General features: G+C 72.7%; 54 protein-coding genes (1 of these 54 running past the window's edge). 33 read left to right on the top strand and 21 right to left on the bottom strand.

Annotated features, from left to right (window positions below):
• The 3 genes from ACLJT4_RS33830 to ACLJT4_RS33820 all read left to right on the top strand — a co-directional run.
• On the top strand, positions 1–880 hold the 3' portion of the coding sequence (locus ACLJT4_RS33830) for a sensor histidine kinase (RefSeq protein WP_411128285.1). The gene continues 326 nt to the left of window position 1, outside the view; only the last 880 of its 1,206 coding nucleotides appear in the window; its start codon lies beyond the left edge, outside the window; its stop codon occupies positions 878–880.
• Between the two features lie 223 nt (positions 881–1,103).
• A complete protein-coding gene (locus ACLJT4_RS33825) occupies positions 1,104–1,787 on the top strand; it encodes a response regulator (RefSeq protein WP_411128283.1) in 684 nt (227 codons plus the stop codon).
• 157 nt (positions 1,788–1,944) lie between these two features.
• Positions 1,945–2,640 carry a glycoside hydrolase family 75 protein gene (locus ACLJT4_RS33820; RefSeq protein WP_411128375.1) on the top strand — a complete coding sequence of 232 codons (696 nt, stop codon included), beginning with the start codon at positions 1,945–1,947 and terminating at the stop codon, positions 2,638–2,640.
• Positions 2,641–2,891: 251 nt separating this feature from the next.
• Here ACLJT4_RS33820 and ACLJT4_RS33815 read toward each other — a convergent pair whose 3' ends face one another.
• Entirely contained in the window at positions 2,892–4,001 is a 1,110-nt protein-coding gene (locus ACLJT4_RS33815) for a DUF5937 family protein (protein ID WP_411128281.1), read from the bottom strand.
• A gap of 100 nt (positions 4,002–4,101) precedes the next feature.
• On the opposite strand from ACLJT4_RS33815, the gene ACLJT4_RS33810 reads away from it, so the two are divergent.
• On the top strand, positions 4,102–4,464 hold the full coding sequence (locus ACLJT4_RS33810) for a hypothetical protein (protein ID WP_411128279.1): 363 nt from the start codon (positions 4,102–4,104) through the stop codon (positions 4,462–4,464).
• Positions 4,465–4,655: 191 nt separating this feature from the next.
• Here ACLJT4_RS33810 and ACLJT4_RS33805 read toward each other — a convergent pair whose 3' ends face one another.
• The gene (locus ACLJT4_RS33805) at positions 4,656–5,867 is read right to left on the bottom strand and encodes a threonine aldolase family protein (RefSeq protein ID WP_411128277.1); all 1,212 of its coding nucleotides are present in this window, start codon (positions 5,865–5,867) and stop codon (positions 4,656–4,658) included.
• 249 nt (positions 5,868–6,116) lie between these two features.
• On the opposite strand from ACLJT4_RS33805, the gene ACLJT4_RS33800 reads away from it, so the two are divergent.
• The 10 genes from ACLJT4_RS33800 to ACLJT4_RS33755 all read left to right on the top strand — a co-directional run bounded on the left by ACLJT4_RS33800 (position 6,117) and on the right by ACLJT4_RS33755 (position 14,779).
• Positions 6,117–7,163 (top strand): Rossmann-like and DUF2520 domain-containing protein, encoded by a 1,047-nt coding sequence (locus ACLJT4_RS33800; RefSeq protein ID WP_411128275.1) that lies wholly within the window; start codon positions 6,117–6,119, stop codon positions 7,161–7,163.
• A complete protein-coding gene (panC, locus tag ACLJT4_RS33795) occupies positions 7,160–8,341 on the top strand; it encodes a pantoate--beta-alanine ligase (protein WP_411128273.1) in 1,182 nt (393 codons plus the stop codon). The genes ACLJT4_RS33800 and panC overlap by 4 nt, the downstream gene beginning before the upstream one ends.
• Complete coding sequence (locus ACLJT4_RS33790; RefSeq protein ID WP_411128271.1) at positions 8,338–10,152, top strand: L-aspartate oxidase; 1,815 nt, start codon at positions 8,338–8,340, stop codon at positions 10,150–10,152. The genes panC and ACLJT4_RS33790 overlap by 4 nt, the downstream gene beginning before the upstream one ends.
• On the top strand, positions 10,149–11,213 hold the full coding sequence (gene nadC, locus ACLJT4_RS33785) for a carboxylating nicotinate-nucleotide diphosphorylase (protein WP_411128269.1): 1,065 nt from the start codon (positions 10,149–10,151) through the stop codon (positions 11,211–11,213). The genes ACLJT4_RS33790 and nadC overlap by 4 nt, the downstream gene beginning before the upstream one ends.
• Positions 11,214–11,215: 2 nt before the next feature.
• The gene (locus ACLJT4_RS33780) at positions 11,216–12,013 is read left to right on the top strand and encodes a type III pantothenate kinase (RefSeq protein WP_016576922.1); all 798 of its coding nucleotides are present in this window, start codon (positions 11,216–11,218) and stop codon (positions 12,011–12,013) included.
• 157 nt (positions 12,014–12,170) lie between these two features.
• Positions 12,171–12,881 carry a hypothetical protein gene (locus ACLJT4_RS33775; protein ID WP_411128373.1) on the top strand — a complete coding sequence of 237 codons (711 nt, stop codon included), beginning with the start codon at positions 12,171–12,173 and terminating at the stop codon, positions 12,879–12,881.
• A 60-nt stretch (positions 12,882–12,941) separates the two neighbouring features.
• The gene (locus ACLJT4_RS33770; RefSeq protein ID WP_411128267.1) at positions 12,942–13,121 is read left to right on the top strand and encodes a hypothetical protein; all 180 of its coding nucleotides are present in this window, start codon (positions 12,942–12,944) and stop codon (positions 13,119–13,121) included.
• A gap of 169 nt (positions 13,122–13,290) precedes the next feature.
• On the top strand, positions 13,291–13,761 hold the full coding sequence (locus ACLJT4_RS33765; RefSeq protein ID WP_411128371.1) for a BlaI/MecI/CopY family transcriptional regulator: 471 nt from the start codon (positions 13,291–13,293) through the stop codon (positions 13,759–13,761).
• Positions 13,762–13,770: 9 nt separating this feature from the next.
• On the top strand, positions 13,771–14,289 hold the full coding sequence (locus ACLJT4_RS33760; RefSeq protein WP_016576535.1) for an amino-acid N-acetyltransferase: 519 nt from the start codon (positions 13,771–13,773) through the stop codon (positions 14,287–14,289).
• Positions 14,290–14,446: 157 nt separating this feature from the next.
• Positions 14,447–14,779 (top strand): histone-like nucleoid-structuring protein Lsr2, encoded by a 333-nt coding sequence (locus ACLJT4_RS33755; RefSeq protein ID WP_016576536.1) that lies wholly within the window; start codon positions 14,447–14,449, stop codon positions 14,777–14,779.
• On the opposite strand, the gene ACLJT4_RS33750 is transcribed toward ACLJT4_RS33755, so the two are convergent.
• Positions 14,710–15,390: an SCO3374 family protein gene (locus ACLJT4_RS33750; RefSeq protein WP_411128264.1), complete on the bottom strand. Its 681-nt coding sequence runs from the start codon at positions 15,388–15,390 to the stop codon at positions 14,710–14,712. The genes ACLJT4_RS33755 and ACLJT4_RS33750 overlap by 70 nt on opposite strands.
• 497 nt (positions 15,391–15,887) lie before the next feature.
• Between ACLJT4_RS33750 and ACLJT4_RS33745 the strand changes: the two genes are divergently transcribed.
• Positions 15,888–18,413, top strand: a complete 2,526-nt coding sequence (locus tag ACLJT4_RS33745; RefSeq protein WP_016576565.1) for an ATP-dependent Clp protease ATP-binding subunit — start codon at positions 15,888–15,890, stop codon at positions 18,411–18,413.
• 96 nt (positions 18,414–18,509) lie between these two features.
• Here the strand turns inward: ACLJT4_RS33745 and ACLJT4_RS33740 are convergent, their stop codons facing one another.
• Both ACLJT4_RS33740 and ACLJT4_RS33735 read right to left on the bottom strand, forming a co-directional pair.
• Positions 18,510–18,869, bottom strand: a complete 360-nt coding sequence (locus ACLJT4_RS33740; protein WP_411128262.1) for a hypothetical protein — start codon at positions 18,867–18,869, stop codon at positions 18,510–18,512.
• 374 nt (positions 18,870–19,243) lie between these two features.
• Entirely contained in the window at positions 19,244–19,840 is a 597-nt protein-coding gene (locus tag ACLJT4_RS33735; RefSeq protein ID WP_411128260.1) for a hypothetical protein, read from the bottom strand.
• 492 nt (positions 19,841–20,332) lie between these two features.
• Here ACLJT4_RS33735 and ACLJT4_RS33730 point away from each other — a divergent pair, with 492 nt between their 5' ends.
• Entirely contained in the window at positions 20,333–21,022 is a 690-nt protein-coding gene (locus ACLJT4_RS33730) for a M23 family metallopeptidase (RefSeq protein WP_411128258.1), read from the top strand.
• Here the strand turns inward: ACLJT4_RS33730 and ACLJT4_RS33725 are convergent.
• Positions 21,004–21,621, bottom strand: coding sequence for a TetR/AcrR family transcriptional regulator (locus ACLJT4_RS33725; protein ID WP_411128256.1), 618 nt, complete (start codon positions 21,619–21,621; stop codon positions 21,004–21,006). The two genes, ACLJT4_RS33730 and ACLJT4_RS33725, sit on opposite strands and share 19 nt — an antisense overlap.
• 199 nt (positions 21,622–21,820) lie before the next feature.
• On the opposite strand from ACLJT4_RS33725, the gene ACLJT4_RS33720 reads away from it, so the two are divergent.
• Positions 21,821–23,428, top strand: a complete 1,608-nt coding sequence (locus tag ACLJT4_RS33720; RefSeq protein WP_411128254.1) for an MDR family MFS transporter — start codon at positions 21,821–21,823, stop codon at positions 23,426–23,428.
• Between the two features lie 77 nt (positions 23,429–23,505).
• Here the strand turns inward: ACLJT4_RS33720 and ACLJT4_RS33715 are convergent, their stop codons facing one another.
• Both ACLJT4_RS33715 and ACLJT4_RS33710 read right to left on the bottom strand, forming a co-directional pair.
• Positions 23,506–23,883 (bottom strand): DUF397 domain-containing protein, encoded by a 378-nt coding sequence (locus ACLJT4_RS33715; protein WP_411128252.1) that lies wholly within the window; start codon positions 23,881–23,883, stop codon positions 23,506–23,508.
• Positions 23,861–24,715, bottom strand: a complete 855-nt coding sequence (locus ACLJT4_RS33710; RefSeq protein WP_411128250.1) for a helix-turn-helix domain-containing protein — start codon at positions 24,713–24,715, stop codon at positions 23,861–23,863. The genes ACLJT4_RS33715 and ACLJT4_RS33710 overlap by 23 nt, the downstream gene beginning before the upstream one ends.
• Before the next feature lie 114 nt (positions 24,716–24,829).
• Here ACLJT4_RS33710 and ACLJT4_RS33705 point away from each other — a divergent pair, with 114 nt between their 5' ends.
• Both ACLJT4_RS33705 and ACLJT4_RS33700 read left to right on the top strand, forming a co-directional pair.
• Complete coding sequence (locus ACLJT4_RS33705; protein ID WP_411128248.1) at positions 24,830–25,024, top strand: hypothetical protein; 195 nt, start codon at positions 24,830–24,832, stop codon at positions 25,022–25,024.
• A complete protein-coding gene (locus ACLJT4_RS33700; protein ID WP_411128246.1) occupies positions 25,024–25,398 on the top strand; it encodes an ATP-binding protein in 375 nt (124 codons plus the stop codon). The genes ACLJT4_RS33705 and ACLJT4_RS33700 overlap by 1 nt, the downstream gene beginning before the upstream one ends.
• Positions 25,399–25,422: 24 nt before the next feature.
• Here the strand turns inward: ACLJT4_RS33700 and cseC are convergent, their stop codons facing one another.
• Genes cseC through ACLJT4_RS33685 form a run of 3 tightly spaced genes read right to left on the bottom strand, consistent with a single transcriptional unit; the run spans position 25,423 to position 28,110 of the window.
• Positions 25,423–26,727, bottom strand: a complete 1,305-nt coding sequence (cseC, locus tag ACLJT4_RS33695) for a two-component system sensor histidine kinase CseC (RefSeq protein ID WP_411128244.1) — start codon at positions 26,725–26,727, stop codon at positions 25,423–25,425.
• Positions 26,728–26,735: 8 nt separating this feature from the next.
• Complete coding sequence (cseB, locus tag ACLJT4_RS33690; RefSeq protein WP_016571738.1) at positions 26,736–27,449, bottom strand: two-component system response regulator CseB; 714 nt, start codon at positions 27,447–27,449, stop codon at positions 26,736–26,738.
• A 7-nt stretch (positions 27,450–27,456) separates the two neighbouring features.
• A complete protein-coding gene (locus ACLJT4_RS33685; RefSeq protein WP_411128242.1) occupies positions 27,457–28,110 on the bottom strand; it encodes a hypothetical protein in 654 nt (217 codons plus the stop codon).
• Between ACLJT4_RS33685 and ACLJT4_RS33680 the strand changes: the two genes are divergently transcribed.
• Complete coding sequence (locus ACLJT4_RS33680; RefSeq protein WP_411128240.1) at positions 28,103–28,252, top strand: hypothetical protein; 150 nt, start codon at positions 28,103–28,105, stop codon at positions 28,250–28,252. The two genes, ACLJT4_RS33685 and ACLJT4_RS33680, sit on opposite strands and share 8 nt — an antisense overlap.
• Before the next feature lie 120 nt (positions 28,253–28,372).
• On the opposite strand, the gene ACLJT4_RS33675 is transcribed toward ACLJT4_RS33680, so the two are convergent.
• Both ACLJT4_RS33675 and ACLJT4_RS33670 read right to left on the bottom strand, forming a co-directional pair.
• Positions 28,373–28,918 (bottom strand): SigE family RNA polymerase sigma factor, encoded by a 546-nt coding sequence (locus ACLJT4_RS33675; protein ID WP_037634527.1) that lies wholly within the window; start codon positions 28,916–28,918, stop codon positions 28,373–28,375.
• Between the two features lie 482 nt (positions 28,919–29,400).
• Complete coding sequence (locus tag ACLJT4_RS33670; protein ID WP_275463554.1) at positions 29,401–30,360, bottom strand: A/G-specific adenine glycosylase; 960 nt, start codon at positions 30,358–30,360, stop codon at positions 29,401–29,403.
• 187 nt (positions 30,361–30,547) lie between these two features.
• Between ACLJT4_RS33670 and ACLJT4_RS33665 the strand changes: the two genes are divergently transcribed.
• Positions 30,548–31,063, top strand: coding sequence for a pyridoxamine 5'-phosphate oxidase family protein (locus ACLJT4_RS33665; RefSeq protein ID WP_411128238.1), 516 nt, complete (start codon positions 30,548–30,550; stop codon positions 31,061–31,063).
• Positions 31,064–31,099: 36 nt separating this feature from the next.
• On the opposite strand, the gene ACLJT4_RS33660 is transcribed toward ACLJT4_RS33665, so the two are convergent.
• The gene (locus ACLJT4_RS33660) at positions 31,100–31,684 is read right to left on the bottom strand and encodes a phosphatase PAP2 family protein (RefSeq protein WP_411128236.1); all 585 of its coding nucleotides are present in this window, start codon (positions 31,682–31,684) and stop codon (positions 31,100–31,102) included.
• Positions 31,685–31,906: 222 nt separating this feature from the next.
• On the opposite strand from ACLJT4_RS33660, the gene ACLJT4_RS33655 reads away from it, so the two are divergent.
• The 3 genes from ACLJT4_RS33655 (at position 31,907) to ACLJT4_RS33645 (ending at position 34,478) form a co-directional block, all read left to right on the top strand.
• The gene (locus ACLJT4_RS33655) at positions 31,907–32,743 is read left to right on the top strand and encodes a hypothetical protein (protein ID WP_411128234.1); all 837 of its coding nucleotides are present in this window, start codon (positions 31,907–31,909) and stop codon (positions 32,741–32,743) included.
• A 143-nt stretch (positions 32,744–32,886) separates the two neighbouring features.
• Positions 32,887–33,879: an NAD-dependent epimerase/dehydratase family protein gene (locus tag ACLJT4_RS33650; protein ID WP_411128232.1), complete on the top strand. Its 993-nt coding sequence runs from the start codon at positions 32,887–32,889 to the stop codon at positions 33,877–33,879.
• Between the two features lie 185 nt (positions 33,880–34,064).
• Positions 34,065–34,478, top strand: a complete 414-nt coding sequence (locus ACLJT4_RS33645) for a nuclear transport factor 2 family protein (protein WP_411128230.1) — start codon at positions 34,065–34,067, stop codon at positions 34,476–34,478.
• A gap of 203 nt (positions 34,479–34,681) precedes the next feature.
• Here ACLJT4_RS33645 and disA read toward each other — a convergent pair whose 3' ends face one another.
• Together disA and radA are read right to left on the bottom strand one after the other, a co-directional pair.
• Entirely contained in the window at positions 34,682–35,806 is a 1,125-nt protein-coding gene (disA, locus tag ACLJT4_RS33640; RefSeq protein ID WP_037636685.1) for a DNA integrity scanning diadenylate cyclase DisA, read from the bottom strand.
• A 132-nt stretch (positions 35,807–35,938) separates the two neighbouring features.
• Positions 35,939–37,351, bottom strand: a complete 1,413-nt coding sequence (gene radA, locus ACLJT4_RS33635; RefSeq protein WP_411128227.1) for a DNA repair protein RadA — start codon at positions 37,349–37,351, stop codon at positions 35,939–35,941.
• A 229-nt stretch (positions 37,352–37,580) separates the two neighbouring features.
• Between radA and ACLJT4_RS33630 the strand changes: the two genes are divergently transcribed.
• Positions 37,581–39,329: a BACON domain-containing protein gene (locus tag ACLJT4_RS33630; protein ID WP_411128225.1), complete on the top strand. Its 1,749-nt coding sequence runs from the start codon at positions 37,581–37,583 to the stop codon at positions 39,327–39,329.
• Positions 39,330–39,369: 40 nt separating this feature from the next.
• Here ACLJT4_RS33630 and ACLJT4_RS33625 read toward each other — a convergent pair whose 3' ends face one another.
• A complete protein-coding gene (locus ACLJT4_RS33625) occupies positions 39,370–40,236 on the bottom strand; it encodes a hypothetical protein (RefSeq protein ID WP_411128223.1) in 867 nt (288 codons plus the stop codon).
• Between the two features lie 57 nt (positions 40,237–40,293).
• Between ACLJT4_RS33625 and ACLJT4_RS33620 the strand changes: the two genes are divergently transcribed.
• The 3 genes from ACLJT4_RS33620 to ilvD all read left to right on the top strand — a co-directional run bounded on the left by ACLJT4_RS33620 (position 40,294) and on the right by ilvD (position 44,301).
• Complete coding sequence (locus ACLJT4_RS33620) at positions 40,294–41,226, top strand: Ppx/GppA family phosphatase (protein ID WP_411128221.1); 933 nt, start codon at positions 40,294–40,296, stop codon at positions 41,224–41,226.
• Between the two features lie 235 nt (positions 41,227–41,461).
• Positions 41,462–42,286: a sugar phosphate isomerase/epimerase family protein gene (locus ACLJT4_RS33615; RefSeq protein WP_411128219.1), complete on the top strand. Its 825-nt coding sequence runs from the start codon at positions 41,462–41,464 to the stop codon at positions 42,284–42,286.
• Positions 42,287–42,450: 164 nt separating this feature from the next.
• Positions 42,451–44,301, top strand: coding sequence for a dihydroxy-acid dehydratase (gene ilvD / locus ACLJT4_RS33610; protein WP_411128217.1), 1,851 nt, complete (start codon positions 42,451–42,453; stop codon positions 44,299–44,301).
• A 144-nt stretch (positions 44,302–44,445) separates the two neighbouring features.
• Here ilvD and ACLJT4_RS33605 read toward each other — a convergent pair whose 3' ends face one another.
• Positions 44,446–46,716, bottom strand: coding sequence for a protein kinase domain-containing protein (locus ACLJT4_RS33605; RefSeq protein ID WP_411128215.1), 2,271 nt, complete (start codon positions 46,714–46,716; stop codon positions 44,446–44,448).
• Positions 46,717–46,911: 195 nt separating this feature from the next.
• Here ACLJT4_RS33605 and ACLJT4_RS33600 point away from each other — a divergent pair, with 195 nt between their 5' ends.
• Both ACLJT4_RS33600 and ACLJT4_RS33595 read left to right on the top strand, forming a co-directional pair.
• Positions 46,912–47,286 carry an SH3 domain-containing protein gene (locus tag ACLJT4_RS33600; RefSeq protein ID WP_411128213.1) on the top strand — a complete coding sequence of 125 codons (375 nt, stop codon included), beginning with the start codon at positions 46,912–46,914 and terminating at the stop codon, positions 47,284–47,286.
• Between the two features lie 93 nt (positions 47,287–47,379).
• The gene (locus tag ACLJT4_RS33595; protein ID WP_038520862.1) at positions 47,380–47,907 is read left to right on the top strand and encodes a hypothetical protein; all 528 of its coding nucleotides are present in this window, start codon (positions 47,380–47,382) and stop codon (positions 47,905–47,907) included.
• Here ACLJT4_RS33595 and ACLJT4_RS33590 read toward each other — a convergent pair.
• Positions 47,904–48,893, bottom strand: coding sequence for a hypothetical protein (locus tag ACLJT4_RS33590; RefSeq protein WP_411128211.1), 990 nt, complete (start codon positions 48,891–48,893; stop codon positions 47,904–47,906). The genes ACLJT4_RS33595 and ACLJT4_RS33590 overlap by 4 nt on opposite strands.
• A gap of 114 nt (positions 48,894–49,007) precedes the next feature.
• Here ACLJT4_RS33590 and ACLJT4_RS33585 point away from each other — a divergent pair, with 114 nt between their 5' ends.
• Together ACLJT4_RS33585 and sigJ are read left to right on the top strand one after the other, a co-directional pair.
• The gene (locus tag ACLJT4_RS33585) at positions 49,008–49,820 is read left to right on the top strand and encodes a class I SAM-dependent methyltransferase (protein WP_411128209.1); all 813 of its coding nucleotides are present in this window, start codon (positions 49,008–49,010) and stop codon (positions 49,818–49,820) included.
• Positions 49,821–49,935: 115 nt separating this feature from the next.
• Positions 49,936–50,886, top strand: a complete 951-nt coding sequence (sigJ, locus tag ACLJT4_RS33580; protein WP_411128207.1) for an RNA polymerase sigma factor SigJ — start codon at positions 49,936–49,938, stop codon at positions 50,884–50,886.
• Between the two features lie 62 nt (positions 50,887–50,948).
• Here sigJ and ACLJT4_RS33575 read toward each other — a convergent pair whose 3' ends face one another.
• Complete coding sequence (locus tag ACLJT4_RS33575) at positions 50,949–52,367, bottom strand: M1 family metallopeptidase (RefSeq protein ID WP_411128205.1); 1,419 nt, start codon at positions 52,365–52,367, stop codon at positions 50,949–50,951.
• 207 nt (positions 52,368–52,574) lie between these two features.
• Between ACLJT4_RS33575 and proC the strand changes: the two genes are divergently transcribed.
• Positions 52,575–53,387 (top strand): pyrroline-5-carboxylate reductase, encoded by an 813-nt coding sequence (gene proC, locus ACLJT4_RS33570; RefSeq protein ID WP_016575333.1) that lies wholly within the window; start codon positions 52,575–52,577, stop codon positions 53,385–53,387.
• Positions 53,388–53,529: 142 nt separating this feature from the next.
• On the opposite strand, the gene trpS is transcribed toward proC, so the two are convergent.
• Positions 53,530–54,567 (bottom strand): tryptophan--tRNA ligase, encoded by a 1,038-nt coding sequence (gene trpS, locus ACLJT4_RS33565; RefSeq protein WP_411128202.1) that lies wholly within the window; start codon positions 54,565–54,567, stop codon positions 53,530–53,532.
• Between the last annotated feature and the right edge of the window lie 575 nt (positions 54,568–55,142).

Genomic DNA, 55,142 nt, shown 5'->3' with positions numbered 1-55,142 from the left:
CGCACTGGCCGGCGCCCTGATCGCCCCCGGCCTCTCACAGCTCCGCTTCCGGGACAGCCCCATCGCCATGCCCGTGTGGGCGGTGGTCTTCTTCATGGTGCTGCTCACCGTGCCGTTCGTACTCGCCTGGGTGCTCGGCGACTCGGTACGCACCCGCCGGGCCTACTGGGCGCAACTGGAGGAGAAGGCCAGCCGCCTGGAGAAGGAGCGCGAGGCCCAGGCGCGGATCGCGGTCGCCGCCGAACGCGCCCGGATCGCCCGCGAGCTGCACGACGTCGTCGCGCACAACGTCTCGGTGATGGTCGTCCAGGCCGACGGCGCCGCCTACGTCCTCGACGCCGCACCCGAACAGGCCCGCCAGGCACTGGAGACGATCTCGGGCACCGGACGGCAGGCCCTGGCCGAGATGCGCCGCCTGCTGGGCGTGCTGCGCACCGGTGAGCAGGCCGAGGGCGGGGAGTACGTGCCACAGCCCGGCGTCGAGCAGCTCGCCGACCTCATCGACCAGGTCCGGGGCGCCGGACTGCCGGTCGACTTCCGGGTGGTCGGCGAGCCGCGTCCGCTGCCCAGCAGCGTCGAGCTGACCGCGTACCGCATCGTCCAGGAAGCCCTGACCAACGCCCGCAAGCACGGTGGCCCCGACGTCAGCGCCACCGTCCGCCTCACCTACCGGGACGACGACCTCGACCTGCTCGTCGAGGACGACGGCCGGGGCGCCCAGCACGAGCTCTACGAGGCAGGCGGCGCGGACGGGCTCGGCCACGGCCTGATCGGGATGCGCGAGCGGGTCGGCATGGTCGGCGGCATCCTCGACGCCGGGCCACGGCCGGGCGGCGGCTTCCGCGTCAACGCGGTCCTGCCGCTCAAGGCTGACCGATGAGCCGGCCGGTCGCGCCACCGAGCCGTTCCGGCGCGCGGGGGAGTGGTGGCCGAGCGGCCCGGCCCCGTCGGCGCCCGCTCCACCCGTCGCCGCCGCGCACGTGGTCGGCGGGCCGGTCGCTACCGTGCTCGCATCGGGCGTGCTCGTCCCCGGCCTCCTCGCCGTCGCCCCGGGCGCCTGCGTCCCGTCCGCTCCTGCCGACCCGTGAAGGGATCTCCCTGCCATGACCATCCGCGTGATGCTCGTCGACGACCAGGTGCTGTTGCGCACCGGCTTCCGGATGGTGCTGGCCGCCCAACCCGACATGGGGGTCGTCGCCGAGGCGGGCGACGGAGTGCAGGCCCTGGAGGTGCTGCGGACCGCCGAGGTGGACGTGATCCTGATGGACGTCCGGATGCCGCACCTCGACGGCGTCGAGGCCACCCGCCGGATCTGCGGTGGCGGGCAGCCGGAGGGCGCCCCGAAGGTCCTCATCCTGACCACCTTCGACCTGGACGAGTACGCCTTCTCCGCGCTGAAGGCCGGCGCCAGCGGCTTCATGCTCAAGGACGTGCCGCCGAACGAACTCCTCGCCGCGATCCGGGCGGTGCACAGCGGGGACGCGGTCGTCGCCCCGTCGACCACCCGCCGCCTCCTGGACCGCTTCACGCCGATGCTGCCCGCGACCTCCGGCGAGCCCGCGCGGCCCGAGCTGGGGCGGCTGACCGACCGTGAGCGGGAGGTGCTGCTGCTGGTCGCGCAGGGGCTGTCGAACGGCGAGATCGCGGCGCGGCTGGTGCTGTCCGAGGCCACGGTCAAGACCCATGTGGGCCGGATCCTCACCAAGTTGAGCCTGCGGGACCGGGTGCAGGCGGTGGTGCTGGCGTATGAGACGGGGCTGGTCCGGGCCGGGGGCGCCGGAGCGTAGTCGGGCTGACCAGGTCGATCGCCGCATGCCGGGGATCGACCTGGTCCGGGAGTCGTGGCGTGGCCGGTACGTGCATTGACGCGGACACGTAAGAAAGGCCAGATTGGCGCGCGGTAAGGAAACTTTCCTAACAGAAGGGTTCCCCGTGCGCAGAAGCATGTTCGCCCTCGCCACCGCCTCCGGCGCCGCCCTCCTCGCCGCCGCAGCCCTGCCCGCCACCGCCCAGCCGACCGCCCACCGGACCGCGCCGCACGCCGCCCTCCAGGAAGGATCGGTCTCCGCGGCCCAACTGCTCGCCAAACTCAAAGACTGCCAGCAGATCTCCAACGGCAAGTACCGGACCGACGAGGAGACCTCGGCCACCGTCCCGGTCTGCGGCGAGAACGGCGCCGTCTTCTGGAAGGCCGACATGGACATCGACTGCGACGGGCAGATCACCTCGCAGTGCAACGCCGACACCGACCCCTGGTTCCAGGACGACACCCGCTTCCACCAGTCCGACGGCAAGCCACTGAACGCCGCGAAGCTGCCCTACGTCGTCGTGCCCAGCACCAGCGGCATCTGGAACTACGAGTCCGCGGGCATCAAGGGCGGCGGCGTGGTCGCCCTCATCTACAACAACCAGGTCGAATACGCCGTCGTCGGGGACACCGGCCCCGAAAAGATCATCGGCGAGGCGTCCTACGCGGCCGCCAAGGGCCTGGGCATCGACCCCAACCCGGAGACCGGCGGCGCGGACTCGGGCGTCACCTACGTGCTGTTCAAGAACTCCAAGGCGTCCCCCATCGAGAGCCACTCCGACGCGGTGAGCCGTGGCGACGCCCTGGCGAAGAAGTTTCTGCAGGAGAACTGAAGGGAGGTGGGGGCGAGGGGTGGGGAATGGGGGGCTGGGCGGGGGAACGGGGCGAGGGTGGGGGTGGGGGCTGTTACTTGGGGTTGTGTTGTTTGGTGGGCGGCGGTGGTTCGACGTCTTCCGCTGTTCCCCGCCCCCGCCCCCGCCCCCACCCCGCCCCACCCCTCCGGCCCTCCGCCCCACCCTCCTTCCACCCCCACCCCGCGCCTCCCTCCCGTCCGCCCCATTGCCATCAGGCGTGACCGGTCGGCTCAGCGCAGTACGCCCTCAAGGAAGTCGCTGCCCAGTCGGGCCACTACCTGGAGGTTCAGCTGGTGCAGGACGTACCGCCCCCGGCGCCGGGTCTGGAGCAGGCCGGCCTTCTTCAGCACCGCGATGTGGCGCGACACCTCCGGCGACGTGATGCCGAACGTGGTCGCCAGTTCCCCGGTCGTGTGCGGTCCCCGCGAGAGGGTGCGGCATAGCTGCATCCGCATCGGGTGACCGAGCGCCTCCAGCCGTTGCTGGACGAGTTCCAGCGTGGCGGGCACAGGCAACTCAGGGCTCGCGACCGGGTATTGGAGCACCGGGCGCCAGCCGGGTGCGTGGCTGAACACCAGGTGCGGCCAACCGAACGACGTCGGGATGAACGTGAGGCCGGGGTCGGCCGGGTCGGCGAACCCGGTCGTGCGCCCACTGGCCAGCTTGTCGACCAGGATGTGGCTGGTGCCACTGCCGTCTTGGGCCTCCTCCAGGGTCAGCGCCAGTGAGGTCGCGGTCAGCGTTTCCGCGAGCCCCTTGCGGCGCAGCAGTTCGGACTTGTGTCGTGCGTCGGCGGCCAGCTGGATGCTCACCCGCCGCCAGATGTCCCCGAAGAACGCGTCCTCGCAGTCCTCGAAGAGGCGCCGCAGCCACACCCGCAGGCCGTCGGGGTCGGTCAGCATCCGGTCCGTGAACGCCGCCTGCCGCGGTCCGCGAGCCGCCGCCATCTCCCGTACGCGTGCCCGCTCGTGCTCGTCGACCAGGGGCGACGGCGTGGGGCGGGTGTACTTGGGTGAGCAGCTGATCTCGAACGCGGCGGCCACGAACCGTTCGTCGTCGATCCCGTCGAGCCCGTCCAGTTCCTCGGCGAGCGTCGCTCCGGGGCGGGTGGGCAGCAGGATGTCCGAGCGGGCGGACCGCCACAGGAAGTCCGCTTCGCACAACCGGTCCGCCAGGTCGGTCTTCAGTCCGGCGTTGGTCGCGGTGACCCAACCGTGCAGCCCGGGGTGGTGCCCCGGCTCGGACAGCGCGTGCAGCGCCGCTCCCAGCTCGGCCAGCGGTGAGGGCGCGAAGACGAGGCGCTCCAGCGGCAGCCCGGTGATGTCGATGACGTTGGCCATGTACCCATCATGCGCGAGGCCGTGACCTGCGGCGTCGTCGATTGACGGCTCTCGTCAATCGGCGCGCCAGGGGTCGTCCGGCGGTCTCAGAGTGAGGGGCATGGACACCATGCAGCAGCACCTCCTCGACAGCTACCGCGCCGCCCAGCGGGGCGAGGTCGCCCCGCCCGCACCGGGCGAGGCCACCGTCCGCACCGTCCGGGAGATCCGGCAGTGGCGCCGCTTCAAGGCCGTGGTCACCGATCCCGCGGAACGCTGGTGGGGGCGCGACGGGCGGATCGCACGAGGGCTCGCGGCACGGCTGGTTCGCCGCGCCCGACCCCTGGACGGCAGCGCCGCCGCACCGGCCCGTCCCGCTCCCGGCCGACCGGTCGCCCACCGCGAGGCCGGCGCCCGCGCGGGTGCGAACCGTGCAACCACCACCCTGGCCGGCCGGCCCAACGCCGGACCGAGCGATGCCTGAGCGGGGCGGGCGGTAACGGTCCCCGTAGCAGCCACCCGCCACCCCAGAGCATCCACCCCAGAGCGGCCACCCTGGAGCAGTCAATCCGGAACGGCCCCCGGAGCCCGACAGCTGGAAACGACCGGGCTGCGGCCCTTCCCGCACGAACCGCGCAGGCGTAGCTCCCACCGGTCCCGCTACCGCCGCCACCGTCAGCCGTCGATGCGTCGGACGAACTCGCCCACCGCCGTGCGTATCTCCTCCGCCGTCCATTCCAGTGCGGGCGAAGCGACCGTCACCTCCGTCATCGCCACGCCGGGCGGTCCGGTCGAGTCCGGTTCGAACCACTGCTGGAACAGCGTCGTGCGGGTCTCCTCCGCCTGACGGATGCTGGCTTCGTTCAACACCTGCGGTGAGTGGGGCAGCCACAGCTGGAACTGGTGGGTGTGCGGCTCTTCGGGGTGCACCCGGAACCACGGCACGCCGGCCTCTGCCAGGCCCTCCCGCAGGGCCCGCGCGACGGTCTTGGCCTGGGCGGCGTACTCCGGCAGCCGAGGCAGCTCGTGGTCCAGCCCGACCAGGGCGGCCAGCACGGTCGGCCACTGCTGGAACACCTGGCCGCCGTAGCGGTGACGCCAGGCGCGGGCTTCCGCGACGAACTCCTCGGTGCCCGCCAGGGCGGCGCCCGCGATGCCGCCCAGCGACTTGTAGAAGGAGACGTAGACGCTGTCCGCGAGGGCGGCGATCTCCGGGAGCGGCTTGCCGAAGTGCGGGGTGCACTCCCAGAGTCGGGCGCCGTCGAAGTGCACCACCGCGTCGAGGTCCCGCGCCGCGGCTACCACCGACTCCAGTTCCGGCCAGCTGGGGAGGACGTATCCGGCGTCCCGCAGCGGGAGTTCGAGGGCGAGGGTGCCGAACGGTTCCTCCAGGTCGTAGACCTCCGCGGCCGTCGGCAGGCGCGGGGCGCTCGTCGGATGCACCATGCGCAGTCCGCTGACCACGGCGTAGGCGTTGCGCTCGTGGACCTCCAGGTGGGACAGGGGGTGGCCGGCGACCGTGGCGTTGCCCGTGCGGCCCGCCCAGCAGCGGAGTGCCACCTGCTGCGCCATCGTGCCGGTCGGGAAGAACACAGCGGCCGCGGTGCCCAGGGCTTCGGCGGTGCGGCGCTCCAACGCGCCGACGATGCCGTCGTCGTTGCCGTAGAGGTCCGTCCAGTCGTCGAGGTCGTAGGTGCCGGGGGCGTCGGCCGTCAGGCGGGCCATTCGCTCGGCGAGCGTCTCCGGTGGGCGGGAGCCGGACAGTGTCCGCACCGCACCGCGGTACGCGGCGAACCGTCGCGCCCGGTCGTCGGCCGCGTCGCGCGCCCCGTCGTCCGCCGGTGGAGTGTCGAGCCCCGTCGTGTGCTGCTGCCCGTTCTCGGTCATGGCCCCCGCCTTCGCTTCGTCCCGCGCTGTCCGCGCGGGGTGTCTGGACCGATCATCGCGCAGCCGGCGACGGCGCCGCGAGGGCTGTGGATAACTCTCCGAACCGGCGCGGAGTGGGGTGTTCCGGTTGTCCTTCGAGACCCTCGTCTCACCCTCCGTACGGCTCTCCGGGCGGTGGGGGGCCCTCGCGTAGCATGGCGACGAATCGTCCGGTACCCCTCGCGGACTGGAACGGAAGGCCGTCGCCCCGTGAACCCACATCCCTCCACCGAGGCCCAGGACCGGCCCGCCCGACTCACGGTCGGAGTCGTCGGCGCAGGTCGCGTCGGGCCCGCGCTCGCCGCGGCGCTGCAGCTCGCGGGGCATCGTCCGGTGGCCGTCTCGGGGGTCTCCGACGCCTCCGTCCGGCGCGCCGCCGAGATGCTGCCCGGCGTCCCGCTGGTCACCCCGGGCGAGGTGCTCGCCCGTGCGGACCTCGTGTTGTTGACCGTCCCCGACGACGCCCTGGCCGACCTGGTGGCGGGGCTCGTCGAGACCGGTGCCGTACGGCCGGGGCAGCTGCTGGTGCACACCTCCGGCCGTTTCGGGACGGCCGTGCTGGAGCCGGCGACCAGGGCCGGTGCGCTGCCGCTGGCCCTGCACCCTGCCATGACGTTCACCGGGACGTCCGTGGACGTGCAGCGGCTGGCCGGTTGCCCGTTCGGGGTGACCGCCCCGCAGGAGCTGCGGATGGCCGCGGAGGCGCTGGTCATCGAGATGGGCGGGGAGCCCGAGTGGATCGCGGAATCCGCCCGTCCGCTCTATCACGCGGCGCTCGCCATCGGCGCGAACTACCTGGTCACCCTGGTGGCGCAGGCCATGGAGCTGCTCCAGAAGGCCGGGGTGCAGGCCCCGGACCGGATGCTCGGCCCGCTGCTCGGCGCGGCCCTGGACAACGCGCTGCGGTCCGGTGACGCCGCCCTGACGGGCCCGGTCGCCCGGGGCGACGCCGGCACGGTCGCGGCCCACCTGGCGGAGCTGCGCACGCACGCCCCACAGGCCCTCGCCGGCTACCTGGCCATGGCCCGCACGACCGCGGACCGGGCGCTCGCGCACGGTCTGCTCAAGCCGGAACTGGCCGAGGAACTGCTGGACGTGCTCGCGGGGCCCGCTCCCGACAGCGGCACCGGCCCGGGCGCGCGCTCGGGGGAGCAGGGTTCCCCCGAAGGCCCCGAAGGCCCCGAAGGCCCCGAAGGCCCCGAAGGCCCCGACGACCCCGCGTCCCCCGACCACGGCCCCCACGGAGGCGGCTCATGACCTCCTCGCCCGTCAGCCCGCCCCCGGGCGTCGCCCGACCGGCGCCGGGTCCCGAGCTCGTCCACACCGCCGCGGAGCTGCGGGCACTGCCACGCCGCAGCGGCGTCCGCGCCGTTGTCATGACCATGGGTGCGCTGCACGAGGGGCACGCCGCCCTGATCCGCGCCGCCCGGGAGCGGGTCGGACCGCAGGGCCAGGTGGTGGTCACGGTGTTCGTCAACCCCCTGCAGTTCGGGGCGGGCGAGGACCTCGACCGCTACCCGCGGACCCTGGACGACGACGTGGTGCTGGCCGCCGGGGCGGGCGCCGACGCCGTCTTCGCGCCGTCGGCCGACGAGGTCTACCCGGGCGGGGAACCGCAGATCCGCATTTCCGCCGGCCCCATGGGCACCGTCCTGGAGGGCGCCAGCCGCCCCGGGCACTTCGACGGGGTCCTCACCGTCGTCGCCAAGCTGCTTCATCTGACCGCGCCGGACCTGGCGTTCTTCGGGGAGAAGGACGCCCAGCAGCTCGCCGTCATCCGGCGGATGGCGACCGACCTGAACTTCCCGGTCGAGATCGTCGGCGTCGCCACGGTCCGGGAGGCCGACGGGCTGGCCCGCTCCAGCCGCAACCGCTACCTGTCCGGCCCGGAGCGCCACACCGCGCTCGCGCTGTCCGCGGCGCTGTTCGCCGCCCGCGACCGGCTCACCGCCGAGGAGGCGCTGCGCGACCGCGCCGCCTCCGCCGGACACCCCGGACAGGACCGTTCCGCGGCGCTCGCCGCCCTCGGTGAGGACCGGGCCGCCGCCGACGCGCACGCCGTCGCCTACGCCGCCGGCCCCCTGCACGGCCCGTCCGTGGCCCGCGCCGCCGCCGGCGTGGTGCTGGAGGACGCCGCCCACCTGGATCCGCCGCTCGACCTGGACTACCTGGCGCTGATCGACCCGCGCGACTTCACCGAGGTCCGGGACGGGTACGCGGGTGAGGCGATCCTCGCGGTGGCCGCCAAGGTGGGCACCACCCGGCTCATCGACAACATCCGGCTCGTGTTCCCCGCCGGCGGGGCCCCAACGCCGGCCGTCGCCCAGGAGCCGCACACCGCCTCCCAGGAGCCCCCGGCCGGAGCGGCCCCCGCGGCCCCCCGGAAGACCAGGAAGTCCACTCCACCCCAAGGCCCCCTCGGAGCGACCCGATGACCGCTACCGGAACCGCCACCGGCCCCACCGGCATACGCCTCACCGCCCCCGCCCCCGGCTGGTCCATCACGGCGGACGTCGTCGTGGTCGGCTCCGGCGTCGCCGGACTGACCGCCGCGCTGCGCTGCGCCGCCGCCGGTCGCCGCACCGTCGTCGTCACCAAGGCCCGGCTCGACGACGGCTCCACCCGTTGGGCACAGGGCGGGATCGCCGCGGCCCTGGGGGACGGCGACAGCCCCGAACAGCACCTGGCCGACACCCTCGTGGCGGGCGCCGGCCTGTGCGACGAGGAGGCCGTGCGGACGCTGGTGACCGAGGGCCCGGACGCCGTCCACCGGCTGATCGCGGCCGGCGCCCGCTTCGACACCGCCCCCGGGAGCGACGAGATCGCGCTCACCAGGGAGGGCGGCCACCACCGCCGCCGGATCGCGCACGCCGGCGGCGACGCGACCGGGGCGGAGATCTCCCGCGCGCTGGTCGCCGCGGTCCGCGCGGCCGGCAGCGGCGCACCCGCCGCCCCCTCGACCGACGGCGGCGGACGCTCGGCGGACCTGCGCACCATCGAAAACGCCCTGGTCCTCGACCTCCTCACGGACGCCGAGGGCCGCACGGCCGGCGTCACCCTGCACGTCATGGGGGAGGGCCAGCACGACGGCGTCGGTGCCGTCCACGCGCCGGCGGTGGTGCTCGCCACCGGGGGCATGGGCCAGGTGTTCTCCGCGACCACCAACCCGCCCGTCTCCACCGGCGACGGGGTGGGCCTGGCGCTGCGCGCCGGCGCCGAGGTCTCGGACCTCGAATTCGTCCAGTTCCACCCGACCGTGCTCTACCTGGGGCCGGACGCGGAGGGCCAACAGCCGCTGATCTCCGAGGCCGTGCGCGGCGAGGGCGCCCACCTGGTCGACGCGGACGGCACCCGCTTCATGGTCGGCCAGCACGAACTCGCCGAACTCGCCCCGCGCGACATCGTGGCCAAGGCGATCATGCGCCGCGCCCAGGAGCAGGGCGCCGAGCACATGTACCTGGACGCCCGGCACTTCGGCGCCCCGATGTGGGAGCACCGCTTCCCGACCATCCTGGCCGCCTGCCGCGCGCACGGCATCGACCCGGTCACCGAGCCGATCCCGGTCGCCCCGGCCGCCCACTACGCCTCCGGCGGCGTCCGCACCGACCTCCACGGCCGGACCACGGTGCCCGGCCTGTACGCGTGCGGCGAGGTGGCCTGCACCGGCGTCCACGGCGCCAACCGGCTGGCCTCCAACTCCCTCCTGGAGGGCCTGGTGTTCGCGGAGCGGATCGCCGCGGACATCACCGCCAACGGGACGACGGCCCCGGCCGCCGCCCCCGTGGAGGCCCGCGCCCCGCTGCCCCTCCTGGTGCCCGAGGCCCGCGCGGCCGTTCAACGGATCATGAGCGCCGGTGCCGGCGTGCTGCGCAGCGCAGCCAGCCTCGCCCGGGCCGCCGACGACCTCGACCGCCTCCAGCGGGAGGCCGCCGAGGCGGCCGTGGACGCCTCCCCGGCCGTCGTCAAGGCCCCCGAGCCCGGTGTGGAAGCCTGGGAGGCCACCAACCTGCTGTGCGTCGCCCGCGTCCTGGTCGCCGCCGCACGGCGCCGCGAGGAGACCCGCGGCTGCCATTGGCGCGAGGACCACCCGGACCGCGACGATGCCCTGTGGCGCCGCCACTTCCGCATCACCCTGGGCGCCGACCGCACCCTGAACATCCGCACCACACAGACCGCCGGCTTCCCGCCGACCGCCGGCACCGCCCCTCAGCCCGCCCCCACTCCCGATACGGAGCCCACCCCGTGAGCAGCACCCCCGACGACCTCCCCCTCCTCCAGATCGGCCGGCCCGGCGCCGCTCCCGCCGGTGGAGGCTGCGGCGACGCCTGCGGGTGCGCCGCCGGCGACGGCGAAGGCTACGAGCTGGACCCGCTGACCTGCGGGCTCGACCCCGACCTGGCCGCGCTCCTGCTGGCCGCCGGGCTCGACCCCGTCCAGGTGGAGGACATCGCGCACATGGCCATCGAGGAGGACCTCGACCAGGGCGTGGACGTGACCACCGTGGCGACCGTCCCCGAAGACGCCGTCGCCACCGGGGACTTCACGGCCCGCGAGGACGGCACGATCGCCGGCCTGCGGATCGCCGAAGCGGTGCTGTCCGTGGTGTGCACCGACGAGTTCGCCGTCGAGCGGCACGTCGAGGACGGCGAGCGCGTCGTGGCCGGCCAGAAGCTGCTGTCCGTCACCACGCGCACCCGCGACCTGCTCACCGCCGAGCGCAGCGCGCTCAACCTCCTGGGCCGGCTGTCCGGCATCGCCACCCTGACGCGCGCCTGGGCGGACGTCCTCGACGGCACCGACGCCAGGGTCCGCGACACCCGTAAGACGACGCCAGGCCTGCGCGCCCTGGAGAAGTACGCGGTGCGCTGCGGCGGCGGCGTCAACCACCGGATGTCGCTGTCCGACGCGGCGCTCATCAAGGACAACCACGTCGTGGCGGCGGGCGGCGTCGCGGAGGCGTTCACGGCCGTGCGGACCGAGTTCCCCGGCGTGCCGATCGAGGTCGAGGTCGACCGGATCGACCAGATCCCGCCGATCCTCGCCGAGGGCGCCGACCTGATCCTGCTGGACAACTTCACGCCGGAGCAGACCCGCGAGGCGGTGGAACTGGTCGCCGGCCGCGCGATGTTGGAGTCCTCCGGCCGACTCTCCCTCGACAACGCCGCCGCATACGCCCGGACCGGCGTCGACTACCTGGCGGTGGGCGCGCTCACCCACTCCGCCCGGGTCCTCGACATCGGCCTGGACCTGCGCGAGGGCGCCGACGCCGACGCCCCCGCCGGCCCGCACGACGACGAGAGCCGCTGACCATGTTGCTGACCATCGACGTAGGCAACACGCACACCGTGTTGGGCCTGTTCGACGGCGACGAGATCGTCGAGCACTGGCGGATCTCCACCGACTCCCGGCGGACCGCCGACGAACTGGCCGTCCTGCTCCAGGGCCTGATGGGCATGCACCCGCTGCTCGGGGACGACCTGGGCGACAACATCGAGGGCATCTCCATCTGCTCCACGGTCCCCTCGGTGCTCCACGAACTGCGCGAGGTGACCCGCCGCTACTACGGGGACGTCCCGGCCGTCCTGGTGGAACCAGGCGTCAAGACGGGCGTGCCGATCCTCATGGACAACCCCAAGGAGGTCGGCGCGGACCGGATCATCAACGCGCTGGCCGCCGTCGAGCTGTACGGCGGCCCCGCGGTCGTCGTCGACTTCGGCACCGCGACCACCTTCGACGCGGTGAGCGCCCGCGGGGAGTACGTGGGCGGTGTGATCGCCCCCGGCATCGAGATCTCCGTGGACGCGCTGGGCGTCAAGGGCGCCCAGCTCCGCAAGATCGAGCTGGCCCGGCCGCGCAGCGTCATCGGCAAGAACACCGTCGAGGCGATGCAGTCCGGAATCCTCTACGGCTTCGCCGGCCAGGTGGACGGTGTGGTGCAGCGGATGGCCCGGGAACTGGCCGACGACCCCGACGACGTGACGGTGATCGCCACCGGCGGGCTGGCACCGATGGTGCTCGGCGAGTCCTCGGTGATCGACGAGCACGAGCCCTGGCTCACCCTCATCGGCCTGCGGCTGGTGTACGAGCGCAACGTGGGCCGGCTGTGACCACGGCCCGCGGGCAGCAGGGGCGCGACCGGTGCCGTACTGGCGCGCCCGTGTGACGCGCGCCCCGCTGCCGCGCCACCGATCCAAATTAAGAGGCTTTTTTCCGAATTAGTCGTAAAGTCGCGGCATGCCAATGCCATACGGATCCCGCGGCGGCATGGCCTTCGGCGCCGATGAGTTGCGTGTTCTCCGTCGCGCCCTCGCCCATGCCCTCCAGACGACCTCCCGCGCCGCGCCCCTCGGCGTCCCCGCCCCCGACCGGTCGCAGGACGTCCAGGAATACCTCCGGCTGGCGGAGGCGGTGGACGAGGCGGTCCGCGAAGGCGCCCGCCTGCGCGCCTTCCTGCTCGCCGACCTCGCCCGCTACCGCGACGCCCTGCCCGGCGCCGCCACCGGCTACCTCGCGCGGCTCCAGGAGGTGCTGGCGGCCGGTCACGTCCCCGGCCCCGACGACCTCGCCGCGCTGCGCTCGCTGCTCACCCGGCCCGCCGTCGAGGCCGAGCGCAAACGCCGCAGCGCCCTCCTGCGGCACTGCGAGCGCCTGGCCGAGCAATCCGTACGGGCCCGGCTGCGCGCGCTGCCCGGCGGCCGCTCGGGCGCCTTTCCGGACGCCCCGGCGAACGGCCGCACCGGCGCCCGCCCGCGCCCTTCCGGTCTGGCCTCCCGCAGCGCCGCCGCCGGGACGGACTCCGAGGCGGACCCGAAGCAGGACCCCCAACGGGAACCGCGGCCGGGGCCCCGCCGGGAGCCGCCCAAGCCCGGGCAGCGCCCCGGGGAGCCCCGACCCGACCGCCCGATCCCGACGCCGGGCGAGGTGTTCCCGCCCCGCCGCAAGCCGGTGCCGCCCCCGGAGACCCGCACCGCCTGAGCGCTGCGTACTCTGGCGGGGTACTCGTCGCGGGCTCATGCCCTGAAGGAGGCCCATGCCATGGATTACGTTGCCGCGTTGCTCCCGCCCGTAGTGATGGCCGTCGCCTTCACCGGCCTGATCGTCACGATGATCAAGAGCCAGGGCGGTCAGAACAAGTCGAAGGAGGACGCGGCCGTCGACGAGGCGTTCGCCCGCGCCGAGGCCGCCGGGCAGGAACCCAAGGCGTTCGGCGCCTGAACCGCCCCCATTTCCGGCGGATCACCCGCTCAGTACGGCCCGGGATTGACCGTCCCGGGCCGTACTTCCTTTTTCCGGACCAAACGCAACCAGATCAACCGGCATTCGCGACATCTCCCACTATTCTTCTTGTGTGCCGAGACGCTTGGGTGATCTGGAAGACGCGGTGATGACGCGGGTCTGGGAGTGGAACCGCCCGGTGACCGTTCGAGAAGTTCTGGAGGATCTCCAGAAGGAACGGTCGATCGCCTACACCACGGTCATGACCGTATTGGACAACCTGCATCAGAAGGGCTGGGTGCGCCGCGAAGCCGAAGGCCGCGCCTATCGATATGAGGCGGTCTCCACTCGCGCCGCCTACTCGGCCGCACTGATGAACGAAGCGTGGTCCGCCAGTGACAACCCCGCGGCCGCACTAGTGGCCTTCTTCGGCATGATGTCGCAGGAACAACGGCAAGCCCTCCGCGATGCCGTACGGATGGTGCAGGTCGACGATCGGCCGGTAGCCGCGGAAGAACAGCCGGCGGCCCCGGAACACTCCGGGGAACCGGCCCGGGAAGAAGAGCCGCAAGCCGCGGATGAAGCGCCGGCCGGCGAAGGAGATGAACCCGGAGCGGAGCCCGGCGGCAAGGAGCGATAGCGTCCGGGCATGCCAGCGCATTCAAAAGGCCTCACCGTCCGCCGTGCCCGGACCAGCGATGTACCGGCGGTCCGCCGCCTCATCGACGCCTACTCGCGCGACGGGATCCTGCTCGACAAAGCCACCGTCACGCTTTACGAGGACATCCAGGAGTTCTGGGTGGCGGAGCGGGACGAGGACGGCGAGGTCGTCGGCTGCGGAGCACTGCACGTCATGTGGGAAGACCTGGCCGAGGTCCGCACCCTGGCGGTGGACCGGACGGAACGCGGCACCGGGGTCGGCCACCAGGTCCTGGCCAAGCTGCTGGCCACCGCCCGCTGGCTGGGAGTGCGGCGAATTTTCTGCCTCACCTTCGAAGTCGACTTCTTCGCCAAGCACGGCTTCGTGGAGATCGGCGAGACACCCGTAGACGGGGATGTCTACAGCGAACTGCTGCGTTCCTATGACGAGGGCGTTGCCGAGTTCCTCGGGCTCGAACGAGTGAAGCCCAACACCCTGGGCAACAGCCGCATGCTTCTGCACCTGTGATCAGCGTTCTATGTCCGAATCGCTCCCCTATCTCATGGCTACGGAAGCATGCGTTCCCCACTGGGTGGGCAAGTGAACCCTACCCAAGGGTTTGTGTTTTTCCCGGAAAAGCGGTTTGCTTTCCGTCGTAATCCGCATTCGATGAAAGGGAATCCTGGTGGCACAGAAGGTTCAGGTTCTTCTTGTCGACGACCTCGACGGTGGCGAGGCCAACGAGACCGTGACGTTCGCTCTCGACGGTAAGTCCTACGAGATCGACCTCTCCGACGCCAACGCCGACAAGCTTCGCGACTCGCTCGCCGACTTCGTGAAGGCCGGCCGCAAGACCGGTGGCCGTTCCGCTGGTCGCGGCAAGGCCCGTGCGGCTTCCGCCGGCTCCCCGGACACCGCGAAGATCCGCGCCTGGGCGAAGGAGAACGGCTACAACGTCAATGACCGTGGCCGTGTCCCCGCCGACATTCGCGAGGCATTCGAGAAGGCCAACGGCTGATCGCCGTACGCGCGATCCGATTGACCATTACGAGCACGTACCAATCGGGCCCGGTGGCACTCCGTTGCCGCCGTGCTCACGAGCCGTACGAGGTCGGGGGCGCCCCCACCGTCCCCGATTCCTGCCCCGATCCCCGTGGTGGGCAGGGAATCCTCCGCCTCGTACCCAGGTCGGGGAGGCCGCACCCACCCCGCGGCCTCCCGCGGGCCGCAGCCGCCCGACGCGCGGCCCCGTGAGGGCAGCGCCGGTGCCGGCATCCGCCCGCCGGCCCCGCGCGCGGTGAGATCCGCCGCCAGGGTGCCCCACTCCAGCCAGTCCAGGATCCCCGGTAGCTCCTCCGCGCCGCCGGCCGCGATGAGCAGGAGCAGTTTCGGTCGATCCTGCGCCGCCTTCGCGCCCCGTCCGGGCCGCAACAGTGCGACCGGGCCGGTCCGCGGCACCCGCCGCAGCACGGCGCCGCCCGCGTCGGCGGGCATCTCCAGGACGTCGAAGCGCACCCCCGTGAGCAGTTCCAGCGGCTCCGTGCCGGTGGTCGCCCAGCCCAGCTCCTCCTCGTACCACCGGCGGACGGCGGGGCGGGGGGAGCGGGGTCGCGGAAGCGCGGGGGCCATGCCCGGTGCAACTGCCGACCCGGCGGAAGGTTACGTGGTGTACGTGAACGGTTGCGTTGCGTGTGCGCCTGAGGGGAGTGCGGAAGCATCCCGGGGTGCGCGGGTGTTCGCCCGTAGCGGAGGGAAAACGCCCACGCCGCATGGAGTGTCAGTGGCAGCGGGTAAGAAAGTCTCAGTGGGAAGGGACGCTGTGACCGGCGCGCTCGGCAGTTTGTTGCCAGTTTTGGTCGGCGGCGGACGGTGTGTCGGCGACGGGCGCGTTCGCCACGGGCGTAGTGGCGGCATGCGTATATGCCTGGCCTGCGGGAACATCGTCTCGCACCATCGAGTTGGAGCAGATGTCAGCTGTTCGGCAGTAAATTTCCCCGTCGGAGCGGGGTGATCCGGACGGGTGTCGGCAGTTGGAATGAGCTGTCCCGCCCTGCGGGACTAGCATGCGGAAGGACAGGGAGGGGACCGACCCCTAACTGCCTGACCGCTCTGAGGAGCGATTAACGATGTTCGAGAGGTTCACCGACCGTGCGCGGCGGGTTGTCGTCCTGGCTCAGGAAGAAGCCCGGATGCTCAACCACAACTACATCGGCACCGAACACATCCTCCTGGGTCTGATCCACGAGGGTGAGGGTGTCGCCGCTAAGGCCCTGGAGAGCCTCGGCATTTCGCTCGAGGCGGTCCGCCAGCAGGTGGAGGAGATCATCGGTCAGGGTCAGCAGGCCCCGTCCGGTCACATCCCCTTCACGCCCCGTGCCAAGAAGGTCCTGGAGCTGTCGCTCCGCGAGGCCCTCCAGCTCGGCCACAACTACATCGGCACCGAGCACATCCTGCTCGGCCTGATCCGCGAGGGCGAGGGCGTCGCCGCCCAGGTCCTCGTGAAGCTGGGCGCCGACCTGAACCGGGTGCGGCAGCAGGTCATCCAGCTGCTCTCCGGCTACCAGGGCAAGGAGGCCGCCACCGCCGGCGGTCCCGCCGAGGGCACGCCTTCGACCTCCCTCGTCCTGGACCAGTTCGGCCGCAACCTCACGCAGGCCGCCCGGGAGACCAAGCTCGACCCGGTCATCGGGCGCGAGAAGGAAATCGAGCGGGTCATGCAGGTGCTGTCCCGCCGCACCAAGAACAATCCGGTCCTCATCGGCGAGCCCGGCGTCGGCAAGACGGCGGTCGTCGAGGGCCTGGCGCAGGCCATCGTCAAGGGCGAGGTGCCCGAGACCCTCAAGGACAAGCACCTCTACACCCTCGACCTGGGTGCCCTGGTCGCCGGCTCCCGGTACCGCGGTGACTTCGAAGAGCGCCTGAAGAAGGTCCTCAAGGAGATCCGCACCCGCGGCGACATCATCCTGTTCATCGACGAGCTGCACACCCTGGTCGGCGCGGGCGCCGCCGAGGGCGCCATCGACGCGGCCAGCATCCTCAAGCCCATGCTGGCGCGTGGCGAGCTGCAGACCATCGGTGCGACGACGCTCGACGAGTACCGCAAGCACCTGGAGAAGGACGCGGCCCTGGAGCGCCGCTTCCAGCCGATCCAGGTTGCGGAGCCGTCGCTGCCGCACACCATCGAGATCCTCAAGGGCCTGCGGGACCGCTACGAGGCGCACCACCGCGTGTCCATCACGGACGCCGCCCTGGTCGCCGCGGCCACCCTCGCCGACCGCTACATCTCCGACCGCTTCCTGCCGGACAAGGCGATCGACCTGATCGACGAGGCCGGTTCCCGGATGCGCATCCGCCGGATGACCGCGCCGCCGGACCTGCGCGAGTTCGACGAGAAGATCGCCGACGTGCGCCGCGAGAAGGAGTCCGCGATCGACTCGCAGGACTTCGAGATGGCCGCCGGCCTGCGCGACAAGGAGAAGCAGCTCCTGGCCGCGAAGGCGAAGCGGGAGAAGGAGTGGAAGGCCGGCGACATGGACGTCGTCGCCGAGGTCGACGAGGAGCTGATCGCCGAGGTCCTCGCCACGGCGACGGGCATCCCGGTCTTCAAGCTCACCGAGGAGGAGTCCTCGCGGCTCCTGCGGATGGAAGACGAGCTGCACAAGCGCGTCATCGGCCAGAAGGACGCCATCAAGGCGCTCTCCCAGGCGATCCGCCGTACCCGTGCCGGCCTGAAGGACCCCAAGCGTCCCGGTGGCTCGTTCATCTTCGCCGGCCCGTCCGGTGTCGGTAAGACCGAGCTGTCCAAGACGCTCGCCGAGTTCCTCTTCGGCGACGAGGACGCGCTGATCTCCCTCGACATGTCGGAGTTCAGCGAGAAGCACACGGTCTCCCGGCTCTTCGGTTCGCCCCCCGGCTACGTGGGCTACGAAGAGGGCGGCCAGCTGACCGAGAAGGTGCGGCGCAAGCCGTTCTCGGTGGTCCTCTTCGACGAGGTCGAGAAGGCCCACCCGGACATCTTCAACTCGCTGCTGCAGATCCTGGAGGACGGTCGTCTGACCGACTCCCAGGGCCGGGTCGTGGACTTCAAGAACACGGTCATCATCATGACCACCAACCTCGGCACCCGGGACATCTCCAAGGGCTTCAACCTGGGCTTCGCCGCCCAGGGCGACGTCAAGACCGGCTACGAGCGGATGAAGGCCAAGGTCAACGAGGAGCTCAAGCAGCACTTCCGGCCCGAGTTCCTGAACCGTGTCGATGACACCGTCGTCTTCCACCAGCTCACCGAGGAAGACATCATCCAGATCGTCGACCTCATGATCAACAAGGTGGACGAGCGGCTCAAGGACCGCGACATGGGCATCGAGCTCAGCAGCGAGGCCAAGTCGCTGCTGGCCAAGCGCGGGTACGACCCGGTGCTCGGCGCCCGTCCGCTGCGCCGCACGATCCAGCGCGAGATCGAGGACGCCCTCTCGGAGAAGATCCTCTTCAGCGAGCTGCGTCCGGGCCACATCGTGGTCGTCGACGTGGAGGGTGAGGGCGAGTCCGCCAAGTTCACCTTCCGCGGCGAGGAGAAGTCGGCGGTGCCGAGCGCCCCGCCGGTGGAATCCGCAACGGGTGGCTCCGGCCCCAACCTGAGCAAGGACGCGTAGCCCGTATCTGAGATACGCAGCGACCTACACAGCCGCCCCGGAACCGTTCGATTCGATCGACGGTTCCGGGGCGGCTTTGTGTTGCCCGGATTCCTTTTACGTGCGGGGGCGGGGGAAGAGGGTGAGGTGGAGGTTCTGTAGGGCGGGGAGGGCTGGGGCGGGGGAGAGGCCGATGGGGCCGCCCACCAGGCCGTAGAGCTGAAGGGTGTGGACGTGGGGGAAGGTCGGGAGCGCGGCGGGGAGCAGCGTGCCGAATTCGGGTACGGGGCGGTTCCCCGTATTGATGAGGCTGAGGGTTTTCACCTGGGGGAGACGGGCGTTCTGGGGAATGCGGAAGGCCGAAACTCCTTCCGCCGGGCCGAAGGAGAAGTCCTCCAGGGCGTCGAGGCGAGAGAGGGCACGCCACTGGTCCGCGGCGAAATCGCCGGCGACCGCCCGTAGCTGGGGGCTTTTCACGCGTGGCCAGGAGGCCAGGCGGGTCAGGTCGGAAATCGGCGTGCCAAGCGAGACATGGGTCAAGGGGGCGTCGGCCGGAGCGGCTGACCTTCTCGGGGGCGAGTCCGTCGAGGAGATCCGCTATGGGGAATTCGCCGCTGCCGGTGATACGGCTTCGCCCGCCGAGTGTTTGCACCAGGAGCAGTTCGGCTGGGGAGGAAACGGTGATGCTGGTGTCCCCGCCGAGGTGTTGGAGGACCTCTTCCGTGCAGCGCTCGGTGTCGTGCTTCGCCCATTGCACGCCCAGCTGGGAGCGGATGGTGGGCGATGGATGGTTCCGGAAGCGCTTGACGCAGTCCAGGGCCGCGTCGTGCCGATGAAGGCGGCGGTGTGGATCACCTTCTGGGCCTCGTCGTCCTCCAGTCCCTCCGGGCCGGGAAAGAGTCCCAGAACGAGGGGGCCCGCGGCGATGAGCAGGTTCGATTCCTCGCGTTGGCGGGGCGGCAGGAGCGCCCGCGCCCGGGCGTTGACGACTTCCCGCACGAGGGGTCCAACTCCGTCGAGTGCTCCAGGCAGGCCATGGCGAGCAGGTGGGCGTGCGGGGCGTCCTTGGCCAGCAACCCCCTTAGTAGTTCGGCTCGTTCGCGTGGCCGGGAGTGGACGACCGCCATGCGGATCACGTCCTCCCGCTGGGAGTCGTCGGCGACGAGGCGTTCGGCGCGGTCGTGGTCGTGGTCGAGTTTGGTGCGGCCGTTGCGGATCAGCCAGTAGGCAAGGCGTTGGCGGAGCTGGATCTGGGGCTCGTCGGCGAGTTCGACGCCGTCCGGGCCGCGCATGTCGGGTTCCCGGTCGCGGCGGGAGAGCAGCATGCCGAGGGCGGCGTCGTAGAGCTCCCTGCGGCCGTGCGGGAGGTGGCCGCGGCGGTCGCGGTGGAGGGCGCGGCCGGCAGCGAGGGCGCGGTGGGCCCAGCCGTCGGGTGGGGCGCCGGACACCGGGCAGCCGACGGCGGTCAGGAAGCCGTCCGGGGGCGGGAGGGCAGCGCCGGCGCGGGTGAGGGGGTCGGCGGGGGCCGGTCAGGCGTTTTTGGATTTCCTCGGGCTGGTGGATCGGTAATTACGTAACGCGGGTCACAGCTATTCCCGTAACCCGGGTCACATTGCCTCTCGGAATTGTGTAGCGCGGGTCACTCGGCGGCTCTTGGTCCCCGTGACATGGCGCACAGGGATTTGGGTCCTACTAGTGGGAGTAGGGGAATTGCGGGGGGTGGGCGGCGTGCCGGGTGAGGGTGCAAAGGCGCAGGTGGAGGTGGGTTTGGCGGGTGTTGGGGGGTGGGTTCGCGACGGCTTCTGATCGCGGTCGCTATTACGGGTCCCGGTAGTAGAAAGGGGGCCTTGGCGTCAGGGCGCAGGCGGGTTACCAAGGAATGGCGATCCCGGTCCGCAGCCGGGAAAACCCATTCACTTCCCCCCGGAGGAAAAACCCGCATGTCGAAGTTTGCCGCGATACGCAATTCCAAGAACTCCGCCAAGGCCGGCAAGTCCGCGCTGCGTCACCGGGTGGCCCTCGTGGCCGCCGGCGCCGGCATCACCGCCGCGCTGGGTGCCGGTGTCGCCACCGCCGCCGACAGCGGGCTGCTGCACCTGACCGCGGGCGCCGGCAAGGCCGTCGCCGCGCAGGCCGACGCGCAGGCCAAGGCCGCCACGGACGCCAAGGCGGCCGCGGCGAAGGCCAAGGTGGACGCGGCGAAGAAGGCCAACGCCTGGGTGAAGCCGGTCGAGAACTACGTCCTCGGCGAGCCCTTCGGCATCCCCGGTAGCCACTGGGCCCACAAGCACAGCGGTCAGGACTTCGTCGTACCGACCGGCACCCAGGTCCACGCCGTCCACGCGGGCACGGTCGTCAAGGCCGGTCCGAACGGCGGCGGCGACGGTCCGGCCTACGGCAACGCGATCGTGATCAAGCACGCCGACGGCATGTACACCCAGTACGCGCACCTGTCACAGATCCAGGTCCAGGTGGGTCAGCAGGTCTCCACCGGCCAGCAGATCGGCCTGTCCGGCAGCACCGGCAACTCCACCGGCCCGCACCTGCACTTCGAGGTCCGCACCGGCCCCAACTACGGGTCGGGCATCGAGCCGACCGGATTCCTGCGGGCTCACGGCGACGCCGTCTGAGCTGAATCCGGCCGGGCTGGCCGGCGGCCCGGCGGGTTCGCCGCCGTGACCAGTTCTGTGGCGACCCTGAGGACGGCTTCGCGCTTGTCCTCGGGGTCGCCCTCCATTTCCTGCATCGCGAACATCCCCGCGTGCATGGTGAACAGCGCCGTGAGGCAGCGCACCTGGTCCACCAGCTCGGCGTCGTCCTCCTTGAGCAGGTCGTAGAGGGTCAGCATCCGCTCCTTGAAGCGCAGCCCGATGGTCAGGTCGCGGACGGTGGCCTGGTTTTCCTGCATGAAACGGAAGAGGGCCTCGCCGGACCGCAGCGACTCGTGGTAGCGGCGGACCACTTCCTGCTTGGTCTCCAAGGTGCGCGGCTGCTCCTGCGCCCAGGCGATCAGCTCGTCGATGGGCCGCCCCAGGTCCTCGAAGAGGCTGATGACGATGTCTTCCTTGGTCTTGAAGTGGTAGTAGAGCGCCGCCTTGGTGACGTCGAGCCGCTCGGCGATCTCCCGCAACGAGGTCTTCTCGTAGCCGTGTTCGGAGAACAGCTCCAGGGCGACGTCCTGGATGCGCTGACGGGTGTTCCCCCGGCGCGGCTGTGATGCGCTGCTCATGCTGCTCTCCTGCGTGACGGCGGTGTCGGTGCGGGGCGGGCGCGGCCCGTTCCTCCAGCAATCATCTGCTGCCCCGCTGGTCACGGACCTACCCACCCCGACGCCAAGAAACTTACTTGACGCCCGGCTAGTAGCTCTCCTATCTTGCACTGTACAGAACTAGCCGGGCGGCAAGTAAGTAAGAAACGATGGGGAAGTGATGGGGATGTCGCGGAAAGCGACCCCAGCGGGGGAAATACGGGAGCCGGCGCAGGACAAGGGCAAACAGCCCGCCAGCGTCCGGATGGTGCTCTTCGCACTGATGATCGCGATGCTCCTCGCGATGCTGGACAACATGATCGTCGGCACCGCGATGCCGACGATCGTGGGTGAACTGGGCGGGCTGGAGCACCTGTCCTGGGTCGTCACGGCCTACACGCTGGCCACCGCGGCGTCCACGCCGATCTGGGGCAAGCTCGGCGACATGTACGGCCGGAAGGGCGTCTTCCTGACGTCCATCGTGATCTTCCTGATCGGTTCCGCGCTGTCCGGAATGGCCCAGGACATGGGCCAGTTGATCGGCTTCCGCGCCGTGCAGGGCCTCGGCGCCGGCGGTCTGATGGTCGGCGTCATGGCCATCATCGGCGACCTGATCCCGCCGCGGGAGCGCGGCAAGTACCAGGGCATGATGGCCGGCGTCATGGCCGTCGCGATGATCGGCGGACCGCTGGTCGGCGGCACCATCACCGACCACCTCGGTTGGCGCTGGAGCTTCTACATCAACCTGCCGCTCGGCGCGATCGCGCTGATCATGGTCACCGCGGTGCTGCACCTGCCGAAGAAGCGGTCCGCGACCCGGATAGACTACGCCGGCGCGGCCCTGCTGACCATCGGCATCACCTCGCTGGTGCTGCTCACCACCTGGGGCGGCACCGAGTACGAGTGGCTGTCGAAGCAGATCGTGGGCCTGGGCGTGCTGGCCGTCGTCGCGCTCGTCGCCTTCGTCCTGGTCGAGCGCAAGGTCAGCGACCCGGTCCTGCCGCTGCGGATCTTCCGGAACGGCAACTTCTCGCTGGTCACGGTGATCGGCTTCCTGGTCGGCTTCGTGATGTTCGGCTCGATGACCTTCCTGCCGCTGTTCCAGCAGACCGTGCAGGGCGCCTCGGCCACCAACTCCGGCCTGCTGCTCCTGCCGATGCTGCTGGCGATGATGGTGGTCTCGCTGATCGCGGGCCGGGTCACCACCCAGTCCGGCCGGTACAAGATCTTCGTGACCGGCGGCGCCGGCCTGATCACCGTGGGCCTGGTCCTGCTGTCCCTGATGGGCGTCGGCACCACGCGCCTGACCTCGGGCCTCTACATGGCGGTGCTCGGCGCCGGCATGGGCTTCCTGATGCAGACCACGATGCTGATCGCGCAGAACAGCGTCGAGATGAAGGACATGGGCGTCGGCTCCTCGTCGGCCACCCTGTTCCGCACCATCGGCGGCTCGTTCGGCGTCGCGATCATGGGCGCGCTCTTCACCACCCAGGTGAAGGACACCATGATCGAGAAGCTCGGTGCCGCGGCCGGCGCGAAGATGACCGGCGGCGGTGCCCAGATGGACCCGAAGACGCTGCCCAGCCTGCCGGCGCCGGTGAAGGACGCGTACGCGCACGCGGTGTCCTCCGGCACGCACCAGGTGTTCCTGTGGGGCGCGATCATCAGCGTCATCGGCTTCGTCGCGGCGTGGTTCCTCAAGGAGGTCCCGCTGCGGGGCGGCCCGTCCGCCAAGCCGGACGAGGCTGACGCCTCGGTCGAGCGGCCGGTGGTCGTCGAGGCCGTCTGAGCCACGCGAATCGGCGAACGGCCCCCGGTGTACGTGCGGTTGCGTACGTACACCGGGGGCCGTTCTCGTTCGCGTGCTCAGGCGCCGGTCAACTGCCCGCCCTTGACGGCCCCGACGAACGCCGACCAGTCGGCGGCCGGGAACACGAGCGCCGGCCCGTGCGGGTCCTTGCTGTCGCGGACGGGGACTAGGCCGGGGAGGGCGTCGGATACCTCGATGCACTCGCCGCCCTCGTGGTTGCTGTAGCTGCTCTTGCGCCAGGTGGCCGCGTCGAGGAAGTCGTCCGATACCTCGATGCAGTCGGCGCCGTCGCCGTTGCTGTAGCTGCTCTTGCGCCAAGTGGCGGCGTTGAGGAAGTCGTCGGATACCTCGATGCAGTTGCCGCCGTCGGGGTTGCTGTAGCTGCTCTTGCGCCAGGTGGCTGTGCCCAAGTCAATCGTGTTGCTGCGCTTCATGTCGGTAGCCCCTTGCCGCTTCTTCGATCATGGCTAGGGACGCCTCAGGCGGCAGTGCGGCGGCCCTGAGCAGATCGTACGACCTTCGGTACTCCGTCACGAGCGGTGGGAAATCGATGACTTGGCCACTGTGAACGTTCTCTGTGTAGGCGATCGGGGGCGCATCCGGGAAGGTCATGACCCGCAAGTCGCCCATCATCAGGGGGTCACTTGCCTTGGCTTCGGGCAAGAGCTGCAGGAGGCACCGGGTGGACTGGGCCACCATCACGATGTGCTCCAACTGGTCAGCCATCTGGTCGGGTGGCAGCGACGGCCTGCGGATGAGTGATTCGTGGAGGACGCCCCAGTAGTAGGCGCGATCGTCCTGCTTCCAGAACTTGGCGCGAGCGATGCGCGCGCGGACGAGTTCCTCGACGCCAGCGGACTTCATCCAGGGTTTTCCGATCCGGATGAGCCTGCGGACGTATGCCTCGGTCTGCAAAAGTCCGGGGAAAGTGCCGGGCGCCCACTCTTCGATCGTCGTCGCGCGTTCCTCCATCTCCGCGACGTCCGCGAAGTACGCGGCGATGCCCGAGCGGCGCGCTTGTTGGACGTTCTCGCAGTGGCGTTGGAAGAAGCCACCCGTACCGAGCTTCTTGTCGATGTGAACGGCGAGGTCGACCGGCATGCCGAGCTCCCCGCGTTCGATTTTGCTGAGGAGTGGAGCGCCACGGAAGCTCCCCTCCACTAACTGCTCCTGCGTGAGGCCCGCTTCTTCCCGGAGGAAGCGCAGCTCGGCGCCGTAGAAGCACGGGACGCTGGAAGACGGGTCAGGATCCTTACGGGGGGACATGACTCACCACCACTTGCTCGTTGGGCCTGCAAGCCCAGTTCCCTTCCAAAAGTACGGCGCCCGACGCCACGCTGTGAGCGGTTCGTCACAATGCGCACAGGAAGGTGAACGGCCATGGATGACGTGCAGGAATGCGTTGAGGGGCTGCGGTCGGCGCTGAAGGCCAACGGGATCACGTTGCCCTCGCTCGGCGTCGATCTGCCCTCGTTCGCGGGGACGTACCCGCCCCCGCTGGTCGCGCTGGGCAACTGCAACGCGGCGACGGCGCGCCAGTTGGTCGAGGTGCTGCACAAGGCGGCCGGGCGGTGATGACGGTCCGGTTGCTCGCCGTGCCGAAGGAGGTGCCGTTGCTGCGGCGGGCGGTGCGGGCGCATCTGGGCGCGGGGGCGTCCTGCGAAGTCGAGCTGTGCGTCAGCGAGTTGGTCGGGAACGTGATCCGGCACGTCGGGGAGGGCACGCCCGTCACCGTGCACGTCGGGCGGACCGGGGACGGGCGGACGCGCGTCGAGGTGACCGATCCGGACCCGCGCGCCCTGCCCGTGCTGCTGCGGGCCGCCGTGGACGACGAGAACGGGCGCGGGATAGCGCTGTTGGACGCCGTCGCGCTGCGGTGGGGCGTGCGGCAGGGGGCGGCGGGCAAGACGGTCTGGTGCGAGGTGGCCGCGGAGCCGGCGACGCCGTAGGGCGCACGGGGCGGCTCCGGCCCGTCAGCGGTCCGGGAGTTGGATGACCGGGAAGCTGCCGGTGGCGGTCGGCGCGTTCTCCGGGAGCCAGAGGACCGAGACGGCGCCGGTCGAGCCGTCCGTCAGCTCGTCGGCGTTGCGGAAGGTGAGGCGGGCGCCCAGGACGCGGGCCTGGCCGACCGCGATGGTCAGGCCGAGGCCGTGGCCGACGCCGGCCCGGTCGCTGCTGCCGGTGCGGAAGCGGCTGGGGCCCTCGCGGAGCAGGGCCTCCGGGAAGCCGGTGCCGTGGTCGCGGACCCGGATGACGCGGCCCTCGACGGTGACCTCGATGGGCGGCTTGCCGTGCCGGGAGGCGTTGGCGATCAGGTTGCCCAGGATGCGTTCGAGGCGGCGGGGGTCGGTGGAGACCTCGGCGTCGCGCAGCACCTCGACGCTGACGCCGGCGTCGAGGGAGCGGACCCGGCGCGTGACGAACTCGCCCAGGGCGACGTCCTGGAGTTCGGCGCGCTCGGCGTGGCCGTCCAGACGGGCCACCTCCAGGACGTCCTCGACGAGGGTGCGCATGGCCTGGGCCCGGTCGCGGACCAGTTCGGAGGGGCGGCCGGGCGGCAGGAGTTCGGCGGCGGTCAGCAGGCCCGTCACCGGGGTGCGGAGTTCGTGCGCGATGTCGGCGGTCACCCGTCGCTCGGCCTCGATGCGCTGCTGGAGGGCGTCGGACATGGCGTCCACGGCCCAGGCCAGGTCGTCGGTCTCGTCGTGGACCCGGCCGCCGCCGACCTCGTCGCGGATCCGGACGGAGGTGTCGCCCTCGGCGAGCTTGCCGGCCGCCGCGGCGGCCTTCCGCAGCCGCTTGGAGAGCCGGCCGCCGACCAGGACGCCCAGGGCGCAGCCGCCGACGACCACGGCCGTGGAGCCGATCAGCAGCGCCTGGTCGAGGTCGTCGAGGACGGCGAAGCGGTCGGGGAAGCGGTCGTGGAGGGAGAGCACGCGGCCGTTGCCGAGGGGGGAGGCCGCCCACACCTCGGGGGCGGTCTCGCCGGTGTCCTCCAGGAAGGTGGCCCGTTCGCCCTCGTTGACCTCCTTGCGGAGGGCCTTGGGCAGCGCCGGGTCGTCGATCTTCGCGCCGAACTGGAGGCGGTTGGTGGACTCGAAGATCTTCTGCGTGAAGTTGAGGCGCTCGATCTGGACGTCGCGGCTGTTGTCGAGCATGGAGACGCGCGCGGCGTTGTGCACGACAAGGCTCAACGCCACGGCGACCAGCGCTCCGACGAGCGCGATCGCGGCGCTGAGTTTCCATCTGAGGCCCGTTCGCAGGGCCAGCCTGACCACCGGAGGTGTCAGCCTCTCAGCTTGTATCCGAAGCCGCGGACCGTCTCGATCCGGTCCTGGCCGATCTTGCCGCGCAGGCGTTGGACGTGGACGTCGACGACGCGGGTGTCGCCGCCCCAGCCGTAGTCCCACACCCGCTCCAGCAGCCGGTCGCGGGACAGGACGGTGTTCGGCGCGGTGGAGAACTCCAGCAGCAGCCGCATCTCGGTCGGGGTGAGCGCGACCGTCTCGCCGCCCTTGCGGACCTCCATGCCCTCCGTGTCGACCTCCAGGTCGCCGAAGCGCAGCACGGCCTCGGCGAGGCCGGCGGCGTCCGCCGCGCCGGTGCCCGCGCGGTCGTCCGGGCCGCTGGCGTGGCCGAAGCGGCGCAGCACGGCGCGGATCCGGGCGACCAGCACGGCGCCGTCGAACGGCTTGGTGACGTAGTCGTCGGCGCCGGCCTCCAGGCCGAGCACCACGTCGATCGAGTCGGCGCGCGCCGACAGCATGATCACGGGGACCGTGGACTCGTCGCGGATGCGGCGGCACAGGCTGACGCCGTCGAGCCCGGGGACCATCACGTCGAGCAGGGCGATGTCGGGACGGTCGGCGCGGAACGCCTCCAGGCCCGCCAGCCCGTCGGGCATGGCGGTGACCACGAATCCGTCGCGCTCCAGCGCGAGTTGGGTGGCCTCGCGGATGACGTCGTCGTCCTCGACGAAGAGGACGTGGGTGTCGGCCATGCGGTTGTCAGCCCTCCGCTCCCGTGGTGCCGACGGGGCCGGCGGTGTCGTCCGGGGTGTCGTCGACGGTGGTCTTGCTGTAATCGGTGTGGTACCGGTCGTACTCGGTGAAGTGGTCGTTCGCCCAGCGGTACGTCATGACATCTTCCCCCGAAGGGCAGCACACCTTGTCGCCGGTGTCGTAGGTCTGGCGGGAGACCTCCAGCTCGCCCTTGTCCACGCCGGCGTAGACCGACGGCTGCTCGTTCGCGTACACGTTGTCATACCCGTCCGCGGAGCCGGGCCGCTCGCGGTAGACGTACGTGCCGAGACCGACGGAATCCGCGCAGGTCATGACGTTGACGATGACGTCGGGGGACTTGCTGCCGGTCAGTGAGGCGTAGGTCACCTCTATCGGGTACTCGTTCGCCGCGCACGGCTTGGCGACGGCGCGCTTCACGTCCGCGCTGACCTTCGGGTCGGCGGCGAGCAGCTTGACCGCGTTGACCTTCTTGTAGTGCGTGCTGGGCGTGGGCGCCGGCGCGGCGCTCACCGCGCCCCGGGGTGCGGGAGTGTTGCTGGCGGTGCCCTCCTTGCGGATGCCCTCGCCACCGGGATTGCAGCCGGCCAGCAAAAGGCCGACGGCGGCCACACCCGCAGTGGCCGCGCCGCCCTTGGTCAAGCTGCTTCTGGTCAGGCTTCTGGACAGCCTGTTTCTGGACAATCCGCTCCCGCTCACCGTGCCGCTCGCACAGCCGCCGTTCCTGTTGCCACCGGGTGCCCGGCCGCCGGTCTCCCTGAGATTGTCGCGCGCCAAGCTGTGAGCCGGGCTGTGGGCTTGGTTACGTCACCGGCCGTGCCGCCGGAACTGCTTCCCGTCGCGCCGCGGGGCGCGGTCCGCTCGCGCGGCGCGCCCTCGATGGCCCGGCCCGGTGCGCCGCCGCTCAGGCCGCGCAACGCTCCTGCTCCCCGCGCTCCAGGATCCGTGCGTCTATGTCGCGGTTCTCCAGCTCCTGGCGGAGCCGGGCGAGGGCACGGTGCAGGGTGCTCTTGACGGTGCCGGTGGACATGCCGAGCGCCGCCGCGGTCTCCTCGGTGCTCATCTGCTCCCAGTGGCGCAGCACGACGACACTGCGCTGCTTGGGGGCGAGCACGCCGAGGATGTCCATCAGCAGGGCGCGGTCGGCGCGCTGCTCGGAGCCGTCGTCGACGCTGGCGTCCGGGAGCTGCTCGGTGGGCACCTCTTCGAGCTTGCGGGCGCGCCACCACTCGGTCCGGGTGTTGATCATGACGCGGCGGAGGTAGGCGTCCGCCAGCGACTTGTCCGCGATGCCGTCCCAGCGGCCGTAGGTGCGGACCAGGGCCGTCTGGAGGAGGTCCTGGGCATCGACGGGATCCGGCACCAGACGCCGGGCGCTGCGCAGCAGGGCATCCTGCCGGGTCCGCACGTACTCTTCAAAGTCCAGTACCTTGCCGCCGCTGGTCGCCATCCCGACGCCTCCGATCCGCTTTCGTTTCCCCGCGTTGTCCGTGCCGGTGGTCATCTCCAGCACGAGAAAGACGCTACGGAGGGGGTGTTGCGGCGTAATGTGCGTCGGCCACTCAACGAGTGCACGGAAAACCGTCGGTTGTGTAACAGCCCGCTGGGGGTCATACCTCGGACGGACGGGGGCCGGAACGGCGTCATACTCGCGGCGGATGAGAGGCCCCCACCAGGGGGGACGAAGGTCCCGAGCGCGACTCATGAGGCGCTTGCGACCACCCGCGAGGGACAGAACCCGCCATATCGGGACGCTATCCAGTCAGTTCCGCGGGCGAGCGGTTTGCGACGGTGCCCCGTCGCCCACCGACCGGTGGCCCCACGCCTACGGGCGCGGCCCCAAAGGGGTCCGCGCCCGTAGAAGACGAGGAAAACGACGGCGACGTCACATGACGGGACCGTGACGTAGCCGACGCCGGCCGACCGGAACGCTCACGAGTGCGGCAGCCGGTAGCGGCCGCCGCCCAGCGGCTCCACCAGACCGTCCGACACCAGCCCGTCCAGCGCACGGGCCCGCTGCACCGGCTCGTCCCACACCGCGTCCAGGGCACCCTGCGGCACCGGCGTGACCGCCTCCCGCAGGACCGCGAGCAACTTGCCACGCACCTGGCGGTCGGTCCCGGCGTACGCCTGGGTGCGGCGCGGCGGCCCCTCGTGGGCCGGCGACCCGGCCTGCCGCCAGGCGCACTGCGCGACGATCGGGCAGCGGTGGCACTCGGGGCTGCGTGCGGTGCACAGGAGCGCGCCCAGCTCCATGGTGGCCGCCGCCCAGCGCGCCGCGAGGTCCTCGTCCCCGGGGAGCAGGGCGCGGGCGAGCTTGCGCTCGGCGGCGGTGGTGGCGTTCGGCGGGTACTGGCGGCCGGTGACGGCACGGGCGAAGACCCGGCGGACGTTGGTGTCGAGCACCGCGTGCCGCTGCCCGTAGGCGAAGGAGGCGACGGCCGCCGCGGTGTACTCGCCGACGCCGGGCAGCGCCAGCAGCTGGGCGTGTTCACGGGGGACGTCGCCGCCGTGGCGCTCCTGTATGGCGGAGGCCGCGGCGTGCAGGCGCAACGCGCGCCGCGGGTAGCCGAGCCGGCCCCAGGCGCGCACCGCCTCGCCGGGCGGCTCCGCGGCGAGGTCGGCCGGCCGCGGCCAGCGGGCCAGCCACTGCTCGTACACCGGCAGCACCCGGCTGACCGGCGTCTGCTGGAGCATGAACTCGCTCACCATCACGCCCCAGGCGCCCGCCTCGGGGCGGCGCCAGGGCAGGTCGCGGGCGTGCTCGGCGAACCAGTCGGTGACCGGGCCGTGCAGCCCGGTCCCGTCCGTGGCCTCCGCGGCCGATGCGGCGGCGGAGGCGTTCTCGGCGGCGGGGGTCAGGGCACTGGGAATGGCATGCGTGGAAGTCATGGCACTGCCGATCCTGGCACGCCCGCCCGCCCCCGAGAAACGCACCGGCCCCGCCCCGCCGCGCGCCCACCCACTCGCAGGAAGGGCGACCGGTGCCGGGCCGGGCTCCGCGGGGCCGCGCCGGGCACCGGGCACCGGGCGGCGGGCCGGTGCGGACGGGACGGCGGGGGCGTACGAGGATGCGGGCATGGAGGAGACGAGCGGTACCCAGGACGCCGGCGGCCCCACGGAAGGGGCCGCCCGAGCGGGCTGCCCGGACGGCATCCGACGGGCACTGGCCGAGCACACCACCGTGACACTGGCCTACGTGGACGAGGACGGGCCGCAGGCGTGCGCGGTCCTCTACGCCGCCGGCACGACCCCCGACGGGGCGCCGGCGCTGTACTTCGTCACCGCGGCGCACACCCGGCACGGCCGGGCCCTGGGCCGGCCCGGCGCCCGGGCGGCGTTCACGGTGCAGCGGGACGGCCAGGAGTGGAGCGGGCTGAGAGGGATTCAGGGGCGCGGCGGCTGCCGACCGTTGAGCGGCGCCGAGCGGGACGCCGGCTGGCGCACCTACACCGCGCGCTTCCCCTTCGTCGCCGCCGACGACCGGCTGCGCGCGGCCCTGGAACGGACCGCGCTGTGGGAACTGCGCCCGGACTGGCTGCGGCTGATCGACAACGCGCAGGGTTTTGGCCACAAGGAGGAGTGGGGGGCGTAGTACCCCTCGCGGGCGCGCCCGGTGGGCGGGCGCCGGCTACGCCGCCACCAGGACCCGCCAGCGGCCGTCCCGCAGCCGCAGGACCAGGCGGGTCACCGGCCCGGTGAGGAGCGCCGCGCTCAGCGCCGCGACCAGGGCACCCACGCCGAGGCCGACCAGGACGTCGTGCGGGTAGTGCACGCCGACGAAGACCCGCGAGAAGCCGGTGAGCAGCGCGACCGGCAGGGCCAGCCACAGGGCCGCCCGCCAGGCCAGGACGATGCCGACGGCCAGCGCCGCGGCGAGCGTCGAGTGGTTGCTGGGGAAGGACCAGTCGCCGTGCGGCGGGCACGGCACGATCGGGGCGGGCGCGCCGGCCACCGCGCGGCACGGCCGCTCCTCGGTCACCAGGCTCTTGACGACCTCGCTCAGGACGTAGGCGAGCAGGGTGGCCACCGGCACCAGCAGCGCCCGGGCGACCCGGTGCGCGTCGATGCCGCGGGCCCGCCACCACCCCAGCACGGCGACCGCCATGAGGAGCAGCAGCCCGCCGGAGGTGCCGAGGTCGGCCAGGGTGCGGAGCCAGTCCGGGGACCGGTGGGCGAGGCCGGTCACGTCGAGGTAGAGCGCGGTGCTGTTCATGGCCGATGACGGTACGGAACCAGGTGGTCGACGCGGTATCTGACGGCAGGTCAGTCAACGCGGCGGGCCGGGCGGAGCACGGAGCGGGACGGGCGGTGACGCGGGTGAGAAGTGCCGGTATGGGCGACTGCGGACCGTCACCGGGCTGATGATGGGAAAAGTTGCCGCCCGATGCGGCGGGTACTGGCCGGTGCCGGTCCGGATCTCTCGTAGAGTTTTCGCGTGGGATCACTGCGCAATCCGATCGGGCCGCTTCCCTCCTCCATCTACTGGCGGCGGAGGGCCGTTGCGCTGGCCGTCATCGTCCTCCTCCTCGCCCTGGTGGTGTGGGTGCTCGCCATGGGCGGCAACGACGAGAAGACGGCCAACGAGGGCAAGGGCGCGCAAGGATCCGGACCCGCTGCTTCCATCACGCCGGGGCCGACGCCCAGCGGCCCGGCGATCGGTCAAAAGCCCGGCGGTCGAGACGAGTCGGGTGCCGGCGGCTCCGACGGCGGTTCGGGCGCCGGCACGACGGGCGGCGCCGGCTCGGACGGCGGCAGCGGGGGCTCCGGCGGGGGCGCCGGCGGCGGCTCGGGGGCCGGTGGTGCCGGTTCCGGTCCGGCGCCGATCGGCCAGGCCGCCGGCGGGGACGTCGTCGCGGCCGGCCCGTCCCTCGCCAACTGCGGCTCCGACACCGTGAAGTTGACGCTGAAGAGCGTCAAGAACTCCTACGCACCCGGCGACAAGCCGAAGTTCGAGCTGGCCGTGCAGAACTCCGGCGGCACGGCCTGCAAGGTGGACCTCGGGCGCAAGGCGGCGGTGCTCACCATCACCGACACCGCCGGCGACGACCGGGTGTGGGCCTCCGACGACTGCGCGACCGGCGCCGGCCCGGCACTGCTCCAGATCCCCGCCAAGGGCACCGTGACCCGCACCGTCGAGTGGGACCGGCACGCCAGCGGCCCCCAGTGCGCCACGCCCAGCGCCGCCGCGGTCCCGGCCGGCACGTACCTGATCGAGGCCAAGGCGCCGGGGCTGGCGGCGGTCCACACCTCGTTCGTCCTGGCCAAGGACTGAACCAAGGGCCGTGCCGCGCGGCGCCGCCCCGGGCCGCGCCGGCACCCCGCGGAGGCGCCGCCTCCGCAAGTTCCGCTCTCAGAGGATCTGCTCACAGCAGGCACCGGTGGTGACGGCCCGTCCGCGCGGGCACAGTCGCCGCCATGAAGCTTCTGATTCTGGGCGGTACGGAGTTCGTCGGACGGGCGGTGGCCGAGGCGGCGCTGGCCCGCGGCTGGGACGTCACGGTCTTCCACCGGGGACGGCACCCGGCCCCCGAGGGGGTCACCGTGCGGCACGGCGACCGGATGGCGGCGGGCGGACTGGCCGCCCTGGAGGACGGCGCGTGGGACGCCGTCGTGGACACCTGGAGCGCCGCGCCGGTGGCCGTCAGCAACGCGGCCCGGCTGCTGGCCGACCGGGCGGTGACGTACGCGTACGTCTCCACCGTCTCCGTCTACGCCTATCCGCCCACCCAGCGGATCAGCGAGACGGCACCGCTGGTGACGGGCGCCGACCCGACGGCCACCGACGCCGACGACTACGCGCGGGCCAAGCGGGGCGGCGAACTCGCCGCGCTCGACGCGTTCGGGGCCGACCGGACGCTACTGATCCGCCCCGGGCTGATCCTCGGCCCGCACGAGAACGTCGGGCGGCTGCCGTGGTGGCTGACCCGGATCGCCCGCGGCGGCCCGGTCCTCGCGCCCGGCCCCCGCGACCTGCCGTTGCAGTACATCGACGCCCGCGACCTCGCGGAATGGACCCTGGACGCCGTGGCCCACGGGCGGTCCGGCCCGTACAACCTGGTGAGCGAGCCGGGACACACCACGATGGGCGAACTGTTGGAGAGCTGCGTGCGGGCCACCGGCGCATCGGCCGAACTGCGCTGGATGGCACCCGAGGACGTGCTGGCGGCGGGCATCGCACCGTGGACGGAGCTGCCGGTCTGGCTGCCGCCGGGCGAACTCCACGACACGATGCACGGCGCCGACGTCGCCGCGGCGGTCGCGGCCGGGCTGCGCTGCCGGCCGGTCGAGGAGACGGTGGCGGACACCTGGGCGTGGCTCGGCCGCCTCGGCGGAGTGGCGCCGCAGCGCCCGGACCGGCCGGTGCTGGGGCTGCCGGCGGAGAAGGAGGCGGCGGTGCTGGAGCGGTGACCGGCGGCACCGCGCCGGGGCCGGCCCGTCCGGCGGCATCGCGCGGAGGCCCGCCCCGGCCGGCGATTGATCTCGATCGGTGATGGCTGCGGGTGCGGATCGCGCGTTGTTCGGCACCGCCGGCACGGCTTGACTTGGGGTCAGGCGGACGCACCGCCGGACCCCAGCCAGGACGGGAGCACCCCATGAACAGCATCGGACCCAAGGACGTGGTGCAGCGCTACTTCGCGGCGCTGGCGGCCGGCGACCAGGACGCGATCCGGGACTCGTGGGCCGAGGACGGCAGCTGCTGGTACGGCGGCGACCTCCCGATCTCCGGCACGTGGCAGGGCCGGGACCAGGTGATCAACGGCTTCCTCGCGACCGCGTTCGCCCACCTCGACCCGGACCGGGAGGTCGGCGTGCGGGTCACCAACGTCTTCGGCGAGGGCGAGCAGGTGCTCGTCGAATGGGACTCCTGGGCGACCGGGAAGACCGGCCGGCCCTACGAGCAGAAGAACACCGCCATCTTCACCGTCCGCGGCGGCAGGATCGCCGACATGCGGGAGTACGCCGACACCCAGCACTGGGAGCGCGCCCTCGTCGCCGACCCGGCCTGAAGACGGGGGCGGCTTCCCTGAGGGGCGTGGGCTTGCCTGAGGGGCGGGCTTGCCTGAGGGGTGGGCGGGTCCCTGCGGGGGCGAAGGATTCCCTACGGGGGGTGCGAACAGATCCCGTAGGGGGTGTGAGCGCCCCCTACGGGGCCTCAACGGGGTGGCGGGGGGAGGTATTCCGAGCTCTTGGGCGGGCCCCGGGCGTCCCCCTAGACGTACCGCTCCAGGATCGACGACTCCGCCAGGCGGGAGAGGCCCTCGCGGACCGAGCGGGCGCGGGTTTCGCCGACACCCTCGACGGCCTGGAGGTCGTCGACGCTGGCGGCGAGGAGCTTCTGGAGGCCACCGAAGTGGTCGACCAGGCGGTCGATGACCGCGCCGGGGAGGCGGGGGACCTTCGCCAGCAGGCGGAAACCGCGCGGCGAGACCGCCGAGTCCAGCGTCTCGGGCGCGCCGCTGTAGCCCAACGCGCGGGCCACGATGGGGAGTTCGAGCAGCTCCGGATGGCTGAGGGCGTCCAGGTCGGCCAGCGCCTCGGCGACCGTGCGGGAGCGCTTGGCGGTGGGCTCGGGGACGTAGTCCCGGGCGACCAGCTCGCGCTCCGGCTCCACGCCGGCGATCAGCTCTTCGAGCTGGAGGGTCAGCAGGCGGCCGTCGGTGCCCAACTCGACGACGTACTCGGCGATCTCGGTGGCGATGCGGCGGACCATCTCCAGGCGCTGGGCGACCGCGGAGACGTCGCGGACCGTGACCAGGTCCTCGATCTCCAGGGCGGACAGCGTGCCGGCGACCTCGTCCAGGCGGAGCTTGTAGCGCTCCAGGGTGGCCAGCGCCTGGTTGGCGCGGGAGAGGATCGCCGCGGACTCCTCCAGTACGCGCCGCTCGCCGTCCACGTAGAGCGCGATCAACCGCATCGACTGGCTGACCGAGACCACCGGGAAGTTGGTCTGGATGGAGACCCGCTGCGCGGTGCGGTGGCGGGTGCCGGTCTCCTCGGTGGGGATGGAGGCGTCCGGCACCAACTGCACGCCGGCCCGCAGGATCTTGGTGATGTCCTTGTCGAGCACCAGCGCGCCGTCGAGCTTGCACAGCTCGCGCAGCCGGGTCGCGGTGAACTCGACGTCCAGCACGAAGCCGCCGGTGCACATCGACTCGACGGACTTGTCGAAGCCGAGGACGATCAGGCCGCCGGTGTTGCCGCGGAGAATGCGCTCCAGGCCGTCCCGCAGGGCCGTGCCGGGCGCGACGGCGCTGAGCGAGGCGCGCATCAGGCTCTCGGTGCCGGAGGTCCCTCCGGACCTGCCGGGAGACGACGCCCGGTCGTTCGCTGCCACTGCACTCCTCCGTCGCATGGTCTGTCGGTCCGGGCCGTCCGGCCGGTGCCGCGGTGCGTACCACAGGAGGGTATCCGGGGAGTTACGCAGCCGGCGGTGGGACGGCGGTGACGGGCGAGACCGGGGCAAAGTCTACCGGCGCGCCTCTTCCTCCCGTGGGGCCTCCCGGCGGACCCGCTTGGGCAGCACGGAGAGCGCCTGGCCGACGTCGGCGACCTCCAGGACCCGCATCCCGTCGGGGATCTTGCCGGGGTCGGAGGGGACCAGGGCGTGCGTGAAGCCGAGCCGGGCGGCCTCCGACAGGCGACGCTGGACGCCGGTGACCCGCCGGACCTCCCCGGCCAGGCCGACCTCGCCGATCGCGACGAGGTTCTTGGGCAGCGGGGTGTCGCTGGCGGCGCTGGCCAGCGCGAGGGCGACCGCGAGGTCGGCGGCCGGCTCGCTGAGCTTCACCCCGCCGACCGTGGCGCTGTAGATGTCGCGCTTGCCGAGGGCGCTGATCCGGCCGCGCTGCTCCAGGACGGCGAGCATCATCGACACCCGGGAGGTCTCCAGGCCGGAGGTGGTGCGCCGGGGGGAGGGGATCTGCGAGTCGACGGTCAGCGCCTGCACCTCGGCGACCAGCGGGCGGCGGCCCTCCAGGGTGACCGTCAGGCAGGTGCCGGGCACCGGCTCGGCGCGGCGGGTCAGGAACAGGCCGGAGGGGTCGGCGAGGCCGGTGATGCCCTCGTCGTGCAGCTCGAAGCAGCCGACCTCGTCGGTGGTGCCGTAGCGGTTCTTCACGCCGCGGACCAGGCGGAGCCGGGCGTGCCGGTCGCCCTCGAAGTGCAGGACGACGTCGACCAGGTGCTCCAGCAGGCGGGGGCCGGCGATGGCGCCGTCCTTGGTGACGTGGCCGACCAGGAGGGTGGACATGCCGCGCTCCTTGGACGCCCGGATCAGGGCGCCGGCGACCTCCCGGACCTGGGCCATGCCGCCGGGGGCACCGTCGATCTCGGGCGAGGCGACGGTCTGCACGGAGTCCAGGACCAGCAGCGAGGGCTTGACGCTGTCCAGATGGCCGAGGACGGCGGACAGGTCCGTCTCGGCGGCCAGGTAGAGGTCGTCGTCGAGCGCGCGGATGCGGTCGGCGCGCAGCCGGACCTGGCTGGCGGACTCCTCACCGGTCACGTAGAGCGTGCGGTGCTCGGCGGAGGCGGCCTTGGCGGCGACGTCCAACAGGAGGGTGGACTTGCCGACGCCGGGCTCGCCGGCCAGCAGCACCACCGCGCCGGGCACCAGCCCGCCGCCCAGCACACGGTCCAGCTCCGGCACGCCGGTCGAGCGGGCGGTGGCCTGCTTGCCGTCGACCTGGCCGATGGGCAGCGCGGCGGTGGTGACCCGGCCGGGCGCGGTGGTGCGCACCGCGGGGGTGCCGCCGAACTCCTCGACCGTGCCCCACGCCTGGCACTCCGGGCACCGGCCGAGCCACTTGGCGGTGGTCCAGCCGCACTCGGTGCAGCGGTACGAGGGGCGCTCCTTGGCCGACGATTTGCGAGTTGCCATGACGCCACCGTAGCGGCGGGGTGTGACAGCGGGTGGTGCGCGGGCCCCGGCGAGCGCGGGGAGACGGCCGTGGCGGCCGTTGCGCCGACCGGGTGGCGTGCGCCGTGCGCATGCGACGGGCATTTAGCAGATCCGTGTCCCCTTTTGAGGGAGATGGTCACCCGTAAGGGTTAAAAGTGCCCCTGCTGCACAGGTGTGGCTGCATCATCCGCCTACCGTCGCCGGGGTGATGAGCAGCAGGCCCGAGCACCCTACGCACACCACCGGCGCACTCCGGTCGCGCACCGCCGCGCCGCGCCGGCACCGGCCGCAGACCGAAGGGCGGCCCGGCCGCCCCGAGCACCAGGACCGCTACGAGCCCCATCTGGACGGGTTGTTCACCTACTGCCTGTCCGTGCTGTGCGAGCACGACGCGGCGGCCGTGGTCCTCGGCGAGACCCTCGCCCTCGCCGAGCGCCAGTACGGCCGCCGCCCCGGCGATCCCGCCCTCTTCCGCCCGTGGCTCTACGCCCTGGTCCGCTGGGCGTGCCTGCGCCGGCTCGCCGAGCAGGCCGCCCCGGACGCCGTCGCCCCACCCGACCCCGGACGGACACCGGCCCGGCAGCGCGAACTCGCCGCGCTGGCCTGGCCGGAGGCGGCCGGCACCACTCCCGAGCAGCGCGAGGTGCTGGAACTGGCGGTGCGCCACCGGCTCGCACCGGAGGAGATCGCCGCGGTGACCGGCGCCGACCCGGCCGCCACCCGCACGCTGCTGGCCGCGGCGTCCTGCGAGGTGGAGCGGACCCGGGCCGCGCTGGCGGTGGTGGAGTTCGGGCGGTGCCCGGACGTCGCCCGGCTGGCCGGGGACGGTCAGATGCTGCTGGGCGCGGCGCTCCGCCGGGAGCTGGTGCGGCACGTCGACGACTGCGCGGAGTGCCGCCGGACCGCCGAGCGGGCCACCGCCGCCGGCCCCTGGCCGGGCACCGCACCGGCCGAACAGGGCGCGCTGGCGCTGGTCACCGCGGACCGGGCGGCGGTGTGCACGGCGCTGGCGGCGGCCCGGACGTCCCGGTCCGGGCGGGCCGTGGGGCTGCCGGGGACCGCTCCGACCGGCGCCGGGCGGAGCGGTGGAGCAAACGGTTCTCCACGCTACGACCGCAGGGGTTTCCCCCTCGCCCCCACCGACCGGTCCGCGCGTCGCCGACGCCGTCGCCACCGGGCGCTGACCACCACCGTCGTGGCCACGGTCCTGGCGGCGCCGGTGCTCGCCCTGTGGGCGGCGTACCGCAACGCCCCGGAGGTGGGCGAGACGGACGTGCTGCCGACGGTGGCGGCCCACGAGGCCCAGGGCTCGCTCACCGGCGACCGGCTCGACGGCCGCCCCTACGAGAACGCGGGCAACGCCCGGCCCACGTCCCCGCGTCCGGACCCCCCGGTCGGCGACGGCACGTCGGACGTCTCGGTCGCGGTGCAGAGCCCGGACGCCGGCCCGACGCCGCCCGACGGCCGGGAGCAGCACGGGCCGGGCCGGCTGACGGTCGACGCGCAGCCCGCCGAGGGCACCACCGTCATCACGATCCGCGCCTCCGGCGGCACCCCGGTGCGCTGGCGGGCGGCGACCGGCGCGCCCTGGCTCCAGATGAGCCACACCGCGGGCGAGCTGCAACCAGGCCAGAGCGCGCGGATCACCGTCTACGTCGACCACGACCGGGAACCCGAGGGCCACTGGCGCACCAAGGTCGCCATCGAGCCCGGCGGCACCGTCGTGAAACTGGAGGGGCACGGCGTGCCGGAGCCCGCCCCGGGGCCGGGCGTCCCCTCGTCCGGAGATCCCGGCCCGGAGCCCACCCGGCCGTCGCCGCGGCCGACCCGGCCCGCCCCGACGCACCCGGCGCCGTCCCCGACGCCCACCCGCACCGGCCCCACCGGCAGCCCGACGCCGAGCACGGGACCCACCCCGCCGCCGAAGCCGTCGCACACCACGAGACCGCCGCAGTGAGGCCCGGGCGCCAGGGCGTGCCGGGCCGGGGCGCCGTCGGCTACTCGGTGCCGGCGGCCGGCGGCTTTGGGTCGGCCGGGTGCGGCGCCAGCGGCAGTTGCGCGGCCAACCGCTGCTCGCACAGCTCGACGAGCTTGGCGTAGCCGGCCTCGCCCATCAGCTCGGTCAGCTCCGGCCGGTACGTGACGTAGACGGGGTCACCGGCGCCGTGCGAGGAGGTCGCGGAGGTGCACCACCAGTGCAGGTCGTGGCCGCCGGGGCCCCAGCCGCGGCGGTCGTACTCGCCGATGGTGACCTGGAGGATCTGGGTGTCGTCCGGCCGGTCGATCCAGTCGTAGGTGCGCCGCACCGGCAGCTGCCAGCAGACGTCCGGCTTGGTCTCCAGGGGCTCGCGGCCCTCGCGAAGCGCGAGGATGTGCAGCGAACAGCCGGCGCCGGCGGCGAAGCCGGGGCGGTTCTGGAAGATGCAGGAGCCCTGCCAGCGGCGGGTCTGCCGCTCGCCGTCCTCGTCCTCCTCGATCCACCCGGAGTCGGTGCCGACGTCGTGGAACTGCCACAGGTCGGGGGTGAGCCGCGCCACGTGCTGCGCGACCCGCTCCTCGTCCTCCTCGTCGGAGAAGTGCGCGCCGAGCGTGCAGCAGCCGTCGTCCGCGCGGCCGGCCTGGATGCCCTGGCAGCCGCTGCCGAAGATGCAGGTCCAGCGGGAGGTCAGCCAGGTCAGGTCGCAGCGGAAGAGCTGCTCGTCGTCGCCGGGGTCGGGGAAGGTGACCCAGGCGCGGGCGAAGTCGAGGCCGACCTCGTCGGCCGTGGCCCCGTCGCCGGACCGCGCGGCCGCAGCGGCCCTGGCGCGCCGCTTTTCTTCCTTCTTCAGGGCTTTTTCGTGCTTCGCCTGTTTCGTCTTTGCCACGGGTCCAGCGTACGGCCGGCACCCAGTGTCTCCCGTCACGGCAGTAGGTTTCCCCGTATGAGACTCGGTGTCCTCGATGTGGGTTCGAACACGGTCCACCTTCTGGTGGTCGACGCACACCCCGGCGCGCGCCCGCTGCCCGCCTACTCGCACAAGGCAGAACTGCGCCTGGCCGAACTCCTCGACGAGGACGGCGCCATAAACGAGGCCGGGGCCCACCGCCTGGCGCGCACCATCCAGGAGGCGATGCAGGTCGCCGAGGACAAGGGCGTCGAGGACGTGCTCCCGTTCGCCACCTCCGCGGTCCGCGAGGCCACCAACGGCGAGGAGGTGCTGCGCCACGTCACCGAGGAGACCGGGGTCACCCTCCAGGTGCTCTCCGGTGAGGACGAGGCGCGGCTGACGTTCCTGGCAGCCCGCCGCTGGCTGGGCTGGTCGGCCGGCCGGCTGCTCGTCCTCGACATCGGCGGCGGCTCGCTGGAGATCGCCTACGGCCTGGACGAGGACCCGGACGTGGGCGTCTCCCTGCCGTACGGCGCCGGCCGGCTGACCGGCAGCGGGCTGCGCGCCGACCCGCCGGACCCGGAGGACGTCCGGGCGCTGCGCCGCCAGGTGCGCGCCGGCATCGCCCGGGTGGTGAGCGACTTCTCCCGCTACGGCACGCCCGACCAGATCGTCGGGACCTCCAAGACCTTCAAGGCGCTGGCCCGGCTCGCGGGCGCGGCGCGCTCGGCGGAGGGCCTGTACGTGCAGCGCGAGCTGTCCCGCAAGAAGTTGGAGGAGTGGGTGCCGCGGCTGGCGCGGATGAACGCGCAGGAGCGGGCCGCGCTGCCGGGGGTCTCCGAGGGGCGGGCGCGGCAGCTGCTGGCCGGGGCGCTGGTGGCCGAGGCGGCGATGGACCTGTTCGGCGTGGAGACGTTGGAGATCTGCCCGTGGGCGCTGCGGGAGGGCGTCATCCTGCGGCGGCTGGACCACTTGCCGGTGTCGTAGGGACGGGCGGCCCGCACGTCGCGGTGGTGGGCGCGCGGCCCTTGCGGGGGCGCCGCCGGGGAGCGCGGTGGCGTGCCCCGTCCCCGGCGATGCGGCGGAGATCACATCGCGAGTGGGGATCCGGGACGCCACAGGCGTTGTACGGGGTCTCCGGTGCCACAGGCGTCCCGTCGGGTCGCCGTGGCGGTCCTCACGTCCTGCCCCGTGCGGGAATCCGGCCCGTACGCTGTCCCTCGTGACAGAGCCAGTGGTGCGCATCCCTGACGCGAAGGTCGCGCTGTCCACGGCTTCGGTCTATCCGGAGTCGACGGCGACGGCCTTCGAGATCGCCGCGCGCCTGGGCTACGACGGCGTCGAGGTCATGGTGTGGACCGACCCGGTCAGCCAGGACATAGAGGCGCTCCGCCGGCTCTCCGACTACCACGGCGTGCCGGTGCTGGCCGTGCACGCGCCCTGCCTCCTGATCACCCAGCGGGTCTGGTCCACCGACCCGTGGGTCAAGCTCCAGCGGGCCCGCACGGCGGCGGAGAAGCTGGGGGCGTCCACGGTCGTGGTGCACCCGCCGTTCCGCTGGCAGCGCAGCTACGCGCGGGAGTTCGTCCGCGGCATCTGGCGGATGGAGGGCGAGACGGACGTCCGGTTCGCGGTCGAGAACATGTACCCCTGGCGGTACCGCGACCGCGAGATGCTCGCCTACGCCCCGGACTGGGACCCCACCAACGACGACTACCGGCACTTCACCGTCGACCTCTCGCACACCGCCACCGCCCGCCACGACGCCATGGCGATGGCGGAGCGGATGGGCGACCGGCTGGCCCACGTCCACCTCGCCGACGGCAACGGCTCCGCCAAGGACGAGCACCTGGTGCCGGGGCGCGGCAGCCAGCCCTGCGCGGAGCTGCTGGAGCGGCTGGCCGGCACCGGGTTCGACGGCCACGTGGTCGTCGAGGTCAACACCCGCCGGGCGATGTCCGCCGCCGAACGCGAGGCTGACCTGGCCGAGGCGCTGGCCTTCACCCGCCTCCACCTGGCGTCCCCGACCTGGGTCCCCGGCAAGTAGCCACCCCGCGACGCACCGTCGTGACGAAGGGGGCCGTCCGCACTGCGGTCGGGCATCTCACATACCGGAGACGGTGTCCGGATCTTGGATCAAGAGCGTAATCTCGGGATCAGCTGCCGTATGGCACCGCTGCCGTACGTACGTAACCCGAGGGAGTGACCATCGTGCCCGAGCTGAGGTCCCGCACCGTTACCCATGGCCGCAACATGGCGGGCGCCCGCGCCCTTATGCGGGCATCGGGCGTAGCGAGCGAGGACATCGGCAAGCCGATTGTCGCGGTCGCCAACTCCTTCACCGAGTTCGTGCCCGGCCACACCCACCTCGCCCCCGTCGGCCGGATCGTCTCCGACGCCATCCGGGCCGCCGGCGCGGTGCCCCGCGAGTTCAACACCATCGCCGTCGACGACGGCATCGCGATGGGCCACGGCGGCATGCTGTACTCCCTGCCGTCCCGCGACCTGATCGCGGACTCGGTCGAGTACATGGTCGAGGCGCACTGCGCCGACGCGCTGATCTGCATCTCCAACTGCGACAAGATCACCCCGGGCATGCTGATGGCCGCGATGCGGCTCAACATCCCGGTGGTCTTCGTCTCCGGCGGCCCGATGGAAGCCGGCCAGGCCACCCTCGTCGACGGCACCGTCCGCAAGCTGGACCTGATCGACGCGATGGTCGACGCCGCCAACGACAGCATCTCCGACGCCGACGTGCTGCGGATCGAGGAGAACGCCTGCCCGACCTGCGGCTCCTGTTCCGGCATGTTCACCGCCAACTCCATGAACTGCCTGACGGAGGCCATCGGCCTCTCGCTGCCCGGCAACGGCTCGGTGCTCGCCACCCACACCGCCCGCCGCGCCCTCTACGAGAACGCCGGCCGCACGGTCGTGGAGATCACCAAGCGCTACTACGAGGACGGCGACGAGTCCGTCCTGCCGCGCAACATCGCCACCCGCGCCTCCTTCGAGAACGCCATGGCCCTCGACATCGCCATGGGCGGCTCGACCAACACGATCCTGCACCTGCTGGCCGCCGCCCAGGAGGCCGGCCTCGACTACGACCTCACGGACATCGACGCCGTCTCCCGCCGCGTCCCGTGCCTGGCCAAGGTCGCCCCGAACGTCGCCCCCGGCGGCACGTACTACATGGAGGACGTGCACCGCGCCGGCGGCATCCCCGCCATCCTCGGCGAGCTGTACCGCGGCGGCATGCTCAACGAGGACGTGCACTCCGTGCACTCCGCCACCCTCGCCGAGTGGATCAAGACCTGGGACGTGCGCGGCGGTTCGCCGTCCGCCGAGGCCGTCGAGCTGTGGCACGCCGCCCCCGGCTGCCAGCGCTCGGCCAGCGCCTTCTCGCAGTCCGAGCGCTGGGAGACGCTCGACGTGGACGCCGCGGGCGGCTGCATCCGCTCCGTCGAGCACGCCTACTCCAAGGACGGCGGCCTCGCCGTCCTCCGCGGCAACATCGCGGTCGACGGGAGCGTGGTGAAGACCGCCGGCGTCGACGAGTCCATCTGGACCTTCGAGGGCCCGGCGGTGGTCTGCGAGTCCCAGGACGAGGCCGTCGACAAGATCCTCGGCAAGCAGGTCAAGGAGGGCGACGTCGTCGTCATCCGCTACGAGGGCCCCAAGGGCGGCCCCGGCATGCAGGAGATGCTCTACCCGACGTCGTTCCTCAAGGGCCGCGGCCTGGGTAAGACCTGCGCGCTGGTCACCGACGGCCGGTTCTCCGGCGGCACCTCCGGCCTCTCCATCGGCCACGCCTCCCCCGAGGCGGCCTCCGGCGGCACCATCGCCCTGGTCGAGGACGGCGACCGCATCCGCATCGACATCCCCAACCGCTCGATCGAACTCCTCGTCAGCGACGAGGAGTTGGCCGCACGGCGCGAGGCGCTCGGCGGCGTCTACGCCCCGAAGCAGCGCGAGCGCAAGGTCTCGGCGGCCCTGCGCGCCTACGCGGCCATGGCCACCAGCGCGGACAAGGGCGCGGTGCGGGACGTGAGCAAGCTCGGCTGACCGCCGTGACGCCACTGGCCGCCCCCGCGCTCGCGTCGGGGGCGGCCGGTTTTTTGTCGGCGTGCGGTGCCGGCGTGCGGTGTTGGCCTGCGATGCCGGCGGACGGTGTCGGCGCGGCGTGAGGGACCGGGCCGGACGCGGCGCCTACCAGGTGCCCGGGTCGGCCGTCGGCACGCCGAAGACCGTGCCGTCCGGGGACGCCGCGTAGACGCGACCGTGGGCCGGGTCCAGCGCGGGGGCCGGGACGGCCTGGAGGAAGCCGTTGTGGCGGGCGGCGGACAGCCGGGGCCGGGTCTGGCCCAGGAGGGCGCCGGTGGCGGTGTCGACGGCGAGCAGCCGGCCGTCGGCGGCGGTGAAGAAGAGGTGGTTGCCGCTGATGACGGGGGACGACCCGCGGCTGACCGAGGTCTCGGTGTCCCACCTGCGGTCGCCGACCGCCTGGAGGGCGCCGCCCTCCGCCAACAGGTACACCGTCTCGCCGTGGACGGCGGCGGCCCCCCCGCGCAGCGGCGCGGCCAGCGGCAGCGTGCGGGTCCGGCGGGTGGCCGGGTCGTAGCGGAGCACGCCGGTGACGTCGCCGTCGTAGGTGGGGTCGCCGACGGTGAGGAAGAGCGCGCCGGAGGCGCTGGGGCCGGCCAGGGCGAGGGTGCCGGGGAGTTGGTGGGACCAGCGGACCGTGCCGTCGGACGGGTCGAGGGCGGTGAGCCGGGTGGCGAGGGCCGGGCCGGTGGTGAGGGCTTCGGCGGCGTAGGCGGTGCGCGGGTCGCCGTAGGTGCGGAACCGGGGGAGGCGGTGGCCGGGGAAGCGCTTGCGCCACCGCTGGGCGTGGGTGGTGGTGTCCAGAGCGGTGACGGTGCCGTCGGCGGCGGTCAGGAGGATGCGGTCGGCGACCACCGCGGCGCCGCCCTCGTAACGGGAGACGTCCAGGCTCCAGCGGCGCGCGCCGTTGCCGCGCGGCGCCGGGTCGAGGGCCAGCAAGCGTTTGCCGTCGGCGGTGAAGACGTAGAGGAAGCCACCGGAGAGGACCGGGGCGGTCGGGGAGATCGCCTCCGGGCCCGCCGGGGGACCCTCGTGACGCCAGGTCACCGTGCCGGAGTCGGGGGAGAGGCGGGCGGCGGGGAGCCCGGACTGGCCGCAGAAGACGGCGCCGGCACCGGCCGTGCAGTACGGCATCTCGGCGTCGTGACCGGAGGGACGCTCGACGATCGTGGTGCGCCAGGGATGGAAGGCGACGCGCGGGGTGCGCGGGGCGTGGGTCTGCAGGGCCGGGGCGTCCCCGCCCGTGGTCAGGAACCCGAGGGTGGCGCCGGACCCGACCACGACGGCGAGGGCGGCGGCCCACAGCAGTCGGCGACGACCCGCGCACGGCGCCGGGGCGGCCTCCTGGGTCCCCTCGGACGCGACCGGCGGGGGCGGCGGGCCGGCCGGAGCACGGGCCGCGTCCGGGGTGCGGGCGCGGACGTGGGTGGTCTCGGCGCGCGCGGCGGTCTCGGCGCGGACCGGCTGGCGCTGGGCGGGTATCCGGGCGCCGGGGACCGTCTCGGGCAGCGCCTCGCCACGGGTCGGCCGGGTGGCGGGCAGCGTCATCGGCGCGTCCGTGCGCAGCAGTTGCATGAGCCGGTCCGGCGTCGGACGGTCCGCCGGGTCCTTCGCCAGGCAGCTCTCGATCAGCGGCACGAGCGCGTCCGGCACGTCCGACAGGTCGGCCTCGTCGTGCACCACCTGGTAGGCGACGAGGTACGGGCTCTCGGAGTCGAACGGGCCGCGGCCGGTGGCGGCATGCACCAGCACCGAGCCGAGCGCGAAGACGTCCGCGGCGGGGCCGACCTCGCGCGGGCGCTGGAACTGCTCGGGGGCCATGAACGGCGGCGTGCCGATCAACTTCCCGGTCTCGGTGCGCATCTCGCTGTCGGACGGCCGGGAGATGCCGAAGTCGATGACCTTCGGGCCGTCCGCGGCGAGCAGCACGTTGCCGGGCTTGAGATCGCGGTGGACGACGCCCGCGCGGTGGATGTCGCGCAGCGCCTCGGCGAGGCCCGCGCCCAGCCGCCGCACCTCGCCGGGTGTCAGCGGGCCGTTCCGCTTGACGTGTTCGGCGAGGGTCGGGCCGGCGATGTGGAGGGTCGCCATCCAGGGGCGCTCGGCGTCCGGGTCGGCATCGACGACGGGCGCGGTGAAGGCGCCGCTGACCCGTCGGGCGGCGGCCACCTCCTGCCGGAACCGGCCGCGGAACTCCGGGTCTTGGGCGAAGTCGGCGTGGATGACCTTGATCGCGAGCGACAGCCCGGAGGAGGACCGGGCCAGATGGACCACGCCCATTCCCCCGGAGCCCAGCCGCGCCTCCAGACGGTAGTGCCCGGCGTACTCCGGACGCTCCGCTTCCGGGCCGAGCCCGGAATCGCGCAGCGGCGGCATCGATCCACCCCCGTGTCTTCCCCGTGTGAAGCGCCCTGCGGATTCGGACGCAGGTGCGACGCGCGGAGCCTAGTCCATGGTGCGTGCCGGACGGGTGAGGCTTGCTAGCGTGCGCGTCGTGGGCGTCGAACGGGCGCCCGGACACGCACCGTCGGCCACGACGGGCAGCCATCCAGCACACGGGGGGACATCGAAATGACCACACAGGACGGGCCGGCGCGCACCGGCACCGCACCGCAGCCCGCCGACGCCGACGCCGGCGCCGGGGACCTGGCCACCGAGGCGGCACCGGCCGCGTTCGGCGCGGCGCTCGCCGGCGCCGCGACGTACCCCGTCGCGCCCGGCTACCGCGTCAACGTCCGACAGGGCGCCGGCACCAACACCCCGCTCGTGCGCCAGCTGCCCGCGGGCGCCCGGGTCCAGATCCGCTGCCAGCAGCGCGGCCAGTGGGTCGTCGGCCCCTACGGCACCTCCAACCTCTGGGACAACATCGGGCCCGGCGAGTACGTCTCCGACTCCTACGTCCACACCGGCAGCAGCGGCATGGTCGCGCCCGGCTGCCTGAGCTGACCCGCCGGCGCCCGCACCGCACGGTCGGCGCCCGCACCGCACGGTCGGCGCCCGCACCGCACGGTCGGCGGGCCACCGGGGATAATCGACGCCATGAGCGACGCGCAGCACACGGCGGCCCCGGGCGGCCCGGAACCGGACGAGATCCGTTTCTTCGGCACCTCCTGGGTCGAGCACGACGGCGGCTACGCGCTGCGCCGGGCCGGTGTCGCGGTCGGCTCCCTGGTGCTCGCCGCGGCCGGGGCGCTGGTGCTGCGGTTCGCCTTCCAGGGGCTGGAGATCGCCGCGGTCGGCTCGTTCGTCAACGTCCTGGTGGTGGCCGGCTTCGCGATCTGCAGCGCGCTGGCGTTCCGCCGCACCTGGGACGGGTTCGTGCGCCGCCCCGGCCCGGCAGCCGACAGCGGCGCCGAGCGCTCGATGCAGAGCCTGATGCTCATCGGCTTCATCGGCACGCTGCTCGCCTACTTCTGCCGCAGCCTGGCCGAGGCGCCCGGGGAGAAGCTCCGCCGCGCCGAGTACGCGGCGGCGCGCGAGCGGTACGCCCGCCGCCGGGAGACCCGTGCCGGGAACCCGGCGGCGCGCAAGCCCAAGCCGAAGGGCACCGGGAAGAAGCGCCGTTAGGGCGTGCCCCGGCCCGCCGCCGCGCCGGTCCCGCCGTCCCGGGCGGCGGCGTAGCGTTCGGCCATCGCCCGGAACACCGCCCGCGGCTCCCAGCGCGCCTCCGCGTCGACCATCCGCACCACGCCGTACGAGGAGAGGTCCGCGTCCCGCGTCACCTTGCCGAACCCGGCGAAGGTGAACCACAGCGCGGTGTCGACGCCCTCCGCCTCGAAGGCGTCGAGGAGCTCGGTGAAGTACCGCACCTGCTCACCCTCGTCCGGCACCGCGTCGGCCGGCGGCTGCCACGCCATGCCGCCCCGTGCGCCCGCGCCCTCGTACGGGCAGGTGCCGAACTCGGTCACCGCGACCGGCTTGCCGTGCGCGGCGTGCCCGCGCAGCTCCTCCCGGAACGTGTCGGCGTTGAACGCGGCCCGGTAGGCGTCCACCCCCACCAGGTCGAACGGCGTCCAGTCGATCGCCTCCCAGGGCCCGGAGGCGTAGCCGACCCGGCCCCCGAAACGCACCCGGACCACCCCGACCACCTCGGCGAGGAAGGCGTTCAACCGCTCCACCACCGGGCCGAGCGACAGCCACCAGTCCAGGTCGGCGGTGGCCATCGCGTGCAGCCGGTCGGCGTAGGTCTCCCCGGGGATGAAGCCCGAGCCGAACGCGCTCAGTTCGCACCCGGTGACGAAGACCACCTCGGCCCCGGACCGCCGGACCCGCTCCGCCCGTTCGGCGCACTCCGCGAAGAACGGCAGCATCTCGTCGGGCGCGAGGTCCACGGGGAACGGCGCGAACCACACCTCCAGCCCGGCCTCGGCCGCGCACCGCGCCGCCACCTCCAGCCGCTCGGGCCGCCCGCCGGAGATCCGCACCGCATCGCAGTGCAGCTCCCGGGCGATCACCGCCATGTCCCGGCGGACCACCGACGCCGTGAAGTCCTTCCGCGAGAGCTGGTCCACCGGCAGGAACCCGGTGTCGTAATTGATGCCGCGTGCGCGCATGGTGTTCGTCCTTCCTTCCCCCTCGGAGGGCCGCCGTCCGGAAGCGGCCCGGCCCGCCCGGCCATTCTCCGGGAACGGGCTGCGGATCCCGCGTTTCCGGGCAGGATCCCGGTCATGACGCCCCCGCAGCCCGCCACGCCCCCCGAGCCGCCGCGGCCCCCCGACCACGCCACCCTCGCCCGGGCCTTCGACGCGGTCGCCACCCAGTACGCGGCCGCCCGGCCGGGCTACCCGCCGGCGCTCTTCGACGCGGTCGAGGAACTGGCCGGGCGGCCGCTGGCCGGGGCCCGGGTGCTGGACGTCGGCGCCGGCACCGGCATCGCCAGCGCACTGCTGCGCGCCCGCGGCGCGCGGGTCACGGCCGTCGAGCCGGGCGCCCGGATGGCCGCCGCGCTCCGCACCGCACACCCCGGTGTCCCGCTCGTCCGGGCCGTCGGCGACGCCCTGCCGTTCGCCGACCGGGCCGCCTTCGACCTGGTCAGCTACGCACAGGCATGGCACTGGACCGACCCGGCCCGCTCGGTCCCGGAGGCCCTGCGGGTGCTGCGGCCGGGCGGCGCGCTGGCGCTCTGGTGGAACGTGCCCGACCCGGACGCCCCGTGGGTCGCCGCCCAGGAGGCCCGGATCGCCCGCCGCCTGTTCGGCTACCACGCCCACGACGTCGCGGCGGACGCCGCCGACCTGATCCGCGGCCTGGGACGGGGGCTGCACCCGCAGTCCCGGGCGCTGCGCTGGACCCGCACCGTCCCGCTCGCCACCCACCTGGCGATGCTCGGCAGCCGCTCGTACTTCGCGGCGCTCGGCCCGGCGGCCGCCGCCCCCGTCCTCGCGGACGAACGGGCCGCCCTCCTGGAGGTCTTCCCCGACGGCCTGGTCGAGGAGGCGTACGCCCTCGCCCTCACGGTCACCCGGCGCCCGGCGCCCTGAGCCGCCGGCACCGGCGCACCTCGACCCGGCACCCTCCGCCGCGTAGCGTCGTCCCCGTCCCGGCGGCCGCCGGCGAACGCGCCGCGGCCCGGGACCAGGGAGGCGGGAGCACACGATGACGGAACGGGGAGACGGACCGGCCGACGCGCCGGTCCGGTCCGGTCGGCTGGCGCAGTTCGAAGAGGTGCGGGGGCGACTGTGGGGCGTGGCGTACCGGATCACGGGGACGGTCAGCGACGCCGATGACGCGGTGCAGGAGACCTGGCTGCGCTGGCAGTTGCTCCCCGACGAACCGCCGGTTCAGAACCCGCGCGCCTTCCTCACCACCGTGGTGAGCCGGATCTGCTACGACCTGCTGGGGTCGGCCCGGGCACGCCGCGAGACGTACGTGGGGCCGTGGCTGCCGGAGCCGGTGCTCGACGGCGCGCCCGGCGCCGGCCGCACCGCCCTCCTCGAAGGCCCCGAGGACCGGGTGACCCTGGACGAGTCGGTCGGCATGGCGCTGCTCACCGTCCTGGAGCGGCTCACCCCGGCCGAACGCACCGCGTTCGTCCTCTACGACGTCTTCGCCGTGCCGTTCCCGGAGATCGCCGAGGCGGTCGGCCGCACCCCGGAATCGGTGCGGCAGCTCGCCTCGCGCGCCCGCCGCCGGGTCCGGGCCGAGGCGCCGCGGCGCACCGTCGACCGGGGCGAGCACCGGCGCACCGTGGAGGCGTTCCTGACGGCCGTCGCCGGCGGGGACTTCGAGGGGCTGCTGGCCGTCCTCGACCCGGAGGTGGTGTGGCACTCGGACGGCGGCGGCAAGGTCTCCGCGGCCCGCCGCCCGGTGCTCGGCCGCGACAAGGTCAGCCGCTACCTCCGGGGCCTGCTCACCCGCTTCGACACGGCGACCATGCGGCTGGCGGTCCGGGACGTCAACGGCGCCCCGGGAATGGTCTTCGCCGACGCGTCGGAGGAGTACCCGGCCGGCGTCTTCGCCTTCACGGTGCACGACGGGCTGATCACCGAGGTGCATGCGGTCGTCAACCCGGACAAGCTCCGGCACCTGGACTTCGGGGACCTGTGAACGCCGCCCGCCCGGCGGGGACCGCGCACCGGCCCGGCCGGGCCCCCGCGGTCCCGCCGGGCTCAGGCGGCGTCGTACTCCCAGTCCGGCTGCCCCTCGCCGAAGAGCCAGTCGTCGAACAGGTCGGTGAGGTCCTCGTCGGTGCGGGCCTGACAGAAGGCGATGAAGTCCTCGGTGTCGGCGTTGGCGTGCCGGTACTTCGCGGGCCACTCCTTGAGGATCGAGAAGAACGTCTCGTCCCCGACCGCGTTGCGCAGCTGCTGGAGCACCATCGCGCCGCGCTCGTAGACCGGCGTCGCGGTCACGTCCGCCGCGCTCTCCGGCTCGCCCGGCGGGAAGTCCCAGCGCTCGTGGTCCTCGTCGCCGTCGTAGAGCGCGTCGAACTGCTCCTGCGGGGACCGGCCGCCCTCGTGCTCCTCCCACAGCCATTCGGCGTAGGTCGCGAAGCCCTCGTTGAGCCAGGTGTCCCGCCAGGTCTTCGGCGTCACCGAGTCGCCGAACCACTGGTGGGCGGTCTCGTGCACCACCGTCGCGGTGTCCGGCGCGCCGGCGTACACCGGTTTGGTCTGGGTCTCCAACGCGCCCCAGTCCACCCGGTCCGGGGTGTGGTCCACGATCGCGCCCGCCGACGCGAACGGGTACGGGCCGAACAGCTCCGCCGCCCACGCCAGGATCTCCGGCAACCGGGACAACGGCTTCCGGCTGGCCGCGGCCTCCTTCGGGTCCACCGCGACGTAGACCGGCAGCCCCTGCGGCGTGCGGGACTCCTGGACGTCGAACGTCCCGATCGTCGCGGTGGCGAGGTAGCTGGCCATCGGCTCCGCGCTGTGCCACTCGTAGGTGGTGCGCCCGCCGGTGGTCCGCTTGGACCGCAGCTGCCCGTTGGCGACCGCGGTGTAGCGCTCCGGCACCGTGATCCGGAAGTCGTAGGCGGCCTTGTCGCTGGGGTGGTTGTTGCCGGGGAACCACGTCATCGACCCGGCCGGCTCCCCGGCGACGAACGCGCCGTCGGCGGTCTTGACCCAGCCCTCCACCGCCCCGTCCGCGTCCCGCATCTCCTGCGGCGTGCCGCGGTAGCTGACGGTCGTCCGGAACGTGTCGCCCTTGCCTATGGCGGCCGCCGGCCGGACCACCAACTTGTGTCCCTTGCGGCTGAACTCCGCGGCCCGGCCGTCCACCCGGACGCCGGTCACCGTCATCCCCTGGAGGTCGAGCTGGAAGGACCGCAGGACAGCGCCGGCCTTCGCGGTGATCGCGGCGCTGCCGTCCAGGTGCCGCTCGGCCACGTCGTAGTCGAGGTCGAGCCCGTAGTGGCTGACGCGGTAGCCGCCGTTGCCCAGCGCCGGGAAGAGCGGGTCGGCCAGCCCGCCGCCGCCCGCTGCCCCTTTGACCGCCGTGCCGCCGGACGTGCAGGAGGACAGCAGCAGGGCGACGGACAACGCGGCGACGGCACCGCATCTGCGCAGAGGACGGCGTGGCACGGCACTCCTCGGGCCTGGGACGGACACGAACACAAGTTCCCCGACCATACGGGCATTTCCGTCGCACCGACCCACCACTTCCGGCTACGGCTGCACCGGGCGCCGCGCCCGCGCCGGCTGACCGCTCCGTGGACACCCCGACACGCCGCCGCCCGGCGGTGCGAGGATGGCCCCGAACCGACCAGGCACCACCGGCGAGGTGAACGCATGACCCAGAAGGTCGCCGTACTCGGCACCGGAAAAATCGGCGAGGCCCTGCTCAGCGGCATGATCCGCGGCGGTTGGGCGCCCTCCGACCTGCTGGTCACCGCCCGCCGTCCGGAGCGCGCCGAACAGCTCCGCACCCGTTACGGCGTCGAAGCGGTCAGCAACGCCGAGGCCGCCAAGGCCGCCGACACCCTGATCCTCACGGTCAAGCCCCAGGACATGGGGACCCTGCTCACCGAACTGGCGCCGCACGTCCCCGCCGACCGCCTGGTTATCAGCGGTGCCGCCGGCATCCCGACCGCCTTCTTCGAGGAACGGCTGACCGCCGGTACCCCGGTCGTCCGGGTCATGACGAACACCCCGGCCCTGGTCGACGAGGCGATGTCCGTCATCTCCGCCGGCACCCACGCCACCGCCGCGCACCTCACCCTCGCCGAGGAGATCTTCTCCACGGTCGGCAAGACCCTGCGCGTCCCGGAGTCCCAACAGGACGCCGCCACCGCCCTCTCCGGCTCCGGCCCGGCCTACTTCTACTTCCTCGTCGAGGCGATGACCGACGCCGGCATCCTGCTCGGGCTGCCCCGCGACAAGGCCCACGACCTGATCGTCCAGGCCGCCATCGGCGCCGCGGTGATGCTCCGCGACAGCGGCGAACACCCCGTCAAGCTCCGCGAGAACGTCACCTCCCCCGCGGGCACCACCATCAACGCCATCCGGGAACTGGAGAACCACGGCGTCCGCGCCGCCCTGATCGCCGCCCTGGAAGCCGCCCGCGACCGCAGCCGCGAACTGGCCACCGGCACCGGCAACTAGCCCCCACCGGGCCACACCCCAGGCACGCCGACGCAACGGGAATACCGCCCGACCCCGCCACCGTTGTGGATCCCGTAGGGGGCCCTGCCACCCCCTACGGGATCCGTTCCCCTCCCCCCTACGGGACTGCGGACTACGGGGCCTACGAGCCCACGGGCAACAACCCCACCGCCTCGTACGCCGCGTCCACCCGCGGCCTGGCCATCGCCCTCGCTCGCTCCGCCCCGGCCCGCAACACGCCGTCGACGTACCCCGGGTCGGCCGCCAGCTCCGCGTGCCGCTTCCGCACCGGCCGCAACAGCTCCACCACGGCCTCCGCCACGTCCCGCTTGAGCGCCCCGTACGACGCGTAGCCCGCCGCCAGCCCGGCCGGATCGGCCTCCGCCCGGCACGCCGCCAGCACCTCCAGCAGGTTCGCCACGCCCGGCCGCTCGTCCCGGTCGTACACCACGTCCGACCCGCCGTCCGTCACGGCCCGCAGCACCTTGCGCCGCACCACGTCCGGCTCGTCCAACAGATGGACGACCCCGGCACCGCCGTCCCGCACGACCGTCCCCTTGCCCATCTTCGAACGGGGATCCTGCAGGTCCATCACCCGCGCCGCCACCGGCGGCCGCGTCGCCCGCGGCACCACGAACACCCGCCCGTACCGTCGGTTGAACCGCACCGCCAGATTCCGCGTCAGCTCCACGTGCTGCGCCTGGTCGTCACCCACGGGCACCTCGTCCGTCCCGTACGCGAGGATGTCCGCCGCCATCAACGCCGGATACGTCAACAGCGACAGCCGCACGCCCGCCGACTCCTCCCGCGCGGCCTTCTCCTTGAACTGCACCATCCGCCGCATCTCACCGACGCTGGCGGTGCACTCCATCAGGTACGCCAGTCGCGCGTGCTCGTCCACATGGCTCTGCACGAACACCGTGCACCGCTCCGGATCGAGCCCCGCCGCCAACAACAAGGTCGCCGCCTGCCGACTGAGCCTGCGCACCCGCGCCGGATCGTGGTCCACGGTCAGTGCGTGCAGATCCACCACGCAGAACAGCGCATCCGCACGGTGCTGGTCCGCCTCGACCCACCGCCGCACCGCCCCGAGGTAGTTCCCCAGCGTCAGGTGCCCCGTCGGCTTCACCCCGCTGAACACCCGCGCGGCCGCGCCCGCCGTCTCGACCTTCTCGTTCATCCGTCCCTCACTCTCGCCGGGACCGCCGCTCACACCGGCCGGTGACGAAGGAGAAACGCAAACGGCCGCCGAAGCGGCGGCCGTGGTCATGCATGCGCTACAGGTGCGGCCGCCGTCAGGCGGGCCACCACAGCTGTACGAGCACATGCGCGGTCATGCCCCTCAACGTACCGGCCGACCCGGCCTCCCGCACGGGTTTGATGCACCCCATCCGCTCGTGTAGTGTTCTCCGAGTTGTCACGGAGCCGTTGGCCCCGTACAGCCATCCCGCCGCATCGCGGCACCTCACTACTGCACGGCTCCTCAACGGGATCGAATTTCGCATGCCGAAATTCATTCCGGGCGTCTGATTAGGCGTCACCGAGGAATTCCGCTAACGTAGTGAACACCCCGCCGACGGGAATCGGATCGAAATTCGAACCGCTCGCAACTCGCTGAGATGCGGACCGGAACGGAAAGAAGATCTGATAAAGTCGGAAAGGTCGAGAAGCGAAAGTGAATCGGCCGGACCCCGCTCCAGCAGGGGGCCAGAGACGGAAACGGATCTGGTAAGGTTGGAACCGCGAGAAAGCCGA

The sequence above is a fragment of the Streptomyces sp. x-19 genome, assembly GCF_046549115.1.
GTDB classification, from domain to species: Bacteria; Actinomycetota; Actinomycetes; order Streptomycetales; family Streptomycetaceae; genus Streptomyces; species Streptomyces albulus_C.
This window is presented reverse-complemented; position numbering and strand designations above follow the sequence as displayed.

Coding starts and splice junctions, on each gene's coding strand:
- ACLJT4_RS33645 (WP_411128230.1), top strand. CDS start 34,065: ATGAACAGCATCGGACCCAAGGACGTGGTGCAGCGCTACTTCGCGGCG.
- ACLJT4_RS33745 (WP_016576565.1), top strand. CDS start 15,888: ATGTTCGAGAGGTTCACCGACCGTGCGCGGCGGGTTGTCGTCCTGGCT.
- ACLJT4_RS33675 (WP_037634527.1), bottom strand. CDS start 28,918: ATGGCGACCAGCGGCGGCAAGGTACTGGACTTTGAAGAGTACGTGCGG.
- ACLJT4_RS33765 (WP_411128371.1), top strand. CDS start 13,291: ATGACGCGGGTCTGGGAGTGGAACCGCCCGGTGACCGTTCGAGAAGTT.
- ACLJT4_RS33590 (WP_411128211.1), bottom strand. CDS start 48,893: ATGCGCGCACGCGGCATCAATTACGACACCGGGTTCCTGCCGGTGGAC.
- ACLJT4_RS33605 (WP_411128215.1), bottom strand. CDS start 46,716: ATGCCGCCGCTGCGCGATTCCGGGCTCGGCCCGGAAGCGGAGCGTCCG.
- sigJ (WP_411128207.1), top strand. CDS start 49,936: ATGACGGAACGGGGAGACGGACCGGCCGACGCGCCGGTCCGGTCCGGT.
- ACLJT4_RS33600 (WP_411128213.1), top strand. CDS start 46,912: ATGACCACACAGGACGGGCCGGCGCGCACCGGCACCGCACCGCAGCCC.
- ACLJT4_RS33630 (WP_411128225.1), top strand. CDS start 37,581: ATGAGCAGCAGGCCCGAGCACCCTACGCACACCACCGGCGCACTCCGG.
- radA (WP_411128227.1), bottom strand. CDS start 37,351: ATGGCAACTCGCAAATCGTCGGCCAAGGAGCGCCCCTCGTACCGCTGC.
- ACLJT4_RS33585 (WP_411128209.1), top strand. CDS start 49,008: ATGACGCCCCCGCAGCCCGCCACGCCCCCCGAGCCGCCGCGGCCCCCC.
- ACLJT4_RS33770 (WP_411128267.1), top strand. CDS start 12,942: ATGGATTACGTTGCCGCGTTGCTCCCGCCCGTAGTGATGGCCGTCGCC.
- ACLJT4_RS33725 (WP_411128256.1), bottom strand. CDS start 21,621: ATGAGCAGCGCATCACAGCCGCGCCGGGGGAACACCCGTCAGCGCATC.
- ACLJT4_RS33810 (WP_411128279.1), top strand. CDS start 4,102: ATGGACACCATGCAGCAGCACCTCCTCGACAGCTACCGCGCCGCCCAG.
- ACLJT4_RS33650 (WP_411128232.1), top strand. CDS start 32,887: ATGAAGCTTCTGATTCTGGGCGGTACGGAGTTCGTCGGACGGGCGGTG.
- ACLJT4_RS33825 (WP_411128283.1), top strand. CDS start 1,104: ATGACCATCCGCGTGATGCTCGTCGACGACCAGGTGCTGTTGCGCACC.
- ACLJT4_RS33730 (WP_411128258.1), top strand. CDS start 20,333: ATGTCGAAGTTTGCCGCGATACGCAATTCCAAGAACTCCGCCAAGGCC.
- ACLJT4_RS33780 (WP_016576922.1), top strand. CDS start 11,216: ATGTTGCTGACCATCGACGTAGGCAACACGCACACCGTGTTGGGCCTG.
- ACLJT4_RS33595 (WP_038520862.1), top strand. CDS start 47,380: ATGAGCGACGCGCAGCACACGGCGGCCCCGGGCGGCCCGGAACCGGAC.
- ACLJT4_RS33720 (WP_411128254.1), top strand. CDS start 21,821: ATGGGGATGTCGCGGAAAGCGACCCCAGCGGGGGAAATACGGGAGCCG.
- ACLJT4_RS33670 (WP_275463554.1), bottom strand. CDS start 30,360: ATGACTTCCACGCATGCCATTCCCAGTGCCCTGACCCCCGCCGCCGAG.
- cseB (WP_016571738.1), bottom strand. CDS start 27,449: ATGGCCGACACCCACGTCCTCTTCGTCGAGGACGACGACGTCATCCGC.
- ACLJT4_RS33705 (WP_411128248.1), top strand. CDS start 24,830: ATGGATGACGTGCAGGAATGCGTTGAGGGGCTGCGGTCGGCGCTGAAG.
- ACLJT4_RS33815 (WP_411128281.1), bottom strand. CDS start 4,001: ATGGCCAACGTCATCGACATCACCGGGCTGCCGCTGGAGCGCCTCGTC.
- ACLJT4_RS33710 (WP_411128250.1), bottom strand. CDS start 24,715: ATGTCCCCCCGTAAGGATCCTGACCCGTCTTCCAGCGTCCCGTGCTTC.
- trpS (WP_411128202.1), bottom strand. CDS start 54,567: ATGAACGAGAAGGTCGAGACGGCGGGCGCGGCCGCGCGGGTGTTCAGC.
- ACLJT4_RS33620 (WP_411128221.1), top strand. CDS start 40,294: ATGAGACTCGGTGTCCTCGATGTGGGTTCGAACACGGTCCACCTTCTG.
- ACLJT4_RS33820 (WP_411128375.1), top strand. CDS start 1,945: ATGTTCGCCCTCGCCACCGCCTCCGGCGCCGCCCTCCTCGCCGCCGCA.
- ACLJT4_RS33760 (WP_016576535.1), top strand. CDS start 13,771: ATGCCAGCGCATTCAAAAGGCCTCACCGTCCGCCGTGCCCGGACCAGC.
- ACLJT4_RS33790 (WP_411128271.1), top strand. CDS start 8,338: ATGACCGCTACCGGAACCGCCACCGGCCCCACCGGCATACGCCTCACC.
- panC (WP_411128273.1), top strand. CDS start 7,160: ATGACCTCCTCGCCCGTCAGCCCGCCCCCGGGCGTCGCCCGACCGGCG.
- ACLJT4_RS33660 (WP_411128236.1), bottom strand. CDS start 31,684: ATGAACAGCACCGCGCTCTACCTCGACGTGACCGGCCTCGCCCACCGG.
- proC (WP_016575333.1), top strand. CDS start 52,575: ATGACCCAGAAGGTCGCCGTACTCGGCACCGGAAAAATCGGCGAGGCC.
- ACLJT4_RS33805 (WP_411128277.1), bottom strand. CDS start 5,867: ATGACCGAGAACGGGCAGCAGCACACGACGGGGCTCGACACTCCACCG.
- ACLJT4_RS33750 (WP_411128264.1), bottom strand. CDS start 15,390: ATGGCCCCCGCGCTTCCGCGACCCCGCTCCCCCCGCCCCGCCGTCCGC.
- ACLJT4_RS33715 (WP_411128252.1), bottom strand. CDS start 23,883: ATGAAGCGCAGCAACACGATTGACTTGGGCACAGCCACCTGGCGCAAG.
- ACLJT4_RS33700 (WP_411128246.1), top strand. CDS start 25,024: ATGACGGTCCGGTTGCTCGCCGTGCCGAAGGAGGTGCCGTTGCTGCGG.
- ACLJT4_RS33775 (WP_411128373.1), top strand. CDS start 12,171: ATGGCCTTCGGCGCCGATGAGTTGCGTGTTCTCCGTCGCGCCCTCGCC.
- ACLJT4_RS33665 (WP_411128238.1), top strand. CDS start 30,548: ATGGAGGAGACGAGCGGTACCCAGGACGCCGGCGGCCCCACGGAAGGG.